General features: G+C 48.3%; 35 protein-coding genes and 2 pseudogenes. 15 read left to right on the plus strand and 22 right to left on the minus strand.

Translation table 11 applies throughout. The features are described from left to right. Positions 1-268: 268 nt before the first annotated feature. From KU855_RS11255 to KU855_RS11295, 9 genes are all read left to right on the plus strand, one after another. Positions 269-661, plus strand: coding sequence for an H-NS family nucleoid-associated regulatory protein (locus tag KU855_RS11255; protein WP_218530384.1), 393 nt, complete (start codon positions 269-271; stop codon positions 659-661). 140 nt (positions 662-801) lie between these two features. Further along, positions 802-3,843 carry an amidohydrolase family protein gene (locus KU855_RS11260; protein WP_218530385.1) on the plus strand — a complete coding sequence of 1,014 codons (3,042 nt, stop codon included), beginning with the start codon at positions 802-804 and terminating at the stop codon, positions 3,841-3,843. Next, complete coding sequence (locus tag KU855_RS11265) at positions 3,843-5,117, plus strand: amidohydrolase (protein ID WP_218530386.1); 1,275 nt, start codon at positions 3,843-3,845, stop codon at positions 5,115-5,117. Before KU855_RS11260 ends, KU855_RS11265 begins: the two co-directional genes overlap by 1 nt. A 58-nt stretch (positions 5,118-5,175) precedes the next feature. Continuing rightward, positions 5,176-5,559: an Rcs stress response system protein RcsF gene (rcsF, locus tag KU855_RS11270; protein WP_218530387.1), complete on the plus strand. Its 384-nt coding sequence runs from the start codon at positions 5,176-5,178 to the stop codon at positions 5,557-5,559. A gap of 5 nt (positions 5,560-5,564) precedes the next feature. Beyond that, positions 5,565-6,290: a tRNA (N6-threonylcarbamoyladenosine(37)-N6)-methyltransferase TrmO gene (gene tsaA, locus KU855_RS11275; RefSeq protein ID WP_218530388.1), complete on the plus strand. Its 726-nt coding sequence runs from the start codon at positions 5,565-5,567 to the stop codon at positions 6,288-6,290. After that, complete coding sequence (locus tag KU855_RS11280; protein WP_218530389.1) at positions 6,290-6,940, plus strand: DapH/DapD/GlmU-related protein; 651 nt, start codon at positions 6,290-6,292, stop codon at positions 6,938-6,940. The genes tsaA and KU855_RS11280 overlap by 1 nt, the downstream gene beginning before the upstream one ends. Before the next feature lie 75 nt (positions 6,941-7,015). Next, positions 7,016-8,731 carry a proline--tRNA ligase gene (locus tag KU855_RS11285; protein ID WP_218530390.1) on the plus strand — a complete coding sequence of 572 codons (1,716 nt, stop codon included), beginning with the start codon at positions 7,016-7,018 and terminating at the stop codon, positions 8,729-8,731. 183 nt (positions 8,732-8,914) lie between these two features. Then, entirely contained in the window at positions 8,915-9,373 is a 459-nt protein-coding gene (locus KU855_RS11290; protein WP_218530391.1) for a peptidylprolyl isomerase, read from the plus strand. Positions 9,374-9,719: 346 nt separating this feature from the next. Further along, complete coding sequence (locus KU855_RS11295) at positions 9,720-10,850, plus strand: patatin-like phospholipase family protein (RefSeq protein WP_218530416.1); 1,131 nt, start codon at positions 9,720-9,722, stop codon at positions 10,848-10,850. A gap of 37 nt (positions 10,851-10,887) precedes the next feature. Here the strand turns inward: KU855_RS11295 and KU855_RS11300 are convergent, their stop codons facing one another. The 3 genes from KU855_RS11300 to KU855_RS11310 are packed head-to-tail and all read right to left on the minus strand — an operon-like array spanning position 10,888 to position 13,956. Further along, positions 10,888-11,955, minus strand: a complete 1,068-nt coding sequence (locus tag KU855_RS11300) for a DUF4056 domain-containing protein (RefSeq protein ID WP_218530392.1) — start codon at positions 11,953-11,955, stop codon at positions 10,888-10,890. Between the two features lies 1 nt (position 11,956). Beyond that, positions 11,957-13,039 (minus strand): BamA/TamA family outer membrane protein, encoded by a 1,083-nt coding sequence (locus tag KU855_RS11305; protein ID WP_218530393.1) that lies wholly within the window; start codon positions 13,037-13,039, stop codon positions 11,957-11,959. A 17-nt stretch (positions 13,040-13,056) separates the two neighbouring features. Beyond that, entirely contained in the window at positions 13,057-13,956 is a 900-nt protein-coding gene (locus KU855_RS11310; RefSeq protein ID WP_218530394.1) for a virulence protein, read from the minus strand. Between the two features lie 132 nt (positions 13,957-14,088). On the opposite strand from KU855_RS11310, the gene KU855_RS11315 reads away from it, so the two are divergent. Then, complete coding sequence (locus KU855_RS11315; protein WP_218530395.1) at positions 14,089-14,694, plus strand: TetR/AcrR family transcriptional regulator; 606 nt, start codon at positions 14,089-14,091, stop codon at positions 14,692-14,694. On the opposite strand, the gene KU855_RS11320 is transcribed toward KU855_RS11315, so the two are convergent. Next, positions 14,695-16,635 (minus strand): monovalent cation:proton antiporter family protein, encoded by a 1,941-nt coding sequence (locus KU855_RS11320; protein WP_218530396.1) that lies wholly within the window; start codon positions 16,633-16,635, stop codon positions 14,695-14,697. Between the two features lie 207 nt (positions 16,636-16,842). Here KU855_RS11320 and KU855_RS11325 point away from each other — a divergent pair, with 207 nt between their 5' ends. Continuing rightward, positions 16,843-17,727 (plus strand): GGDEF domain-containing protein, encoded by an 885-nt coding sequence (locus KU855_RS11325; protein ID WP_218530397.1) that lies wholly within the window; start codon positions 16,843-16,845, stop codon positions 17,725-17,727. A gap of 38 nt (positions 17,728-17,765) precedes the next feature. Here KU855_RS11325 and tilS read toward each other — a convergent pair whose 3' ends face one another. From tilS to rpsB, 17 genes are all read right to left on the minus strand, one after another. After that, on the minus strand, positions 17,766-19,136 hold the full coding sequence (tilS, locus tag KU855_RS11330) for a tRNA lysidine(34) synthetase TilS (protein WP_218530398.1): 1,371 nt from the start codon (positions 19,134-19,136) through the stop codon (positions 17,766-17,768). Positions 19,137-19,239: 103 nt separating this feature from the next. After that, a complete protein-coding gene (dnaE, locus tag KU855_RS11335; RefSeq protein WP_218530399.1) occupies positions 19,240-22,713 on the minus strand; it encodes a DNA polymerase III subunit alpha in 3,474 nt (1,157 codons plus the stop codon). Between the two features lie 216 nt (positions 22,714-22,929). Then, positions 22,930-23,553 carry a ribonuclease HII gene (gene rnhB / locus KU855_RS11340; protein WP_218530400.1) on the minus strand — a complete coding sequence of 208 codons (624 nt, stop codon included), beginning with the start codon at positions 23,551-23,553 and terminating at the stop codon, positions 22,930-22,932. After that, positions 23,550-24,698, minus strand: a complete 1,149-nt coding sequence (gene lpxB / locus KU855_RS11345) for a lipid-A-disaccharide synthase (RefSeq protein WP_218530401.1) — start codon at positions 24,696-24,698, stop codon at positions 23,550-23,552. The genes rnhB and lpxB overlap by 4 nt, the downstream gene beginning before the upstream one ends. A gap of 1 nt (position 24,699) precedes the next feature. After that, positions 24,700-25,470: an acyl-ACP--UDP-N-acetylglucosamine O-acyltransferase gene (gene lpxA, locus KU855_RS11350; RefSeq protein ID WP_218530402.1), complete on the minus strand. Its 771-nt coding sequence runs from the start codon at positions 25,468-25,470 to the stop codon at positions 24,700-24,702. Next, complete coding sequence (gene fabZ, locus KU855_RS11355; RefSeq protein WP_218530403.1) at positions 25,467-25,928, minus strand: 3-hydroxyacyl-ACP dehydratase FabZ; 462 nt, start codon at positions 25,926-25,928, stop codon at positions 25,467-25,469. Before fabZ ends, lpxA begins: the two co-directional genes overlap by 4 nt. A 30-nt stretch (positions 25,929-25,958) precedes the next feature. Beyond that, positions 25,959-26,978: a UDP-3-O-(3-hydroxymyristoyl)glucosamine N-acyltransferase gene (gene lpxD / locus KU855_RS11360; RefSeq protein ID WP_218530404.1), complete on the minus strand. Its 1,020-nt coding sequence runs from the start codon at positions 26,976-26,978 to the stop codon at positions 25,959-25,961. A 3-nt stretch (positions 26,979-26,981) separates the two neighbouring features. Then, a complete protein-coding gene (locus tag KU855_RS11365) occupies positions 26,982-27,479 on the minus strand; it encodes an OmpH family outer membrane protein (RefSeq protein WP_218530417.1) in 498 nt (165 codons plus the stop codon). A 56-nt stretch (positions 27,480-27,535) separates the two neighbouring features. Then, on the minus strand, positions 27,536-30,016 hold the full coding sequence (gene bamA / locus KU855_RS11370; RefSeq protein ID WP_218530405.1) for an outer membrane protein assembly factor BamA: 2,481 nt from the start codon (positions 30,014-30,016) through the stop codon (positions 27,536-27,538). A 31-nt stretch (positions 30,017-30,047) separates the two neighbouring features. Then, entirely contained in the window at positions 30,048-31,412 is a 1,365-nt protein-coding gene (gene rseP / locus KU855_RS11375) for a sigma E protease regulator RseP (RefSeq protein ID WP_218530406.1), read from the minus strand. 16 nt (positions 31,413-31,428) lie between these two features. Beyond that, positions 31,429-32,613 (minus strand): 1-deoxy-D-xylulose-5-phosphate reductoisomerase, encoded by a 1,185-nt coding sequence (ispC, locus tag KU855_RS11380; protein ID WP_218530407.1) that lies wholly within the window; start codon positions 32,611-32,613, stop codon positions 31,429-31,431. Positions 32,614-32,617: 4 nt separating this feature from the next. Then, on the minus strand, positions 32,618-33,475 hold the full coding sequence (locus tag KU855_RS11385) for a phosphatidate cytidylyltransferase (RefSeq protein ID WP_218530408.1): 858 nt from the start codon (positions 33,473-33,475) through the stop codon (positions 32,618-32,620). Between the two features lie 47 nt (positions 33,476-33,522). Continuing rightward, positions 33,523-34,335, minus strand: coding sequence for a polyprenyl diphosphate synthase (uppS, locus tag KU855_RS11390; RefSeq protein WP_218530409.1), 813 nt, complete (start codon positions 34,333-34,335; stop codon positions 33,523-33,525). A gap of 81 nt (positions 34,336-34,416) precedes the next feature. Further along, positions 34,417-34,938: a ribosome recycling factor gene (gene frr, locus KU855_RS11395; protein WP_256260995.1), complete on the minus strand. Its 522-nt coding sequence runs from the start codon at positions 34,936-34,938 to the stop codon at positions 34,417-34,419. Positions 34,939-34,995: 57 nt separating this feature from the next. Beyond that, positions 34,996-35,724 carry a UMP kinase gene (gene pyrH / locus KU855_RS11400; RefSeq protein ID WP_218530418.1) on the minus strand — a complete coding sequence of 243 codons (729 nt, stop codon included), beginning with the start codon at positions 35,722-35,724 and terminating at the stop codon, positions 34,996-34,998. 67 nt (positions 35,725-35,791) lie between these two features. Continuing rightward, complete coding sequence (tsf, locus tag KU855_RS11405) at positions 35,792-36,643, minus strand: translation elongation factor Ts (RefSeq protein WP_218530411.1); 852 nt, start codon at positions 36,641-36,643, stop codon at positions 35,792-35,794. A gap of 119 nt (positions 36,644-36,762) precedes the next feature. Continuing rightward, positions 36,763-37,491, minus strand: a complete 729-nt coding sequence (rpsB, locus tag KU855_RS11410; protein WP_218530412.1) for a 30S ribosomal protein S2 — start codon at positions 37,489-37,491, stop codon at positions 36,763-36,765. 350 nt (positions 37,492-37,841) lie between these two features. Between rpsB and map the strand changes: the two genes are divergently transcribed. The 3 genes from map to dapD are packed head-to-tail and all read left to right on the plus strand — an operon-like array spanning position 37,842 to position 42,073. Beyond that, positions 37,842-38,639 (plus strand): type I methionyl aminopeptidase, encoded by a 798-nt coding sequence (gene map, locus KU855_RS11415; RefSeq protein ID WP_218530413.1) that lies wholly within the window; start codon positions 37,842-37,844, stop codon positions 38,637-38,639. Positions 38,640-38,658: 19 nt separating this feature from the next. Further along, a complete protein-coding gene (gene glnD, locus KU855_RS11420) occupies positions 38,659-41,232 on the plus strand; it encodes a bifunctional uridylyltransferase/uridylyl-removing protein GlnD (RefSeq protein ID WP_218530414.1) in 2,574 nt (857 codons plus the stop codon). Between the two features lie 16 nt (positions 41,233-41,248). Then, positions 41,249-42,073 carry a 2,3,4,5-tetrahydropyridine-2,6-dicarboxylate N-succinyltransferase gene (gene dapD, locus KU855_RS11425; protein WP_218530415.1) on the plus strand — a complete coding sequence of 275 codons (825 nt, stop codon included), beginning with the start codon at positions 41,249-41,251 and terminating at the stop codon, positions 42,071-42,073. A 47-nt stretch (positions 42,074-42,120) separates the two neighbouring features. Here dapD and KU855_RS11430 read toward each other — a convergent pair. Beyond that, positions 42,121-42,378 (minus strand): annotated as a pseudogene (locus KU855_RS11430) (integrase core domain-containing protein); the annotation flags it as partial. Positions 42,379-42,452: 74 nt separating this feature from the next. On the opposite strand from KU855_RS11430, the pseudogene KU855_RS11435 reads away from it, so the two are divergent. Further along, a pseudogene (locus KU855_RS11435) lies at positions 42,453-42,745 on the plus strand (transposase); the annotation flags it as partial. Positions 42,746-42,868: the final 123 nt, after the last annotated feature.

The following is a 42,868-nucleotide window of genomic DNA, read 5'->3' on the forward strand; positions in this document are numbered from 1 at the left end:
GTTAGCTAACGTCAAGGCAATGAACAAAGTCATAAGACTAGGTATGCCTGTTAGTTACCGAGTTGAGTAATTAGAGTAAGTGTCATTAGATCAGTACGTTACGTGAACTATTTGATCAACAACGCCGTTTATTAACCTATCCATTTTAGAATAAGTTATCTTTTTTTTATGTTTTTAATTAAGTTTTATTTGATCCCAACCTTATTAGTTTCTATTATTTATCCAGTTGATATAATCGCTGATAAATAAATTGAGTGGAACCTATCCTATGAGTGACTTTTTAGAAATCCTAACCCATGCCCGTCGTTTCAAAGCCAATGTGAAAGATCTGTCTTTAGATGAACTTCGCGAAGTCGCGGAAAAACTGAATGCAATTATTGTTGACCGTGAAGCCAGCGCTGAAGAAGAACAAGCATTGATGGCTGAACGCATTGCAAAAATTGAAGAAATTCGTAAACAAATGCAAGAAGTCGGTTTGTCTATTGATGATTTAGGTGCCGTAGCGTCTAAAGCTCAAACTAAAAAGCGTGCTCCTCGCCCAGCAAAATACACTATTACTGTTGACGGTGAAGTTATTACTTGGACGGGTCAAGGTCGCATGCCAAAAGTATTCGCCAACGAACTTAAACAAGGCCGTAAAATGGAAGACTTCTTAATCTAGTCCATTTCGCCTGCCTCGCTAAAATCCACAGTTTTCCTGTGGGTTTTTTTGTATAACATCTTTACAAAACGCAACTAGCCCTCACACCCGATTTCCGATAACATTTGTAACATCTTCCCTTATTGGTTTGCATGTTAACTATGATAACTAGGCATTATTGGCTATTGGTCGTAGGCGCACTCAGCCTGCCGACAATGGCAAAACCGTCGCTAGCCCCTGACACTGAAACTGTAACGGCATTAACAAATGCAGAAATACATATTTCAGCCACTGAAAAACGTAATAATGCCACCCTATTGATATCCGGCAATAAAGTGATCGATGTGATCAATAACGATGCCATTCCTACGGATGCGCATATTATCGATATGCAAGGTTATGTGTTACTGCCAGGTTTTATTGACCCCTTCACCGAATATGGCATCGAGTTTAATTACACCTACCCAGATATTAATGGCCCAGTTTATTCGGTTAATACTTTAGGTGGACAAGCCCCTAATACCGCGGTTCATGCACAACAAAAATGGGTTCAACATTTTTCTCCCAATCCAACCACCGCCAAGAACTGGCAACAAAATGGATTTACGAGTGTTCAAACCGCAAAGCATGATGGCCTTTTTCAAGGGCAAAGTAGTGTGGTATCGCTGGCACAAAAACCGGCAAATGAAGCTATTATTAATGCCTATAGTAATCCGTTACTCTCGTTCAATAAAGGCTCATCGCCAATGGATTACCCCGAGTCATTAATGGGAGCCATTGCCTTAATTCGTCAAACCTTTTCCGATAGTTTGTGGTTAAAAGACAATCGCAACAAACCCAATTTTGGCCAACAAGCATTAGCACCAGCTTTTAATAGTGCCTGGCAAGCGATTGCTGCACAATGGCAGCAAGATTGGATATTCAACGGTGGCGATCTCAATAATGTATTACGGGCCGGCGCCTTACTCCGCCAGCAACAATTATCCGGTATTTTAATCGCCTCTGGGCGCGAGTATGCTCGCTTAAATGAAATTAAAGCGTTGAATTACCCCTTCATTGTTCCGCTTAATTTTCCAGCCGCCCCAAAGGTTGAAGACGCCGATATTGCGCTAGATACCTCGTTAGCCCAATTGCGTCACTGGCAAAGTGCCCCCTCTAATCCCGCCCAATTAGCCAGTGCCAATATCCCCTTTGCCCTGACCCAACATGGGCTAGAACCCCAAGAGTTTTGGCCAAGAGTGCAATTAGCCGTCGCTAAAGGGTTAGCCCCTAGCACCGCATTAGCGGCCTTAACAAGCGTGCCAGCCAGCATGATAGGCATTGACGATAAAGCCGGTAAGTTAGCCGCCGGCTACTTTGCCGATATTGTGGTGGCTAAAGGGGATATCTTCACCGATGGCCACATTGTCGGGGTCTACTTACAAGGCCAAGCCAACTTTAGTGAGTTAACCCCTACCCAAGCCAACCTCGCTGGCGAATATCAATTGGAGTTTGGCGATCATAGCTTGGTACTGGCACTTGATCCTCAAACCCTCGCCAACAGTAGCCTGCAAGTCGCCGAGCATAATATTGGGTTAATCGCGCCCACCCTTGATAACCAGCGCCTAAGTTTCGCAGTCGCCCTCGATGATACTCGCGATGACGTATCGCGTTTTATCTTATGGTTTGATCACTCTGGCGTCCATGGCCGGGTCTATAACGCCGACGGCAACCCAACGCCAGTAGGCGGTACCCGTATCGCCCCTCAGGCCAGTCCCTCAGAGGCCGCCAAGACACTCACCGATGACCCGCTTACCATCACTTTTCCCAATGGGGCTTATGGCCGCGCGCAATTACCCAGCAGCGAAAAACTGCATATCCAAGGCGCGACGTTGTGGACCTCGGAGCAGAGCGGGATCTTGCCTGAGACAGATATCCTGATTGAGAACGGCAAAATTAGTGCGATAGGAAAGCAACTAACCACCCCGAAGGGCTTCACACTGTTACCCGCACAAGGGTTACATGTGACCGCGGGCATTGTTGATGAACATTCTCATATTGCCGTCAATGGTGGCGTCAATGAAGGCACTAATTCGGTCACTTCAGAAGTTCGCATTGGTGATGTGCTCAATCCTGACTCCCTCAATATTTATCAATCGTTAGCTGGAGGCGTCACCACCACCCAATTGCTGCACGGTAGTGCTAACCCCATTGGCGGTCAGGCCCAATTAATTAAGTTACGCTGGGGAGAAAGCGCCAACAATTTGAAATTTATCGGGGCGCCAGGTGCCATTAAATTTGCCCTCGGCGAGAATGTTAAGCAGAGTCATTGGGGCGATGAATATGTGACTCGCTTCCCCCAAACCCGAATGGGAGTCAAAACCGTCATGGTGGATGCTTTTGATGCCGCCAAACAGTATCAACAGCAGCAATACGCTTGGCAGCAAGCCTCCAATCGCTCGAAGAATAGCACCATTGCGCCGCGCATCGATTATCGCTTACAAGCCATTAACGAAGTCGCCAATGGCAAACGCGATGTTCATATTCATTCCTATGTTCAATCTGAAATCTTGATGTTTTTAAGTTTGGCTAAGACTTATGGCTTTAACGTCAGTGCCTTTACCCATGTATTAGAGGGCTATAAGGTGGCCGATGAATTAGCCGCGGCTGGCGCCGGCGCATCGACTTTTTCTGATTGGTGGGCGTATAAGTTTGAGGTCTATGATGCCATTCCGCAAAATGCCTGCTTACTCAACGATAAAGGGGTCGTCACCTCACTGAATTCCGATGATTACAGCATGCAGCGCCGCCTTAACCAAGAAGCCGCCAAGTCCATCATGTATTGCAGCATGTCGGATATCGACGCTTGGAATATGGTAACCATTAATCCTGCCAAGCAATTGGGCGTCGATCATATGGTAGGTTCACTCAAAGTGGGGAAACACGCCGATATCGTCTTGTGGAGTGATTATCCCTTGTCGGTGTATGCCAAAACCCAAACGGTGTGGATAGACGGCCGTCGCTACTTTGATCGCCAGCAAAATCAACAGATGGAACATGAGATCATCACCGAAAAAGCCAAGCTCATTCAGCAGGTATTGCAGTCCGATACCAAGCGTCGAGACGGGGATGCTGAAATCATTAATATCGAACCAGAATGGCACTGTGATAGCCATTATCAACATGCGAAGGCTCAGCAGCTGTTTAATGGAGATCATAGATAATGTCATCAACTAAAGCGTTCGTCTTATTGGCCCTCGCGAGCCTAGCATGGCCCGCAGCAGCCCACGATATGGTGCCGGCTAAGCCGCAATCCCAAGCCATTTTATTCACAGGTGGCCACTTACATACGGTCAATCAAGGGGTGTTGATGGACACCGACTTGTTGATTAACGATGGCAAAATTAGTGCCATTGGCCAAGACCTAGAGGCAGCGAATGCCCACGTCATCGATGTCAGTGGCAAACATCTTTATCCGGGATTAATCGCACTCAACACTCAAATAGGCCTAACTGAAATCGCCTTGGTACGGGCGACCGTAGACCAAGGCGAAATTGGCAATTTTAATCCCGAACTGTCTAGCGCCACTGCGTTTAATAGCGATTCGGAAATCATTCCAACCGTGCGTGCTAATGGCATTACTCACGCACAAGTGGTGCCCACCGGCGATGGCCTCGTGGGTCAAAGCATTTTAGTGAATATGGATGCTTGGAACATCGAGGATGCGCAGCTTTCTACCCCAGGGCAATTGCATTTAGTGTGGCCAACGATTCGATGGCCCGCGGCCACGCCCGAGGCGCGAGAGCAGCAAGCCCTAGCTCTCAAAAACAGCATCAAAGAACTCGAGCAAAACATTGAGGCCAGCTACCGTTATTTCCTCGCGCATCAAGCCGGCACCCTCACCGATAAACACCAGAGTTATCAAGCCATGGTGCCGCTCTTTGAGCGCCGTGCCAGCTTGTTTGTGCACGCCGACAAGCTCAGTGCAATTGAAGCGGCGGGGGCACTAGCTCGTCAATATGGCCTCAAGCTCGTGATTGTCGGTGGCTATGATGCGTGGCGAGCGGCCAACAATCTCAATGAAATTGGCGCCAAGGTGGTTTATACCCACATGTTGTCAATGCCAATGCGCAAAGATGACCCCATCGACTTGCCCTATCGCATTCCAAGTTTACTGCAAGCGGCCAATATTCCCTTTGCCATTGGCTATACTGGCGATTGGGACAGTCGTAACTTGCCCTTTGCCGCCGCTCAAGCCATTGCCCACGGCCTGCCAGCAGACGTTGCGCTTAAAGCCATTACCGAAAATCCAGCGTTAATCATGGGGCAAAAATTCATGGGCACCTTGGAAGTCGGTAATCACGCTAACCTTATCATTAGTAGTGGCGATATTTTTGACCCCAAAAGCCATAACATTGACGCTCTGTTTATTGATGGCCGCGCGGTAGATTTGAATAACCGTCATAAGCAGCTTTATCAAAAGTATTTGAATCGCTAAACTAAACACTTCTAAGGGCGGCAGCGATGCCGCCCTCACCCATTGATGGGAATACCTTATGAAATACATCACCCTTGGTGCTGCAAGCCTAATGCTATTAGCGGGCTGTGCTGGCGATTATAGTTTTCAGTCCAACCTTAATAGCGCGGCCATTAACGACTACTTTAAAGCCGGTGATGTCAGCCTTTATACCCGAGATCAAGCCCCCCAAGGTCTGTTTGAACGCTTAGCTATGGTCAGTGGTGAGTCTTGTCAGCTCAACCCCAATGACCCGCCCGCCTCGCAAGCCGAAGCGCGCACGCAATTACGCCGCCACACCGCCGACATCGGTGGCAATGGGGTCATGCTCAATAATTGTGTGAGCTTTAGCAATGAAGCCGACGGCTGTATTTCAAGAATTCAATGCATTGGCCAAGCCATCAAGGTTACTCAAGAAGATTAAACATCATGACGTTTGCGAGTCAGTTACAAGCGGTGGCCGTATGCCACACCCCGTATAAACAAAAATTTGGCATTCCAAGACAACCGGGACTGGTTTCGGCTCGCGGTTATGTCGAGCTGGTTGCGCCTTTTAATCATGCCGATTGTGTCCGTGGTTTAGCGCAATACAGTCATATCTGGTTGTTATTCTGTTTTCATGAAAATCTAGCGCAAGGGTGGAAAACCACCGTGCGCCCCCCGCGCTTAGGCGGCAATGAGAAAATGGGGGTGTTTGCCACCCGCTCAACCTTTAGACCCAATGGCATCGGGCAATCTGTGGTCAAACTGCATGGCATCGTCACCCGCCACGGTAAACTGTGTTTAGAAATTTCTGGCATGGATTTACTCGATGGCACGCCCGTGGTTGACATCAAACCCTATATCCCGTTTTCAGATGCGATAGCTGACGCCGAAGGCGGTATCGCCCATGATGCGCCGGCTGAAATCGAAGTGCACTTTAGTGAACAAGCGCGGCAACAAGGCCTAAAGTATGCCCAATCTCCTGACAGAATCGACTTGATGAGTTTGATTGAAGCCGTGTTAGCCCAAGATCCGCGCCCAGCATACAAAAAATCCAAACATGACCCTAAAGGCTACCAAGTAGCCCTTTATGATCTTGATATTTTGTGGCAAATCGAGGCCGGCGCCGCCTTAGTCACTGCCATTATTCCGGCTAAGACTGTGGATGCCTAATGAGCTTTCCTGCCCCTGCCGATTACCAAACCCAGCATAAAAAACGCTTATCTTGGATGCCTTGGTTATATTTTTCACTCAAACCCAAGCATCAGGCTTGGGCCAAACCTTGGCAAGCGCAAGTGCAAGCCCAATTAATGGCGCTCGAAACCGTGACTATTGGTCAGGACTGTTTTATTGCCCCTGAAGCGGAAATTTTTGCCGAGCCCAGCCGTGATATCACCATCGGCGATCGCTGCATGATCGCCGCCCAGTGCTTTATTCATGGCCCCATCACCCTCGGCGCCGAAGTGGCAATAAACCATGGCTGCTCCTTAGATGGCGGCAGTAAAGGCATCATCATTGGCGCGCAAACCCGCATTGCCAATCATGTCACCATTTATGCTTTTAACCATGGCATGGCCCCCAATGCCCCGATTTATCAGCAAAAATCTCATTCTAAAGGCGTGATAATAGGCCAAGATGTATGGATTGGCGCGCAGGCAGGAATTGTTGATGGCGTCACCATTGGCGATCACGCCGTCATCGGTATGGGTTGCATTGTCAGTAAAGACATTCCCGCATTTGCGATTGTGGCGGGTAACCCTGGGCGCATTATCGGTGATCGCCGCGACAAGCCAGCATTAGCGCAACACATGAGCGCAAATTAATATTGGCTTTTCAGGTGACAAGACTATTCCTAGTGATAAAATGGCGGCCATTAATTTCATACTGGGAAATCGGTAATGCGAGTCAGCAAATACCTACTATCAACACAGAAAGAAACCCCTGCTAACGCCGAAGTGATCAGCCACCAGCTGATGCTTCGCGCCGGCATGATCCGTCGTAACGCTTCTGGCTTATACAGCTACCTGCCTACCGGCCTGCGTGTCTTACGCAAAGTGGAAGCCATTGTTCGTGAAGAAATGAATAATGCAGGGGCCATCGAGGTGCTGATGCCTATGGTTCAGCCGGCAGATTTGTGGGTAGAAACTGGCCGCTGGGACAAGTTTGGTCCTGAATTACTGCGCTTTAAAGATCGCCATAACCGTGACTTCGTTCTGGGCCCAACCCATGAAGAAGTGATCACCGATGTGGTTCGCAAAGAAGTCACCTCGTACAAGCAATTACCGCTGAACCTGTATCAAATCCAAACCAAGTTCCGCGATGAAGTGCGCCCACGCTTTGGGGTTATGCGTTCGCGCGAGTTCTTAATGAAAGATGCCTATTCTTTCCACTTAGATCAGCAAACCATGGATGATACTTATCATTCTATGTATAACGCTTATAGCAATATCATGAACCGCATGGGTCTAGCTTTCCGCCCTGTGCTGGCTGATACCGGCTCTATCGGTGGCAGCATGTCTCATGAATTCCATGTGCTCGCGGGCAGTGGTGAAGACTTAATCGCCTACTCTACCGCTAGCGATTATGCGGCTAACATTGAAAAAGCTGAATCACCAATGCCAACCACTGAGCGTCAAGCGCCAACCGCTGACATGCAAGTGGTCGATACCCCGAATGCCAAAACCATTGCTGAATTAGTTGAGCAGTTTGATTTAGACATTACTCGTACCGTCAAGACCTTGATTGTTCGTGGCGCAACCGATGATGCCCCGCTCGTGGCATTAGTGGTTCGTGGCGATCATGAACTCAATGAGGTAAAAGCTGACAAACTGCCATTAGTCGCCGCGCCACTGGAATTTGCCACTGACGCTGAAATTCGTGATGTGATTGGCGCAGGTCCAGGTTCTATTGGCCCAGTCGGTTTAACCATCCCAGTCTTTATCGATCACAGCGTCGCGGTCATGAGCGATTTCGCGGCCGGTGCTAACCAAGATGATAAGCACGTATTTAACGTCAACTGGGAGCGCGATTTGCCACTGGCTGACGCCTTTGATTTACGCAATGTAGTTGAAGGTGAAGTGACGCCAGATGGCCAAGGCACATATGCCTTTGCCCGCGGTATCGAAGTCGGTCACATCTTCCAATTAGGCACCAATTACTCGGCCGCCATGAACGCCACCGTGCTGGATGAAAATGGTAAGTCGCAAGTGCTGCTGATGGGTTGTTATGGCGTGGGTGTGAGCCGTATCGTCGCCGCCGCTATCGAACAAAATCATGATGACCGCGGGATCATTTGGCCAGACGCTATTGCCCCATTCCAAGTGGGTATTCTGCCAATGAACATGCATAAATCGCATCGCGTCACCGATGTAGCAGAGAAATTGTATGCCGATTTGGCTGCCGCTGGGGTTGAGGTCTTGTTTGATGATCGCAAAGAGCGTCCAGGTGTGATGTTTGCCGACATGGAACTGATTGGCTTGCCGCATGTCATCGTCATTGGCGATCGCAATATCGATAACCAAGTGTTCGAGTACAAAAACCGTCGTACCGGTGAAAAGCAAGAGATCCCATTTGATCAAATCGTCGACTTTATTAAGTCACAATTACCACGATAATAGATGTTGATCTAAGCAAGCCCTTATTCGCATGTCGAATAAGGGCTTTTTTGTTTTAACATATGGCGTTCAAGCTGTTACCTTATATCAGGTAAGTGAAATTTATCGCTACTCTTTTCGGGTTGTCCTTGATTGGCCAACATCCATTCGCCGCAATCCATGCCTTAACAACAGGACGGCAATATGATCGAAGCAAACAAAGTGGTCACCATAGATTATTTGGTGGTTGATGAAAATGAACACCTTATCGACTCTTCTGAAGGCCGTGAGCCGCTGAGCTATTTACACGGTGTTGGCAATATTATTCCGGGCCTTGAACAAGCACTGCAAGGTAAGCAAGCAGGCGATACCTTTAATGTGACCGTCACCCCGCAAGATGCCTATGGTGAATACAATGCCAACAATGTTCAGCAAGTGCCGCTAGAAGCGTTTGCTGGGGTTGAAAAAGTCGAAGTCGGCATGTCTTTCTCTGCCCAAGGACCAGAAGGTGATATTCCCGTCACCATTACCGCCATGACTGACACGGAAGCCACCGTAGATGCCAACCACCCGTTGGCAGGAAAAACCTTGACCTTTACCGGTACGGTTCGCGATGTGCGTGATGCCACGATGGAAGAAATCTCCCACGGTCACGTTCACTAAGCGCGCCCTCAAGCTGGTACTTAAGTATCAGCTTGAGTCATTTTAATGTCATCCTCGCTCTATGCCTGCCAGCGCGCCAATGGCCGCGAATACTGACATCAAAGCAACTAGTCACTCGCCTAACGGCGCGACACGTCTGCTCGCACTTAACGACTCACCTTCGCCACCATCAAAGCGTCAACGCACTCGCTGCCGCCAACAGGCCGCTATCTAAAAATGTTTGCTAAATAGAGTGGTAGAGTCGCCCTCTCTGAGTTAAGTTTTAATTAAGCGAAGAATAAACTCAGGGGTGAGTATGACCACAACAGTGGATGTTTCTGCCCGCGAAGCCATCGACAAACTCGCGATGCCAGCACCGACGATTGGGCTAGTCCTTGGCGGCGGTGGTGCGCGCGCCGCGTATCAAGTCGGGGTATTAAAAGCCATTGTCCAGCTTTACCCCCGAAACCACGGTATTCCCTTTACTGTCATATGTGGCACCTCTGCAGGAGCCATCAATGGAACTGCCATGGCCAGTTACGCCAGTTGTTTTCACTTAGGGGTGCGTAAATTAGAATGGGTGTGGCGCAATATGCAAACCGCACATATTTACGGCGCATCCTATCGAGCGGTGGGGCACCATTTACTTAAAATGATGCTTCGAGGCTTACAAAACGATAACGTCATTCCCGATGCTGGCAGCCTGCTCGATAATGAGCCATTACGGCATCTGCTCGAAAAGGTCATCGACTTTCAGCGAATTGATCGCAACATACAATTGGGGTTTTTACGCGCCGTCAGTGTTGAAACCTCCTGCTATAACGATGCGAGCAATTATTGTTTCTTTCAGGCGCAACATCAGGTGGCCAATTGGCAACGCCATAAACGCTTCGGCATTCGCCAACGCTTATATACCGAACACTTACTTGCCAGTGCCGCTATCCCCACTTTATTTCCATCCATAAAAATTCGTAAAAGTTACCATGGCGATGGCTCTATCCATCAACAAGCGCCATTGTCGAGCCCGATCCACTTAGGCGCCGATAAGTTATTTGTGATTAATTTAGAAAGTGTTCACAAGGAGCAAGCGGTGAGCTTGCCTCATCATCCTCGTCTCGCTGGGGTCGCTGGCCACTTATTAGATAGCATCTTTTCTGACACCTTAAATACTGATTTAGAACGTTTGCATCGAGTCAATCAAACCTTAAGTCAAATTCCCACGGCCAGTCGACAATCGTTGTCGTTAAAACCCGTCGAGACCTTAGTCATTAAGCCCAGTGAAGATATGAGTTTAATTGCCGCAAAATACTACCTGCAAATGCCAAAAGCCGTGCGCACCTTGCTGAAAGTCTTGGGCGTCAATCAAGACTCAGACTCAAGCATCTTGTCCTACTTGTTATTTGAAAAAGAATATACCCGCCAGTTAGTACAGTTAGGCTATCAAGATGCCATGTGCCAATTGGACGAAATCAAACACTTCTTCCAAATACCCTCCTAACCCGTTAACGGCTATCACCTTAGGGCCATTGCAACCGTTAATGGTCATAAATGTCGGCGGTGGCGGCCTGCTTAAGATCTTCCCCTCTCGCCCATGCGGCTAAGGCGCGAATATCTTGATGCTGCCACTGCGACTGCTGCCGGAGTGCTGCGGGTAATGCCGAAAAGTGCCCTTCGTTAGCGCTCGCAACCAAGATTAACTCGCCATATTGAAAGAGGTTATCTGGCAAGGATTGCACTTGACCATCCTCTGCACCATGAGGCAGTAAGCTAAAGGCTAATCGATAGTCACGCCGTTGCAGCACCCATTTATCGGGTAAACGTAATTGGCTGTTCCACCAAGCACCATCAAGCGCCTCGATGTTGGCTTTGGTGGTCGCGCTATCTTGCGCGCCTAACCGTTGTAAGCGCTGGGCTAAGGCTTGCGTCAATTGCTCACTAAAGCTATCAATATCCAGCAGCGGTGATGCTTGCAATATATCCCTGGCGAGTAATGCGCCCTGCATGTTTGAATATAAGTCTTCTGGGGAAAACGCCGAAGCCAACTCTGACCAGCCGCCAACGGAAGTTAAACCAAACCATTGCGCCACTTCATGCCATTGCGCCAACTGATACGCTAATGAACTGGCGAGCGCTAATCCTAATTGTCGCTTACTGTCATTATCTAACACCCCCTCAACCGCGTGCAGTTGAATACGCCGGGTTCTTAACTCATCAAATAAATCCAATTGATGGTCGGTGCCGACATGGGGCCACAACTGGTGGTATAAGTAATATGTGTAATCCGCGGTATCGCGCACATGTGCGGTATCAATAAAGCCACCGCGGCGAGTATAGATTAGGCCATTGGTTTCACTCGCTATTCCCAATAAGCTACTGGCAACCCCTTGGCTGCCATCATTGTATTGATGCTGACCTAAGTCATCGATGGCGACCACATTGGATAACGAAAAAAATGGTACCTGAATCCGCCCGACTTTGGCCTTTAATTCGGTGCCAAAAGCGCAGCAGGGCCGAACACCAACTGGCGCATCAACGGCAAACGTCTTGACGCTTAATAACAGACCAACCCCGAAAAATAATGTTGCCACCCATGTTTTATTCATCTTAAAACGCTTCATTAATATGAAAGTACACGCCGCTACTGTCCTTGCCGATGCCAACATCTAAGCGAATATTGACGCGCTCTTTAAAGGCCAGACGATAACCCACACCTATCGACGGCAACCATGTTTGCTTAAATAATCCCGACCAATCGCCAGCCACATTGCCCGCCCCCAGCCAATAAACAAATCCATGCCTAGGGGTAAGCGACTGGCGTAGCTCTACTTGACTGCTGAGATAGTAGTTATCGCGATATTGGCCTTGATAGTAGCCGCGCATGCGAGCATCACTGCCCAGTTGCGGCAATTCAAACCAAGGAACATCACCATGGGCGCCTTCACCATAGACCTCAACGGCCAGAATATGGCTGGCGTCGATGCGGTGATAATGGCGCAAGTTTATGGCGGTCTTGGAGAAATCAAAATCTGATCCCAAGCGGCGGCCATAGTCTAGGTATTTGAGTTCCAATAAACTGCCACGCTCTGGGTTAGGGGCAAAATCGCGGCTATCGTACGCCAGCGACACACTTAAGCCACTGGTGCGAGCGTCTTGTAATTGCTCCGTAGACAAGGCGGGGCCGGTTGCCGATAACCCTGTTACCGATTGATACTCCCAACCTAATTGCACATAGGTATTGGCCACTAAGCGATAACTGACTGATGGAGACAATTCAAACACTTGGCCATCATAAGCCGTTTGATTAGCACTGTCAGAGGCGGCCGCGCGCCCAATCCCCCAATAGTCTCGCGGTGAATGACTTAACCAGGCATCAAGTCCCATGCGCCAGGTATCATCAGCAAAATAGCTGCGATTCTCGACACCTATGCCATAAGAGCCTGAGCTGGAAACAAAGGATTTAACGCTCAAGGTGGATAACTGCACCTCAGGTTGGCGTTGCGGCGGCGAATATAAGCCAATGGCCGCGACCCCAATACCAAAGCCTTGCACTGGATTAACGAAGGGGCCGGGTAACACTCCCCAATCAATGCCTTGGCTAAGATCGACCTGTTCACTTCCGCCAAGATCCGTCAATAAATCATCCAACCAATCGGCGTTGACTCCTGGGCTGACAGCGACGCTCAACATCAATAATGCCCATGGCCTCAAAAACGGTACTCCAGTGACAACATGGCACTCTTACGCCCACCAAAGCCTGCTTCACCTAACACGGACCAATCCTTATTCACTTGATACTGAAATCCCACTAAGGTATTCCATGGGGTGGTCAGATGCTGCTCAACATCAAAGCGAGCTTGCCCCTTAACATCCACCAGTTTGATCAGCTGATTGCCCTTTGGGCCTAAATCTAAATCTGAGATATAGCCACTGAGGTGCTGCTCGACTTCCTGATACATACCGCCCACCCATACACGCAGTGGCACGCCGCGATCGCTAAAGTCATAGCCGAGCCGAGGTGACAACACGAATGCTTCGATGTTGCCATCAATCACAGTGAGACGGGTATGGGTGATACTGGCATCAATTAAGGTAAACCAATTGCCAACGCCGCCGGCAATGACAATACCGCCACCATAAAGATAACCGTCAAGATCGAGCCGAAAATCAAATACCGGCAAGCCATCAGTGAGGGGTGGCAAAGGGAAAATATTGATTTTATTCACATGCACGCGCGTCTCGGTATAGCCCGACATCTTGCCGGCAATCGCATAAACATTTAAGAAGGGCAAAATCCAAGCATCGGCGCGTAAAGAATAAACTTGGCTTTGTTGTTCGCCCGGTTCGGCACTGATATCGATGGCATCATCGGCTAAAGGACGATTGGGGAACAAGGGGTGATTTAAGCCATTAAAACCAATGCTATCAACTTCGATCCCCTGTTCAACATGCATGGCTCCTAAGCTCACGCCAAAAGGTTTAGGCAATTCATAGCCCTTAGCGATGGCTTCGTGTGCAAACAAGGGTAACCAAGCTTCGGCACTCAAGCTGGGTGAAAATAATGCTGAAGCGATCACAGGGGCAAGCAGGTATCGAGTTGAACTCATTGGCATTCCGTTGGCATTCAATTAAATAGGCAAGTTAATACCCGATATTTTAGAGACACCGCTTGAAAAAGTAAACTTATAAGTGTACTTTCTCACCACTGTGATTTAGACAAGATATAACGATAAATTGACATGAGATTGTCCGAACTAAAACATCTGGCCATATTGAAGCAAGCCAAGCAGGAGTTCATCAGTAAAGGCTATCTAGCAGCCAATCTGGATCATATTTGCCGTGATGCTGGCGTCTCAAAACGCACCTTATATCGTCACTTCGAGAATAAGCTTGAATTGTTTAAGTCGGTATTGTTGGACTTACACCAAAAGCTCCATTCGCCAACCACAGAAATACCTTATGACCCCGGCATGAGCCTGGAGCAACAATTGGTGGCGCTCCTCGACCAACAGCAGTCACAGCTGACTTCGGGCGAAAATATGAAGACTATTAGGATGATGCTGACCGAATTTTTACAGCAACCGGCCATGGCACAGCAATTATTAGGCTTTATTCAATCGCAACATCATTCATTTGATGAGTGGATAGCGGCAGCCAGCGCGGCAGGCAAACTTAGCGGCAATATCGAAGCGATGAACCGCACCTTGAAAAGCCTATTTAATGGGGCCTTCTTATGGCCGATGCTGTTTCAAATAGAGTCGGTATCTGAAGATAGCAATCACGATAAGGTCGATGAAATCACCCAAGTGTTTCTGGCAGCGTATGGCGACAAGGATATCGCCTAATTAGCCTTCGAGTAAGAAGCCTTCGGCGCGTTCGACCCGACGAGGCTTACCTTGCAGCAATAAAATGTCACCGGCTTGCATCTGCCAGTCTTGCGGCGGATGTTCGATTTCTTCACCTTGGCGGCGAATCGCTCGAATATCGACTCGCAGCCGCGCAATAGGTACATCGGCTAAGGATTTACCGACAGCCCAAGCCGAGGCAGGCAGAGCGACGGCATGCAATTGTTCTAAGGTAAAGTCGGTTTCTTGACCGCTAAAAAACCCATGTAAATATTGATAATGATTACGTCGCTCAGATTCCAGTCGTTTTAATATCCGCGTTAACGGCACGCCACATTTATACAAGACTTGCGACACCAACATCAGACTACCTTCTAACGACTCGGGGATCACTTGACTCGCGCCCGCATGTTCATATTCGGTCATATTAGAATCATCGCGCGTGCGCACTAAGATAGTTAACTCAGGTGCTAGTTCCCGAGCCAGTGGTAACACTTCCTCTAAGGCGCGGCCATCGCAAAAACTGATCACTAGCATATTCACATCAGTGATGCCGGCTTCTAATAAAATACTGCGCTTACAGGCATCGCCAAACAACACTGGTTCACCGGCGACCCTAGCCTCAGACACTCGGGTCGGATCCAAATCCAATACCGCATAAGGCACGGCTTCTGAACGCAAAAAGCGCGCCACCGTTTGCCCGACCCTGCCATAGCCTAAAATCAACACCTGCGCCTTGTTCTTTTTTACCAAAACAGCCTGATTATCAACATCTTGACCAAGTGCAGGTAATAAACTTAATAATTGGCCACTGTGACGGATCAACGCCGGCGCTAATCCCATGGAGATCACGGCGACCATCACTAAAATGGTACTGGTTTCGTCATTGAGTAATTGATAATTGACGGCTAAGGCCAACACCACAAAGCTAAACTCCCCCACTTGCGCTAAGGTGATGGCACTGGTCGCGGCAATCTTTGACGACTCACCACTAAAGCGCAGTATGCCGTAGAGAATCGCCATTTTGCCGATTACAACCGCCACTAATATCGCCAAGACTTGCCACCAAAAAGGTAAGACCAACGACAGATCGAGCAGCATGCCGATGGATATAAAAAACAAGCCCATCAACAAGTCACGGAATGGGCGAATATCAGCCTCTAATTGGCGTCGATACTGACTTTCCCCCAACAGCATTCCCGCCATAAATGCCCCAAGTGCCATGGATAATCCTAACCAATGGGTAAAGACGCCGGTTAAAATCGCCACGACCAGTGTCGTCAACACAAACAACTCGTTGGAGCGAGAGCGGGCAACCTCATCAAATAATTTCGGCAAGGCCCAGCGGCCAAAAGCCATCAGGGCAATAAAGGCGGCAGTCCCTTTGACCATGGCAATAAAGATGGCGGCATAATCTGTGGGTTGACCATCATTGGCCATTAAAGGTAATAAGATCAACAGAGGGATCACCGCAATATCTTGGAACAACAAGACACTGACCGAGAGTTCGCCATGGCGGCGTTTAAGCCAACCTTGTTCATTGAGCAGTTTTAATACAATGGCGGTCGACGACAGCGCAATTACAGCGCCAATAATAATCGACTCAACTAAGGTCATGCCGATGCCTAAGGCCACCACTATCACTAACACCGAAGTGACAAACACCTGAGCAAAACCTAAGCCAAACACAGTGCGACGCATGGCTAATAGGCGCGGTAACGAGAACTCGAGCCCCAAGGTGAACATCAACAACACCACCCCAAGTTCAGCCACAGACTGCATTTGCTGCTGGCTAAACCAATCAAAGCCACCAGGGCCGCTAAGCATCCCAGTTAACAGATACGCCAAAATTGCGGGCAAGCCAAGGCGGCGAAACCAAGCAATGGAAGCAATCGCGATGACGAGCATCAATAAAATCTTTAATAAGAATGCATGTTCCACTGTGGCTCCCTCTGTCAAAAAAATGCCAGTGGCAAAATTTTGCCGCTCGACGGCGTAAAGTTAATCATATGTAACAGAGTAACTGAATGACAACTAAAGACAAATTTAATTAATTACAAAATAGGCACAAAGATTGCTTTGTTAAATACATCAATCGTCGGTGAATCACAGGCGTTAGCAAGATCATCAGCGCCTAAGGGGAAGATTATGAACACTGTCATCCAACTACCACTAACCACTCGCGCGATAAATCCTCAGAGTTATTGCTCGATTGATGACGCCCCATCAGCATTATCCACCCAAGAGCAAGTGGCCATTATTCAGCGCTTACATGCAAGCCTAGCGCCCGAACATGTCGTCAGCGCTTACGGCCAACTTGTCGGCCAGTGGTTGCCGCTCATCGGCTTAAAATTACACTATCACGGCAATAAATGCTTATGGGGAAGACAATCTGGCAAGCAATGTCATCGTACGCTTACGCCCAATATCAGCGTGCAATATTACATGCCAAAGACATTAACCAATGAGGCATTAGCCTTATTGCAGTTGCTGGAGTCTTGGTTCACCCCAGCCATCAACAATGCCATCATCCACAGCCAGGTGTCAGATCAAGCCATGGCCGATAGCCTAACTCAGTTAGGAAATCGCCGCGCCTTTGAGATCAGTATAGATAAAGCGTTAGCTCGTAGCGGTCGCAACGGCCTGCCATTAACCTTGATGGTGTTAGACTTAGATAACTTTAAACAAGTTAACGATCACCAAGGTCATCAACAAGGCGATGTATTACTGCAACAATTTGCCGACATTTTAGCCAAGCAACTGCGAGATACCGATAAGGGATTTAGAATTGGTGGCGATGAATTTGTGGTCTTGCTCGATGCACCACTTGGCGGCGCACATTTATTAGCAAATCGCATCCTTAATGATGTCAAAGCCGATAAACACTGCATCTCCGCCAAGATAGGGGTCAGCATCGGTTTGGCCCAATGGCAAGCCGGCGCAACAGCCAGCCAATTATATCAAGAGGCCGATAAAGCGTTATACCTAGCCAAGGCCAGCGGTAAGCACACGGCTCGTAGTATAGAGCCGTAAGGCCAATCAATGAAGCTTGGCAATAATCAGCCAAACGCCTAAAGCAACTGCCATTGCCACCCTTGGGCGTCATCGCTGACAAGCGCATCACGTTCTACCCATAAACCTGAAGCCACTAACCTGTGATTGTAAAAAATTAACGGGATGTCATCCCGCAGCCAAGGGGCGACACCGAGTTCTTGCCACATTTTTTTCAACTCACGTCCTTGCCGCCGAAAACTTGGGTGGCAACGCAAACGGCCGCTAATATCATCATCGCCCCAATACTTAAGCTCAACCCGCTCATCTTGGCGTGGCGCGCGACAACGCAGCCCGTCACGCACAAAGCTCACTTGCCATTGCAGTGAACCGATGCGCACTGACACCACCGCGTCAGTCAACGGCCAGAGCCTCGGTTTACTGCCCTCGATTTGCCGCGACACGGCCACAAAGATGTTGCCAGCAAAACGCCGCAAAATACAGCCAGAGACCTGCAGCGAGACCTTGGCATCTTCTTTGGCCATCTGCATTTGCATCAAGGCTTGTTGCAATTGCACTCGGCTTGGCATCGGACAGTGATTCATTTGAATAAAACGCCGTAAGATTTGCATCTGCCATGACTCGCTGAACGCCGCCATGGCCTCGATGGAGAGACTGTCGCCATTGAGTGGCGATGTGTGGATCACCTTGGCTAATCGACTATCCACCTCTTGCTCGAGTAAGGCATATTCTTCGGCGCATAAACTGGCACTACGAGAGGCGGTGCGAGCTATCGCCGGCCAACGTTGTTTTAATCGAGGAATAATCTCGTGGCGTAAATAGTTGCGATCAAAACGGGTATCTTGATTGCTCTCATCATCTATATGGGGGATGGCTAGTTGCTGGGCCCAAGACTCTAACTGCTGACGACTCACCGCTAAAAAGGGGCGACACTGCCATTTATCCTCATCAAAGGCTTGCAAAGCCCCCATGGCGCTCAACCCTAACGGGCCAAATCCACGGGTTAAGGCTAACAGGACAGTCTCGAGTTGGTCGTCTTCATGGTGAGCGGTGAGTAACACATCGTCGCCACGCATTAACTCACTGATGGCGTGATAACGCGCGTCTCTCGCCAGCGCCTCAAGGCTTTGGCCCGCGGCTTGATTGAGTGCCACTCGGCGCACGGTTAAGGGCAATTGATAATGTTGAGCGCGCGCTTGGCAATGCGCAACCCAAGTATCAGCATGATCACTTAAGCCATGATGCACATGCACTAACCAAATGGTTTGCTCAGGATGCTGAGCTTGATACGCTGCAGCGGCGGCAGCCAACATTTCGGAATCCACCCCACCGCTATAACCGATAAACAGCGTGCGACCGAGCTTAGGTGGCAAGGCACTGAGTCCCAGTTCAAATTGAGCCAATACTGGCGCCATCAATGCCGACGACATAACTTACCTCTGTAACATGTAGGCTAAACAAGTCGCGCAGCGCGTTAGGTTGGAATCAACCCGCGAGTTGCTGCTGCACTCCCCACCTTGGCTCAAGCGGCCGCTAAAACAAAATACGCACCTTATCAGGCCCTAATAATCCTTGTAACGCCAACACCAATTCGTCGGTCGGGTTAACTCGCCAATCGTCACCTAAGACAAATTGACCGGAGGCCTGCGTCTGATGATAATTAATCTTCACTGGCACGGCCCCTTGCTTCCAAGGACTTAAGATCTGAGTAAATTGATTGAGGCCATCAAGGCCAATACGACTCGCATCCATATCGACTTCTAAGGCGGTCACAAAATGGCTACGCGCCTCACTGATCTCAATGATATTACGCGCCGTCATACGATTACCCCCAGAGTAATCATCAAAGCTGACTTCGCCTTCACAAATCAAAATCTTGTCTTTTTCTAACAAGTGGCCAAATTTTTCAAAGGCTTCAGTGAACAGCATCACCTCGAGTCTGGCACTCTTATCATCTAAGGTCACCAAGCCCATTTTGGAGCCGCGCTTGGTCATCATCACCCGCGTAGCCACCACTAACCCTGCGGCTTTGGCCGTTTTGCCCCGCTCAGTTGGATGCACATCTTTGATGCGGCCACTGGTGTAATGCTTCAGTTCGGTTAAATACTGATTTATTGGATGCCCGGTCAGGTATAAACCTAAGGTCTCCCGCTCGCCTTCGAGCCAAATCTTATCTGGCCACTTAGGGCACTCAACAAATTGCTGCTTACTATCTTCAGGCTCACTGTTCAGTAAGCCAAACATATCGCCCTGACCAATCGCCTCGGCTTTGGCATGCTGATCAGCGGCGCGAATAGCCTCTGGCAAGGTGGCCATCATCGCTGCACGATGTGGGCCTAAATTATCTAACGCGCCGGCCTGAATTAACCGCTCAATCACTCGTTTATTGAGTTTCTTTAAGTCAACTCGGGCGCAGAAATCAAATAAGTCAATAAAAGGCCCATTTTGACGGGCGTTTAGAATAGACTCCACCGGGCCTTCGCCGACACCTTTAATCGCGCCGATGCCATAAACAATGCGTAACTGCTCATCGACGGTAAACTTAAACTCGCCCTTATTAACATCCGGCGGAATGATAGTGAGCCCCATCCGCTCGCACTCATCGACCAAGGTGACGATTTTATCTGTGTTGTCCATATCCGCCGACATCACCGCGGCCATAAACTCCGACGGGTAATGGGCTTTAAGCCATAAGGTTTGGTACGACACTAAGGCATACGCGGCCGAGTGAGATTTGTTGAATCCATAACCGGCGAACTTTTCCACCAAGTCAAAGATCTTCATCGCCAATTCGCCATCGACGCCATTATCGACTGCGCCTTGCTCAAAGCCGGCGCGCTGTTTAGCCATTTCTTCAGGCTTTTTCTTACCCATGGCGCGGCGCAACATATCCGCGCCACCTAAGGTATAACCGGCCAAGGTCTGAGCAATCTGCATCACCTGCTCTTGGTACAAGATAATGCCGTATGTCGGTTCAAGGATCGGCTGCAAACTCTCATGCTGCCACTTTTCATCCGGGTAGGAGACCGCTTCATTGCCGTGTTTACGATCGATAAAGTTATCAACCATGCCTGATTGCAGTGGCCCAGGACGGAACAAGGCCACCAGAGCAATCATATCTTCAAAACAGTCAGGCTGAAGCCGCTTGATCAAATCCTTCATGCCGCGAGATTCAAGCTGGAATACCGCCGTGGTTTCATAACGCTTTAGCATGGCAAAAGACTTGGGGTCACCGATGGGAATGGCGGCAATGTCCACCGGCGGCTTACCCATTTTCGCCAAGCGGGGGTTGATCATGCCCAGAGCCCAATCAATGATCGTCAGCGTCCGTAACCCTAAGAAGTCGAACTTCACCAACCCGGCAGTTTCAACATCGTTTTTATCAAACTGTGTCACCGGGAAGTGACCTTCACTATCGCAGTAGAGCGGAGCAAAATCAGTGATTTTAGTCGGAGCAATCACCACCCCACCGGCGTGCTTACCGGCGTTACGGGTTACCCCTTCAAGCTGACGGCACATGTCGATAAGATCTTTAACATCTTCATCGGCATCATAAGCTTCCACCAACCCGGGTTCTGCCTCAAAGGCCTTGGCCAAGGTCATGCCGGGTTCCGCGGGGATCATTTTAGAAATACGGTCAACAAAACCATAAGGATGGCCAAGCACACGCCCGACGTCACGCACGACCGCTTTTGCCGCCATGGTTCCAAATGTAATGATCTGCGATACGGCATCACGACCATACAATTCGGCCACGTGATCGATCACCTCATCCCGTCTATCCATACAAAAGTCGACGTCAAAGTCGGGCATAGATACCCGCTCAGGATTCAAGAAACGCTCGAACAGCAAATCAAATTCTAAGGGATCTAAATCGGTAATTTTAAGGGCATACGCCACTAACGACCCGGCCCCCGAGCCACGGCCAGGGCCAACGGGAATGCCGTTATCTTTACCCCATTGAATGAACTCCATCACAATCAAGAAGTAACCGGGGAATCCCATTTGGTTAATCACTTTAAGCTCAATGGCTAAACGCTCGTCATATTCGCCGCGCTTGTCGCTTCTGACCTGAGGATCGGGGAATAAAAATGCCAAGCGCTCTTCTAAACCCTCTTCAGATTTAGCCACCAAGAAATCTTCGATGGATAAGTCACCGGTTGGAAAGTTCGGCAAGAAATACTCATATAAACGCACGGTCACATTACAGCGTTTGGCAATTTCTACTGAGTTTTCAAGCGCCTCAGGAATATCAGCAAATAACTCGCACATTTCATCTTCGGTGCGTAAATACTGATTGGCACTGTATTTTTTAGGACGACGAGGATCGGCTAAGGTAAAGCCATCATGAATGGCCACCCGAATTTCATGGGCCTCAAAGTCTTCAGGCTTGAGAAAGACCACCTGATTGGTCGCGACCACAGGTAATTGACGTTCATCGGCTAAGGCAATGGCAGCATGGAGATAACGTTCTTCGTCGGCGCGACCGGTGCGCAGCAATTCAAGATAAAAACAATCGGGAAAATGTTGCTGATAGAAATCACACAAGCTGTTGGCCTGAGTCATATTGCCTTTTAATAAGGCCTTACCGACATCACCCTCTTTACCGCCAGACAGTAAAATAATGCCTTTGCCGTAAGTCACCAGCCACTGCTGATCAATCACCGCGCGGTCTTGCACATGTCCGCGTAAATACGCCTGACTGATTAACTGAGTTAAGTTTTGATAACCGTCATTATCCATGGCCAACACAGTAATGGCGCACAGTTCATCCTCAAACGCGGGCACTCGCATCCAAAAGTCACTGCCGATAATCGGCTTGATGCCTTTATCATGACAGCCACTGTAGAACTTGACCAAGCCACATAGGTTTGTTTGATCCGTTAAGGCCAAGGCTGGCATTCCTAAGGCTTCTGCGCGCGCCAAAATCGGTTTGACCTTGGCAACGCCATCACTCATGGAATAATCACTATGGACACGTAAATGGACAAATCTCGGCTCAGACATGGGACCTTAACTACTCTAGTCAATCGAATCGGAAAAGATAACATGACACGCCGAGTTCGCCAAAACTAAAAGCGCGTCATCTCAACCACGACACCGCCTAGAGTTAACAACTTGATACGACTGTCATAATAAAAGGTAAGCTGTCTGCAATTAATGTTGTAGAACCTCATCAATAAAAAAATCGCCAAGTGGCGATTTTTTTGGTGTGCGCAAGCATTAGCCTTGATGACGCTCTAGCCATTCTTTCACTGGCCTAAAACTGCGCCTGTGTTCAGGCACGATGCCATGTGCGGCGATGGCCTCAAAATGAGCTTTGGTGGGATAGCCTTTATGCTTAGCAAACGCAAACTGGGGATACTTGCTATCTAGCTCAGCCATTTCCCGATCGCGGATCACTTTTGCAATGATTGACGCCGCACTAATACAAGCAATCAAACCATCACCTTTGATCACCGCATCCGCCTCAATACCAAAATCGGGAGTGCGGTTGCCGTCGACTAAAATTCGTATCGGAGTGACCGACAAGCCGGCAACGGCGCGCTGCATGGCTAGCATGGTGGCGTGCAAAATATTAAGCTCATCGATTTCAGCGGGACTCGCCCGGCCCACACTCACCGCCAAAGCATTGGCCATGATGGTATCAAATAAGCCATCACGTTTTTTTTCACTGAGCTTTTTGGAATCATTCAAGCCCGCAATGGGGTTGGCGGGATCCAAAATCACCGCAGCGGTCACGACATCGCCCACCAAGGGACCGCGGCCGACTTCATCGACACCGGCCACTAACCCTTGTCCTAGCAACTGTGCTTGCTCAGGCAAGAGATCACGATAAATGGTCATGACGCCTCCGCCACGACCTCAAGCACGGCATCGGCTGCCCGCTCGCTCGCATTTAAGCGCATCGTTTGATGTAATTGATTAAAGGTTTTCATCAATGCCCGAGGATCACTGTTCAGCATGGTAGTCACGGCGGCCGCGATTTTAGCGGGGGTACAATCAGCCTGGATCAACTCAGGCACCACATCGCGTCCCGCCAGCAAGTTAGGTAACGAAAACCTATCGATTTTCATTAACCGCTTGGCAATGCGATATGTCATCGGCGCTACGCGATACGCCACCACCATCGGCCGATTCACCAGCATTGCCTCTAATGTCGCCGTCCCTGAAGCCAATAAGATAGCATCACTGGCAATCATCACATCGCGGCTATGGCCTTCGATTAAGTGTATGGACAGCTCAGGCGCATGCGCCAATAACGCCGCCATAAATTGCTCTCGCCGTTGTGGGTTCACTAACGGAGTCACAAACTTAATATCAGGAAACTCCTGCTTGATCAGCAGTGCCGCTTTAACAAAAGGTTCTGCCAATTGCTTAAGCTCTCCACCACGGGAGCCTGGCAAAATCGCCAAGTATTCGGCATCGGCCTCTAAGCCTAACGCTTGTCGGGCAGCCTGCTTATCGTTTGTCAGCGGGATCTCGTCGGCTAAGGTATGACCGACAAAAGTACAAGGCACCTGATGCTTGTCATAAAACGCTTTTTCAAAGGGTAATAAAGACAACACTCTATGGGTCGCCTTGGCGATTTTGAAAATACGCTTAGGTCGCCATGCCCAGACCGAGGGACTCACGTAATGCACCGTTTTAATGCCCGCCAACTTTAATTTACGCTCGACACCGAGATTAAAGTCCGGCGCATCGATACCGATAAAGCAGTCAGGGTTAAGTGCTAGCACTTGCTTAATTAACGACGCGCGTATGGCTAATAACCGAGGCAAACGAGATAAGACTTCGACGATGCCCATCACCGCCAACTCTTCCATAGGAAACAGCGATTCAAAGCCTTCGGCTTGCATGCGAGGACCACCGATACCGACAAAGCGTGCATCAGGATGGCGAGCTTTTAAGGCTCGAACTAAACCAGCCCCTAAAATATCGCCGGAGACTTCTCCGGCGACTAGGCTGAATATTAAAGGCTTGTTGGCCATATCAGCGAATAATACCTCGGCTCGATTGACGAACAAAATCAATAAAGTTTTGTACTTCAGAGAAGTTAGCCGCATCGTCAGTCAGCGCGTTAATCGCCTCATCAACGGTAAAGCTACTGCGATAGAAGGCCTTATATGCACGACGCATCGCTTGCTGAACCTCTTTACTGTAACCACGACGCTTCATGCCTTCGAAGTTAAGGCCGCGTGGCGTTGCCGCTTGACCCGAGGCCATCACAAATGGCGGCACATCTTGCAGGATTAACGACGCGCCGGCAGTAAAGGCATGGGCACCGATATGCACAAATTGATGCACGCCAGTCATCCCACCTAAAATGGCAAAGTCATCGACATGTACATGCCCGGCGATGGACGCGTTATTGGCCATGATGACGTTATTGCCGACCACACAGTCATGGGCAATATGCACGTAGGCCATAAACAGGTTATTGGAGCCGATACGGGTTTCACTATTATCTTGAATGGTGCCGCGATGGATAGTCACGGATTCACGAATAATATTATTGTCACCAATGATCAACCGCGTCGGTTCACCGGCATACTTTTTGTCTTGGCATTCTTCGCCGACAGAGGCAAATTGAAAGATCCGGTTGGCACGGCCGATGTGGGTCGGCCCTTTAATGACCACATGTGAGCTTATCCAGCAATCATCACCAATTTCAACATCAGCCCCGATATAGCTCCATGGTCCGATAGTGACATTGTCACCTATCTTGGCATCAGGATGTACAAACGCTAACTTATCTATCACTTCTCAATCTCTCTGCGAGCACACATGATCTCGGCTGAGCAAGCCAGCTCACCATCGACATGAACTTCACCATAAAACACGCCAATCCCGCGACGTTCTTTAATATACTTCACATGGAAGTGCAGTTGATCGCCTGGGGTTACCACTTTCTTGAAACGTGCCTTATCGATACCGGCAAAATAATACAGCACATTCGGCGACGGCTTATCACTCAAGGTTTTAAACGCTAACAACCCAGTTGCCTGTGCCATGGCTTCCAGCAGTAATACGCCTGGCATCACTGGCTGAACAGGGAAGTGCCCCTGAAAAAATGGCTCATTGATAGTCACGTTTTTGATGGCATGCAGAGTTTCACCTGGGGTGTAATCTAGTACGCGATCAACTAACAAAAATGGATATCTATGGGGTAGATATTCAAGGATTTCCTTGATATCCATAGTGTTCATTTGTTTAGACACTCACTCATTCCTCTCACCCAAAGGCGGAAATTATTCTTTTGACGCTTTTTCCAAGGTTTTAACCCGCTGAAATAATTCATCCAGCTGACGGAAACGCACGGTATTTCTACGCCACAATTTATTGTCCATCGCCACAGTTGCGGACGACAACAATCCCGGTTGTTTAACCGAGTTGGTAATATTGGTGCTGCCCGATACATGCACACCATCACAAATACTGAGGTGACCTGCAACGGCGGAATTACCACCAATAATACAATATTTACCGATAGTGACACTGCCCGCAATCGTGGTACTACCCGCAATCGCAGTATGGGCACCTATGATATCGTTATGGGCAATTTGCACCTGATTATCGATAATCACACCATCATGAATTTCAGTATGGCTCAGAGCACCTCTATCAATCGTGGTACCCGCCCCAATCTCAACCTGATCACCGATGCGGACCCCGCCGGTTTGGGGGATTTTAAGCCATTGACCTTTTTGGTTAGCATAACCAAAGCCATCCGAACCAATTACAGCGCCAGAATGGATAATACAGTCACGGCCCATATGCACATCATGATAAACACTAACATTAGCCCATAAGCGTGACCCAGATCCTATGATGACATCTTGGCCTATCACACAACCTGCGCCGATTTGTACTCGGTCCCCTAAAATGACTCCGGCAGCAATAACGGCATTGGCACCTATGCTAACTCCTTCCCCAAGCATGGCCGAGGCATCAATGACGGCACTAGGATGGATACCAACGGCTGCTGGCGGAGTGGTATCAAGTAATTGAGCCACCTTGGCAAAGCCTACATACGGGTCATTAACGATCAATGCATTGCCCGAATATTCATGGGCATCGTCAGCTCTCAATAAAACGGCACTGGCCTGGCATTGAGTTAATTGTGAACGATATTTACTGTTTGACAAAAAAGAGAGCTGGCCAGGGCCAGCTTGTTCCAGAGTGGCAACAGCGTTAATAGCAACACTGCCGTCACCCTGAACCTGGGCGCTAAGCAACTCGCCCAGTTGGTTCAAGGTCACACTTTTCATGTATTACTTGCCTTTGCTTAAGGCTTCAATCACTTTGCTACTGATGTCAGCATCTGGCTTGGCAAAAATTACCGCGCCACGTTGAAGCACTATGTCATAGTTATCTTTTTTAGCGATATCGGTAATCACTTGTTGGACTTTTACCAATAGCTTGTTCTGCTCTTCACCTTGACGACGACGTAAATCTTCATCCAATGCTTTACCTTTCAACTGCAGTTCAGACTGGATAGATTCCATTTTACGAACCATTTCAGTTTTCTGGCTATCACTCATCAGAGCAGCATCACGTTGTTGCTTCTCCATCATGCCACGTAACTCTTCTTGCATTTTTTGTACGCTGGCCATGCGGTCGCCAAATTCAGACTTTAACGACTGAGAAATTTGTTCACGCTGAGGCAATTGCTCAAAAACAGTGGCCATGTCCACTACCGCAATTTTTTCAGCATGAGCTGCCAGTGGAGCAGCCAGTAAACACAGGGTTAATGCCGCACGATTGAACATCTTTTTCAAAGTAGACTCCTTCTGTTATTCAGCAAAACTTGCCGAGTGTATGCGTTTTAGAAAGTTTTGCCAATATTGAACGAGAAGATCTCAGTATCATCATCCTCGTATTCCTTCAACGGCCATGCTAACGAGAACACCATAGGTCCCATTGGCGATAGCCATTGTACACTTAAGCCCCATGAAGCTCTAATCCGGCTTGGGTCGCTAAAGTCTTGCAACTGTGCGAATTGATCTGCGGGTAAAAAGCGATAAGAATCATAGTCAAACTCGGTATCCCAAACGTTACCCGCGTCGACGAAGAAACTGGTACGCACAGAGTTGGTATAAGCTTCATCCAAAAATGGCGTGGGTACGATCATTTCTACACTGGCTACCGCCATGGCGTTACCACCAATACTACGGCCTTCACTCACTTGGATAGAATTAGGATCCCCAGGCAAGCTACAACCATCGCCACTGGCATCGGGAACACAAGGCTCACTGCCACGATACAGATAGAATGAACGCGGACCAACCGAGTTAGACTTAAAGCCACGCAAGCTAGTGCCGCCTAAGTAGAAGTTTTCCCAAAATGGTAGAATTTGGTCATTGTCACCAAAGCTGCCATAGCCGTTACCATAACCGGCGCGGGCGCGGGTTAACAACACAAAACTCTGGGCTCTATCAATCGGGAAATAGAAGCTAGTGTCAAATTCGGTTCTGAAGTATTGCAGATCGGAACCTGGCACGGTCATTTTACCAGAGAGACGCTGAGATGAGCCATCCGTTGGGAAGGTGCCACGATTAAGGGTGCTGCGATACCAACCTAAGGTCATATCGAAGTTATCAAAGCTGAGATCTGAGTTAGGATCATCATTTTCACGGTAAATATTGTAAAAACGTAATGCCTGCTCGTATGCCGAGATTTCAGAAATGGTGTTATGTCGATAACCCACCCCAGCATTAATCCGGTTGTATTCGTTGATTGGGAAGCCTGTGGTTAAGCCTACGCCATAAGATTTGTTTTTATATTGCTCAAGGTTAGCTTCGTTCGCATCGAATTCATTCCAATAAATACTCCCACCTAAGCTCACACCGTCTTTGGTAAAATACGGATCGCTATAGCTTAAGTTGATGTTCTTAGAGTATTTGTTGGTACTCAGGTTAATACCTGCCTGATTGCCCGTGCCCAGGAAGTTATTCTGCTGCACCCCAAACTGCAAGCTTACGCCAGATTCTGTACCATAACCGACACCGGCATTAAACGAGCCTGAAGGCTGTTCTTTCACGGCAAAGTTAACATCGACCAGATCATCGGTGCCAGGAATTTGCACGGTTTCGGTATCAACGGTCTCGAAGAAGCCTAAGCGGTTTAATCGCGCTTTTGACTGCTCAACTTGGGCCGAGTTTAACCAAGCCCCTTCCATTTGGCGTAATTCGCGACGCATGACTTCATCTTGCGTTACATTGTTACCGGTGAAGTTAATCGAGCGCACATACACGCGCTTGCCTGGGTTGACGTTAATATTTAGCGTGACTTCTTGAGTCTCATCGTCAATTTCAGGATAGGTTTTGACTTCAGGGTAGGCATAACCAAAACGGCCGAGGTATTTGCTGTACATTTCTTCAGCAAAGGTGACATCACCACCATCATAGGTGCTGCCGGCTTTAATCGGCAAAATCGATTTCATCAAATCTTCACGGCCCATTAAATCACCGGTCAAATTGACGTCTTTCACTGTATAAGGCTGACCTTCATCGACATTAACTGTGATGTATAGGCCTTTACGATCTGGGGTCATCGCGACCTGAGTGGAGGTCACATCAAAACGGATATAACCATTATTGCGATAGTGATTCTTGATGGTTTCTAAATCCGCCTGCAGTTTCTGCTTCTGATAGCGACGCTCTCCAAAGAGATCCCACCAAGCCACATAGTCTTTTAATTCAATCAGACCACGCAGTTCTGCGTCAGAGAAAACGGTATTACCCACAAAGTTAATTTGTTTGATTTCAGCCGCAAGGCCTTCAGTGAAGGTAAATTTGAGTTCGACCCGATTTCGCGGCAGGTTAATGACTTGCGCTTCGACTTTAGCGCCGTATTTTCCCACACCGTAATAGAAATCTTGCAGGCCTTTTTCGATACCGGTCAACATGGTACGGTCTAATGACTCACCAACCTTAACACCGCTACCGTCTAGAGATTCTTGAAGCTGTTCATCTTTGATGTCTTTGTTGCCTTCAAAAGTGACCGTGCTAATGGTGGGTCTTTCTTTGACCGTCACCATCAATACGCCACCATCTCGGCTTACACTCACATCTTCAAAATTGGTTGAGGCATAGAGGCTTTTGATCGCCTGCTGTAATTTTGTTTGGTCAACCACATCACCTACCTTGATCGGTAGGTTTAGCAAGGCGGCGCCCAAAGCAACACGCTGCAAGCCGTCAACTTGGATATCAGTGACTTCAAAAGGTTGAAAGCTATTAGCCCAACCATTCCCTGAAAAAGAAGCACCGACGAATAACATCGAGGCAAATAGTTTATTCAATCTCATAGAGCTCTTCTAATTATTTGTCTGTCCTTGCTCAGAGTCGGGCAAAATCATTGAAAAGTGCAACACTCATCAAGACGAACAGCATTGCTGCCCCAAATCTGAATCCTATTTCCTGTACCCTTTCTGAGACAGGCCTGCCTGTTACGAGTTCCACCAAGTAATACATCAGATGTCCGCCATCCAGCACTGGCAGTGGCAACAGGTTCATGATGCCAAGGCTCACGCTGATTAACGCTAAAAACCCGAGAAAGTGAACCAAACCATATTGCGCACTGTTGCCAGCACCTTGTGCGATAGAGATTGGGCCACTGAGATTTTTAACCGATACGTCACCAGTTAATAACTTGCCAATCATTTTAACGCTGACGCTAGTCAGTTGCCATGTTTTATCTAACGCGACACCGACGGCGTCTACTATGCCATATTTTTGCTCGATACGCATATTATCCGGCACCGCTTCACTGGTGGGGACTATGCCTATCAAACCAATCATTTTGCCTTGCACGTCTTTGACCTTGGGCAAGACGTTGATGTGGAACTGTTCGCCGTCACGTTTCACCGTGAAGTCTATGGATTGGTCAACAGAATGTTGAATAAGTTCAACTAACGCTGTCCAGTTGGCATAAGGTGCACCGTTAACCGCAATGATTTCATCGCCTAATTTAAGCCCTGCTAGCTCCGCGGCACTGTCGTCAGTAAACTGGGCAATAATGGGTAATATCTGGGGCCGATAGCCGACGAAACCAATGGCGCTAATTGCCGATTCTTTCTCAGGATCAAATTGCCACTGGCGCGTGTCGAGTTGATAGGTTTGACGGATTTGCGCTGTGGTAGCGCTCGCGAGCGGCGCTATGGCGACATCAATCTGATCGCTGCCAATCTGGCCCACTAACGCGAGATTGATGTCTTGCCAACTGTTAACATCTTGGCCTGCAATCGCCACAATTTGTTGCGGACTTGTCACCGCTATCACCGCGGCGGGCTTATTCGTGTCCACGCCAGTAATCACTGGCTTTAAGGCCGGCACGCCAATGAGGAACATGACATACAAGGCCACAATCGCAAACAAAAAGTTGGCGATGGGGCCGGCACTGACTATCGCAATGCGTTGCCACACGGATTTACGGTTAAACGCTTGGTCAACTAAATGCTCTGGCACCGTCTCGACCCGCTCATCCAGCATTTTGACATAGCCACCGAGCGGGATGGCAGCAATCACATATTCAGTGCCATCTTTACCGATTTTGCGCCAAATCGCTTTGCCAAAACCGATAGAAAAGCGTTCGACTTTAACGCCGCAGCGACGAGCCACATAAAAATGACCGTACTCATGGGCGGTAATTAATAGCCCAAGCGCCACCACAAAAGACATAGCGTTCCACAAAAAATCACCCATTTAGCGTCCTTTCCTATTAGCCAATGATGGCCTCATTGGCATAAATTCGTGCCTGTGTATCCAAAGCTAAAATATCCTCAAGTGACGTTAATCCTTGGCAATGAAGACGCCCAAGACTGCGCTCATTGATGGTCGCGATATCGGTAAAGCGGATCTTGCCTGCTAAAAAGGCCGCCACGGCAACCTCATTGGCAGCGTTAACGACTGTGGTCGCTTCTTGCCCAAGATGACACGCCTCCATCGCTAACGCGAGACACGGAAAACGATTCACATCGGGCTCAACAAAGGTTAACTGTCCGACCTTGAAGAAATCTAAAGGTTCAACCCCAGCATGAATTCTATCAGGGTACGCCATACAATTGGCGATAGGAGTGCGCATGTCAGGGTTACCCATTTGCGCTAGCACAGAGCCATCTCGATATTGAACCATCGAGTGGATCACACTCTGGGGGTGGACGACAACTTTAAGTTGATCAGGGCGAGTATTAAATAGCCAACGCGCTTCAATATACTCAAGCCCTTTGTTCATCATAGTGGCTGAGTCCACCGAGATTTTAGGACCCATCGACCAGTTAGGATGTTTACATGCTTGCGCAGGGGTGACCATCGCCAATTCGGCCAATGGCTTGGTTAAGAACGGACCACCTGAACCTGTCAGCAAGATGTGAGAAATGCCATGTTCATCAAGAGAACAATAGCCCAAACGCTGCTGCACCGGCTCCGGCAGGCACTGGAAAATAGCGTTATGTTCGCTATCGACTGGTAAGACAATTGAGCCACTTTGACGCGCAGCATTAATAAATAATTGCCCACTCATCACCAGTGCTTCTTTATTGGCTAACAAGACTCGCTTACCGGCATTGACCGCTGCTAATGTCGGCACTAAGCCCGCGGCACCAACGATAGCCGCCATGACCACATGGGTATCAGGGCCCGCGACCAATTCAAGTAACGCGGCTTCACCGCTGGTGACTTGCGTCGAGCAATCGCTTGGTAAGGCGGCTCTTAATGCCTTGGCGGCATCTTCGTCTACCATGTGCGCATAGACGGGTTGATGAGTAACGCAAAGTGCCAGCATCTTGTCGACACTGGCATTGGCCACTAACCCATAGACTCGAAAAGCGTCAGGGCTAGCTGCCACCACGGCCAACGTGCTGGTACCAATAGAGCCAGTGGCTCCTAAAATCACCATATTTTGCATATCACTACATCCAAAATGCGATATAAATTAACGTAAACACCGGTAATGCCGCAGTAAGACTATCAATACGGTCTAACACCCCACCATGACCGGGTAAGATAGTGCCTGAGTCTTTGATATTGGCCGAGCGCTTAAACATGCTTTCCGAGAGATCACCGATGGCCGAGGCGAGTGCGGTAAATAAAGTCACCAAGATCACCACCAGGGTTTCTTGTTGCGCAGAGAAATACATCACGCCTGCGGCAACCAGTAAACTGGCCAGCAGCCCTCCCACTAAACCTTCGATGGTTTTTGCAGGGCTGACATTGGGCATCAATTTGTGTTTACCAAAGGCTTTACCGGCAAAATAGGCGCCAGTATCCGCGGCCCACACCGTCAGCATGACTAACAAGACCAAGGTGCCACCAAAGTAAGGATCACGGCCAAACCCTAAGGATTCCAGTGCCATTAACGCACTAAAACATGGCACTAATGTCAATTGACCAAACATGGATTTAAGCATCGGGCTTTGCGCCCATGTGGACTTGGCTTTAGGGTAAATGACCACTAATACCGTGGCCAATAGCCACCAAATCGCCCCGAGGCCTAAAATGCCTTGATAGACAGGGTGTAAACGGTTGTGATCCCAGATGTCTGCGGCGGGAACCACGTAATTGATGGTCGCCAACAAGATCCCGATAGTGATGGTGAAGCTCCATTGCGTAACGCTGCAGTCGGGGTCAATAATACGTCCCCACTCTTTAGCCGCAATCAGAAATACTGGAACTAACGCCCAAGCCAAGTAAGCTGGCGCTAATAAAAAGATGCCTGCCAACACTAATGGAATTAACCACAGCGCAGTTATGATTCGTTGTTTTAGCAAGAGACTCCCTCACTTAATTGCTGTCAGGTGGCAAAATTGCCAAATAATTAGCCTGATGTCTTTATTGCCTCAATCTGACTTCCCGTCAGACCAAATCGGCGTTGTCGTCCACTGAAGACACTCACAGCATGATGAAAAGCCGCTTCATCAAAATCCGGCCATAGTGAGTCAGTAAACACCAGCTCAGCATAGGCTGCTTGCCATAAAATAAAGTTACTGATACGGAAATCACCACCGGTGCGTATCATCAAGTCCACATCATCCTGCCCTGGCATCGACAGATGTTGGGCTAATGCTTCTTCGGTAAACTCAGCAGGGCTCATTTGCCCAGCTTGCACTTTTTCAGCCAGTTGCTGAGCCGCATGGAGAATATCCCAGCGCCCACCATAATTAGCGGCAACATTGAGGATTAACTCATCATTGTTGGCTGTGTGTTGTTGTGCAGTAATAATTTGCTTTTGTAACCTAGCAGAGAAACGGCTGGTGTCACCAATAATATTCAAACGAACACCATTCTTATGCAATAGCTTGATTTCACGTTGAAGTACGGTGAAAAACAATTCCATCAATAAGGTGACTTCTTGATCAGGCCGACGCCAGTTTTCAGAAGAGAACGCAAACAAGGTTAATGAGCGAACCCCGAGTTGTTTGGCAGTCGTGACTGCACGACGAACGGCTTTAACGCCGGCTCTGTGTCCCATCACGCGTGGCTGGCCTTTAGCCTGAGCCCAGCGGCCATTACCATCCATAATGATCGCCACATGGCGGGGAATAGCCAAACCAACCAATTCAGGCAATTCATCTGGCATATCTGCCGTCGATGAGCAGTCTGAAACATTTTGACTAATAGTGGATGACATCTCACTCAACCCTTAAAATAAACAAACGCCGCGTAGTATAACGCTACACGGCGTATCAACTCTAGTGAGTTAAGCGTTGGATCAGACTTCCATCAACTCTGCTTCTTTAGCAGCCAAGACTTCATCGACTTTTTTAATAAAAGTATCAGTCATTTTCTGAATGTCGTCTTCGCTACGACGAACATCGTCTTCAGTACATTCTTTGGCTTTTTCTAATGCTTTAACATCAGAGTTAGCGTCACGACGTACGTTACGAATAGACACTCGACCTTGCTCAGCTTCGGCACGCACCACTTTCACTAAGTCGCGACGACGCTCTTCGGTCAAGGCTGGCAGAGGAATACGAATATTGCTGCCTGCAGACATAGGGTTTAAACCTAAGTCAGATGACATGATGGCTTTTTCTACGGCCTGGATCATGCTGCGGTCAAATACACTCACAGACAAGGTCCGTGAATCTTCAACGCTGACGTTACCCACTTGATTGAGCGGGGTCATAGTACCGTAGTAAGACACTTGGATTGAATTCAACAGGCTTGGGTGCGCACGACCAGTACGTACCTTGCTCATTTGACCTTTCATGGCCTCAACACATTTACCCATACGCTCTTGGGCATCTTTTTGAATATCTGCAATCACGATAATTATCCTTTTCAGTCATTACTTCGCTTTGATCATTGTGCCTTCTTCTTCACCCATAATCACGCGACGAAGCGCGCCGGGCTTGTTCATATTGAACACTAAGATAGGCATGTCATGGTCTCGTGCCATGGTAAAGGCAGCTAAGTCCATCACTTTTAATTCTTTTTCAAGGACTTCATTATACCCAAGCTCATCATACTTGATAGCATCAGGATTTTTCATTGGGTCTTCGGAGTATACACCATCGACCTTGGTGCCTTTTAATACCACTTCCGCTTCGATTTCAATGCCGCGTAAACAGGCCGCTGAATCAGTCGTGCAGAATGGGTTGCCAGTTCCGGCAGCAAAAATTACCACTCGGCCAGATTTTAAATAGCTAATTGCTTCTGCCCAGTTATAACGGTCACACACACCGTTAAGTGGAATTGCCGACATCAGGCGAGCGTTCACATAAGCACGGTGCAGTGCATCACGCATGGCCAGGCCATTCATCACTGTGGCCAACATGCCCATGTGATCGCCGACCACTCGGTTCATGCCAGCTTTAGCCAAGCCTTCACCGCGGAATAAATTACCGCCACCTATGACCACGCCAACTTGAATACCCAGCTCCACTAACTCTTTCACTTCTTGCGCCATACGGTCAAGCACTTTCGGATCGATACCGAAGCCCTCGTCGCCCATTAAGGCTTCACCACTTAATTTAAGAAGAATTCGACGAAATGCAGGTTTTGGATTGGTGCTCATATTTATAGTCTCGGTCATAACAAGACCGCAGCGGCTGCTGCGGTCTTAAAGGTCTTAGCGTTGGCTATTAAGCCTTTTTAGAAGCTGCGATTTGAGCCGCTACTTCAGCAGCGAAATCTTCTTCTTTCTTCTCGATGCCTTCACCAACTTCCATACGAATGAAAGCAGAAACTGAAGCGCCTTTTTCTTTCAGGATATCGCCAACAGTTTTCTTTGGCTCCATGATGTAAGCTTGACCAGTCAGAGAGATCTCACCGGTAAACTTCTTCATACGACCCAGAACCATCTTCTCAGCGATTTCTTGAGGCTTGCCTTCGTTCATAGCGATTTCGATTTGCAGCGCTTGCTCTCTTGCAACCAAATCAGCAGGAACGTCTTCAGGGTTAACGAACTCAGGCTTAGAAGCAGCAATGTGCATTGCGATGTGCTTCAGAGTTTCTTCATCAGCGTCACCAGCTACAACCACACCGATGCGGTCGCCGTGGCGGTAAGAAGACAGGTTAGCACCATCGATGTACTCAACACGACGTACGTTGATGTTTTCGCCAATCTTAGCAACCAGAGCAATACGCGCTTCTTCGAACTGGGCTTTCAGGTCGTCGATAGTGACTTTAGATGCTGCAGCAACGTCCAGTACTTCATTAGCGAATGCTAAGAAGTTACCGTCTTTAGCAACGAAGTCAGTTTGACAGTTAACTTCTACCAGGGCAGCGTAACCTTCGCCATTCTTAATCAGGATGGTACCTTCAGCGGCGATGTTACCCGCTTTCTTAGCAGCCTTAGCAGCACCGCTCTTACGCATGTTATCAATCGCTAATTCGATATCACCGTTAGTTTCGGTCAGGGCTTTTTTACAGTCCATCATGCCAGCGCCAGTGCGGTCGCGCAGTTCTTTAACTTGGGCAGCAGTAATTGCCATTGTTAAGTCCTCTATAGAAAATTCGACATATTTTGCAGATATAAAACAGGGGCCAAACGGCCCCTGTTAACCAATTAACACATTGGTTAATAAGGGAGATGCTAAAGCATCACGCCTTATTATACGGCTTCAACGAAACCGTCTTGCTCAGCTTGAACAGCCAAATCTTGACCACGGCCAGCATTTGCAGCAGCAGCAACAGAAGAGGTGTACAGCTTGATAGCACGCATAGCATCGTCGTTACCAGGAATGATGTAGTTAACACCATCTGGCGCAGAGTTGGTATCAACAACAGCAACAACTGGGATACCCAGGTTGTTAGCTTCTTTGATAGCGATGTGTTCGTGGTCAGCACCGATCACAAACAGAACGTCAGGCAGACCGCCCATGTTCTTAATACCACCTAAAGATTTTTCCAGCTTAGCCAGTTCGCGAGTACGCATCAGCGCCTCTTTCTTGGTCAGCTTGTCAAAAGTACCGTCTACAGACTGAGTTTCCAGTTCTTTCAGACGCTTGATTGATTGACGAACAGTTTTCCAGTTAGTCAGCATGCCGCCTAACCAACGGTTGTCAACATAGTACTGATCACAAGAAATTGCAGCTTCTTTGATGGCTTCGCTAGCGGCACGCTTAGTACCAACGAACAATACTTTACCTTTCTTAGAAGCAACGTTGCTGATGAACGCCAGCGCTTCGTTGAACATAGGTACAGTGTGCTCTAAGTTGATGATGTGTACACCGTTGCGTGGGCCAAAGATGAAAGGCTTCATTTTTGGGTTCCAGTAACGGGTTTGGTGACCGAAGTGTACACCGGCTTGCAGCATGTCGCGCATTGAAACAGTAGTCATTTTATTTACCTTAAAATGGTTTGGGGTTAAACCTCCACGTATCCCATCCTATCGACCACAACCTAAATTGCGGCACCCCGATGCATGTGTCGATACGTGTGTGATTTCGTATTGAGTTAATTGCCATGTATAATGGCCGCCATCGTTTACTATTCAGACCGAAAACCTGCCGACTCGCGCATAACTGACAACCTAAGTTGCTCGGTAATGCATCGATAACGCAAGTAATACATCAGTCTGTAGAGATATCACTAGACGGCGCGCTTTATACCATATTTCTAGCCGAGACACAAATTTTTAGCTAGAAAGTTCACGCCGACAACCACAGTCAAACAGTAAGAGAAACGTCCATGAGTATAGTTATCAAAACGGCCGATGAAATCGAAAAAATGCGCGCTGCAGGCAAGTTGGCAGCCGAAGTGTTAGCAATGATTGCCCCGCATATCAAGGCAGGTGTGACCACTAACGAAATTAATGATATCTGTGCCAAATTCACCCAAGACCATGGCGCTATTTCAGCACCATTAGATTACCATGGCTTTCCTAAGTCCATTTGCACATCAATCAATGAAGTCATTTGTCATGGCATCCCAAGCGAGCGCGCCTTAAAAGACGGTGACATCATTAATATTGATATCACCGTCATTAAAGATGGCTACCATGGCGACACCTCTAAGATGTTCTTAATCGGTGAAGTCAGCCCCAAAGACAAGCGCTTATGTCGCGTTGCTCAAGAAAGTTTGTACGAAGCCATCAAGATTGTCCGTCCCGGCATCAAGCTCGGTGAAATTGGTACCGTGATTGAGAAGTTTATCAAGAGCAAGAAAACTGGCCTTGAAAAGTACAGCATTGTTACTGACTATTGCGGTCATGGTATTGGTGCCGGTTTCCACGAAGAGCCGCAGGTGATGCATTACAAGAATAATGACAAAACCGTGTTGCGCTCTGGCATGTGCTTTACCATTGAACCTATGATCAATGCTGGTAACTATAAGAGCAAGCTCGATAAGCATGATGGTTGGACAGTGACGACTTCTGACGGCAAAAACTCGGCGCAATGGGAACATACCCTGTTAGTCACCGATAGCGGCGTCGAAGTGTTAACCCTACGCGCAGATGAGACCTTCCCACGACTCATTAATCACTAAACATCAAGCAGGGATAGCGATGAATCAAGCTCTGACGACCAAGCAACAGTTACAGGCGCTCAATCAAGTATTGGAGCAAGATTTTGCTCGCGGCGAAGACATTGGCAAGTTACTCCGCAAACGCAGCGAATTTGTCGATGACATTCTGGTTAATTTATGGCGCCAATTCGAGCTTGATAGTCAACCGTTATCCCTGATTGCTGTCGGGGGGTATGGCCGCAGTGAATTGCATCCCTGCTCAGACATCGATTTGTTATTTTTAGTCAAAAGCGCGCTCAGCCCAGACGGTGAGCTCGCCTTATCCGCGTTTATTACCTACCTCTGGGACGCCGGCCTTGAAATCGGTCACAGTGTGCGTACTTTAGTGCAAACCTTAGCGCTAGGCTCCCAAGACGTCACCATCGCCACCAACTTGATTGAAGCTCGCTTATTAATTGGTTGTGAGCAAGGCTTCGCGGAGCTACACCACAGCATTCGCCAAGCTGACTTTTGGCCGACTAATCGCTTTTTTCTCGCCAAAAAAGAAGAACAAGATCTGCGCCATCACAAAGCCAGTGCGTTTGATCTCGAACCCAATATTAAAGCCTGTCCTGGGGGATTAAGAGACATCCAAACCATCGCCTGGGTAGCGATGCGCTATTTTGATGCCGCCAATCTCGAAGAACTGGTCGGCCATGGGTTCCTGCATCAAGATGAATTAGCTGAATTATTGGAGTGTCGAGCGTTTTTGTGGCAACTGCGCTTTGCGCTCCACTTGATCGTCGGTCGTGATGAGAACCGCTTATTATTTGATTTACAACCGCAAGTCGCGCATCTCATGGGTTACGAAGATGCCACGCAGCTCGCGGTTGAGCAAATGATGAAGCGCTACTATCGCAGTGTGCGCCGCGTGATCGAACTTAACGATATGTTGCTGCAGTTGTTTAAGCGCGCCACTCAGCACGACTTACCCCAACTAGAAGTGCAAGCCATCGACAGTCAATTTCAACGACGAGGCCGATTTATTGAAGCCTTAGCTAGCGATGTGTTCACCCAGCCCGATGCCATTTTACGCTTATTTTTACATTGTGCGCGTAACTCCAATATTAATGCCATTTATGCCTCGACATTACGCAGTTTGCGCTTAGCACGGCGTAGCCAAATGGTGCCATTAATGGAGCATGGTGCCTGTCGCCAAGTCTTTATGGAAATTTTACGCCACCCACGCGGGATCCCAGCGTTATCCATGATGCACAAATACGGCGTGTTATCGGCCTATTTACCGCAATGGCGCGCCATCGAAGGTCAAATGCAATTTGATTTATTCCATGCCTACACGGTCGATGAACATACCCATAGGTTACTTAGGAATATTGAACGATTTTCTCACCCTGATCAAAAAGATGAATTCCCTTTAGGCTCTGTGCTTATCAATCAATTACCCAAAAAAGGCTTGTTGGTCCTTGCCGCCTTGTTTCATGATATTGCCAAAGGCCGTGGCGGCGACCACTCAACCTTAGGTGCTGCCGATGCGACTATCTTTTGCAAACTGCATGGCTTGAGTGATCATGATGGCCGCCTGGTCAGTTGGTTAGTTCAACAGCATTTGTTGATGTCAGTGACCGCGCAACGACGGGATATATCCGATCCTGATGTAGTGGCTGAGTTTGCCAATCAAGTACGTGATGCCGTCCATTTAAGCTATCTCTATTGCTTAACCGTGGCTGACATGTGTGCTACTAACGATCATATTTGGAATAATTGGAAAGGCGCCTTACTGCGTGAGTTGTATTTTGCCACCCAACGCACACTCGCGCGCGGACAAGAAAAACCGGTCGATATTCGAGCCAGGGTGCGAGAACACCAAGGTAAAGCACGCAAAGAGTTAATCCGCCGCGGCTTTAAAGATAAAGAGATTGATCTGCTCTGGGCACGCCTCAAGGCAGATTATTTCCTGCGTCACAGTCTCAGCCAAATTGTGTGGCATTGCGAGGGTATTCTTAAGCATCGCAGTGACGATGCCTTGGTCTTGATCAACAAACAAAGTAGTCGCGGCGGCACCGAACTGTTTATCTATTGTCCAGACAAACCAAAATTATTCGCCACGGTGATGGCAGTACTGGACAATAAAAATATCAGCGTCCATGATGCGCTGGTCATGAGCAGTAAAGATAAATACGCCCTCGATACCTTTGTGATTTTAGAACAAAATGGCGCGCCACTTCAGCAATTGGCTCGCATTCAGGGGCTGCGAAAAACCCTAGTGAAAGCCCTGGCAAAAGATGCCAGCGCCAAGTTACCTTCATTTAGGAAATTACCGCGCAAGATGAAACCTTTTAAGGTTGCTACCAGCGTGAGTTTTCTCAAGGGCAATCGCCATGATACAAGTATGCTGGAATTATTCGCGTTAGACTCGCCAGAACTACTTGCCAAAGTGGGCGAAACGTTTTATCGGTGCAACATCAATTTATTGGCCGCCAAAATTACCACCATCGGCGAGCGCGCAGAAGACGTATTTATTTTACAAACCTCATCGGGCACCGCCCTGGATGAGACGCAACAAACAATGCTAGGTGACGCCCTAAAAGCGGTACTAGCACAACCCACACCTTAAGTTTGAGGACAATACTATGGAGGCATTACGCCAACGTATTGAGGCAGCCTTTGAAGCACGCCAAGACATCACCCCAACCAACGTTGCGCCCAGCTTGCGCGCCGATGTTGATACCGTCATCAATATGCTCGATCGCGGCGAAGTCCGTGTAGCTGAAAAAATTGACGGCCAATGGCATGTTCATCAGTGGCTGAAGAAGGCGGTTTTACTGTCATTCCGTATCTTTGAAAACCAAGTGATTGAAGGTGCTGAAACTAAATATTTTGATAAAGTGGCGATGAAATTTGCCGATTACGATGAAGCCCGCTTCAAGCAAGAAGGCATTCGCGTAGTGCCACCTGCCGCAGTAAGAAAGGGCTCATTTATCGCCCGCAACACTGTACTGATGCCGTCTTATGTCAATTTAGGCGCTCGCGTTGATGAAGGTACCATGGTCGATACTTGGGCAACGGTTGGCTCATGTGCCCAAATTGGTAAAAACGTGCATTTGTCTGGCGGTGTCGGCATTGGTGGCGTACTTGAACCACTGCAGGCTGGCCCAACCATTATCGAAGATAATTGTTTCATTGGCGCACGTTCTGAAATCGTTGAAGGCGTGATTGTTGAAGAAGGCGCGGTGATCTCGATGGGCGTTTACATCGGCCAAAGTACCCGCATTTTTGATAGAGAAACCGGTGAAGTACATTACGGCCGGGTGCCGGCAGGCTCTGTGGTTGTTTCTGGCAGTCTGCCATCAAAGTGTGGCACGTATAGTCTTTACGCCGCCATTATTGTGAAAAAGGTCGATGCCAAGACTCGCGCGAAAGTGGGGATTAACGAATTATTACGCCTCGCGGATTAATGAATTCGTCGTCTGTGTCGTCCTAAAATACGTTGATGCTTTTCTATTTAAGCCAGTTGCCAGCAACTGGCTTTTTCATGCACTTCATTTGGCGTTTTCATGCCAAGGCTGAAGTGCGGCCTGTAGTTGTTGTAAATCGCGATGGATTCACTGACAACCTGCTTTAACTTTTAAAAACTGGCGTATCTGTGTATCAAAAACTCTTGCTTGAGTATGCCATTTACCCGCTCTGCCAAAGCATTTTGATAACAGTCGTAGCCATCTGTCATTGAGGGGCGGATACCCGCTTTAGCCAATGCCGCCTGATTGTAGTGGTACGGTGAATTTGGCCATCTAGTTAGAGGTGATATCATCACCTCATAAGTAAACAGGTGACACTATGACGAAACGTACAAGAAGACTTTTTAGTGCTGAGTTCAAACTCGAATCTGCTCAATTAGTTTTAGATCAAAATTACTCCATTGTTGAAGCAGCACAAGCCATGAAGGTAGGCAAATCGACTATGGATAAATGGGTTCGACAGTTAAGAGAAGAGCGACAAGGTAAGCAACCGAAAGCATCGCCTATAACGCCTGAACAGGTTGAAATCCGAGAGCTGAAAAAGCAACTGGCTCGCTTACAGGAGCACAACGAAATATTAAAAAAGGCTACGGCTCTGCTGATGTCAGACTCTGGTAAGCCCCTAGTTTTCTAGACACTTTCTAAGTTCTCATAATACTGCTTTTCAAACTTCATTGGAGACAGTCCGTTATTACTACCATGATGCCGCACTGGATTGTAGAAATATTCGATATA

The sequence above is a fragment of the Shewanella sp. NIFS-20-20 genome (assembly GCF_019209865.1).
Taxonomy (GTDB): Bacteria; Pseudomonadota; Gammaproteobacteria; order Enterobacterales; family Shewanellaceae; genus Shewanella.

Bases quoted from the DNA above. Each gene is read 5' to 3' on its own strand.
- KU855_RS11255 (WP_218530384.1), top strand. From the start codon at position 269: ATGAGTGACTTTTTAGAAATCCTAACCCATGCCCGTCGTTTCAAAGCC.
- KU855_RS11260 (WP_218530385.1), top strand. From the start codon at position 802: ATGATAACTAGGCATTATTGGCTATTGGTCGTAGGCGCACTCAGCCTG.
- KU855_RS11265 (WP_218530386.1), top strand. From the start codon at position 3,843: ATGTCATCAACTAAAGCGTTCGTCTTATTGGCCCTCGCGAGCCTAGCA.
- rcsF (WP_218530387.1), top strand. From the start codon at position 5,176: ATGAAATACATCACCCTTGGTGCTGCAAGCCTAATGCTATTAGCGGGC.
- tsaA (WP_218530388.1), top strand. From the start codon at position 5,565: ATGACGTTTGCGAGTCAGTTACAAGCGGTGGCCGTATGCCACACCCCG.
- KU855_RS11280 (WP_218530389.1), top strand. From the start codon at position 6,290: ATGAGCTTTCCTGCCCCTGCCGATTACCAAACCCAGCATAAAAAACGC.
- KU855_RS11285 (WP_218530390.1), top strand. From the start codon at position 7,016: ATGCGAGTCAGCAAATACCTACTATCAACACAGAAAGAAACCCCTGCT.
- KU855_RS11290 (WP_218530391.1), top strand. From the start codon at position 8,915: ATGATCGAAGCAAACAAAGTGGTCACCATAGATTATTTGGTGGTTGAT.
- KU855_RS11295 (WP_218530416.1), top strand. From the start codon at position 9,720: ATGCCAGCACCGACGATTGGGCTAGTCCTTGGCGGCGGTGGTGCGCGC.
- KU855_RS11300 (WP_218530392.1), bottom strand. From the start codon at position 11,955: ATGAATAAAACATGGGTGGCAACATTATTTTTCGGGGTTGGTCTGTTA.
- KU855_RS11305 (WP_218530393.1), bottom strand. From the start codon at position 13,039: ATGTTGAGCGTCGCTGTCAGCCCAGGAGTCAACGCCGATTGGTTGGAT.
- KU855_RS11310 (WP_218530394.1), bottom strand. From the start codon at position 13,956: ATGAGTTCAACTCGATACCTGCTTGCCCCTGTGATCGCTTCAGCATTA.
- KU855_RS11315 (WP_218530395.1), top strand. From the start codon at position 14,089: ATGAGATTGTCCGAACTAAAACATCTGGCCATATTGAAGCAAGCCAAG.
- KU855_RS11325 (WP_218530397.1), top strand. From the start codon at position 16,843: ATGAACACTGTCATCCAACTACCACTAACCACTCGCGCGATAAATCCT.
- tilS (WP_218530398.1), bottom strand. From the start codon at position 19,136: ATGTCGTCGGCATTGATGGCGCCAGTATTGGCTCAATTTGAACTGGGA.
- dnaE (WP_218530399.1), bottom strand. From the start codon at position 22,713: ATGTCTGAGCCGAGATTTGTCCATTTACGTGTCCATAGTGATTATTCC.
- rnhB (WP_218530400.1), bottom strand. From the start codon at position 23,553: ATGACCATTTATCGTGATCTCTTGCCTGAGCAAGCACAGTTGCTAGGA.
- lpxB (WP_218530401.1), bottom strand. From the start codon at position 24,698: ATGGCCAACAAGCCTTTAATATTCAGCCTAGTCGCCGGAGAAGTCTCC.
- lpxD (WP_218530404.1), bottom strand. From the start codon at position 26,978: ATGAAAAGTGTGACCTTGAACCAACTGGGCGAGTTGCTTAGCGCCCAG.
- KU855_RS11365 (WP_218530417.1), bottom strand. From the start codon at position 27,479: ATGTTCAATCGTGCGGCATTAACCCTGTGTTTACTGGCTGCTCCACTG.
- bamA (WP_218530405.1), bottom strand. From the start codon at position 30,016: ATGAGATTGAATAAACTATTTGCCTCGATGTTATTCGTCGGTGCTTCT.
- rseP (WP_218530406.1), bottom strand. From the start codon at position 31,412: ATGGGTGATTTTTTGTGGAACGCTATGTCTTTTGTGGTGGCGCTTGGG.
- ispC (WP_218530407.1), bottom strand. From the start codon at position 32,613: ATGCAAAATATGGTGATTTTAGGAGCCACTGGCTCTATTGGTACCAGC.
- uppS (WP_218530409.1), bottom strand. From the start codon at position 34,335: ATGTCATCCACTATTAGTCAAAATGTTTCAGACTGCTCATCGACGGCA.
- frr (WP_256260995.1), bottom strand. From the start codon at position 34,938: ATGGGTAAATGTGTTGAGGCCATGAAAGGTCAAATGAGCAAGGTACGT.
- pyrH (WP_218530418.1), bottom strand. From the start codon at position 35,724: ATGAGCACCAATCCAAAACCTGCATTTCGTCGAATTCTTCTTAAATTA.
- tsf (WP_218530411.1), bottom strand. From the start codon at position 36,643: ATGGCAATTACTGCTGCCCAAGTTAAAGAACTGCGCGACCGCACTGGC.
- rpsB (WP_218530412.1), bottom strand. From the start codon at position 37,491: ATGACTACTGTTTCAATGCGCGACATGCTGCAAGCCGGTGTACACTTC.
- map (WP_218530413.1), top strand. From the start codon at position 37,842: ATGAGTATAGTTATCAAAACGGCCGATGAAATCGAAAAAATGCGCGCT.
- glnD (WP_218530414.1), top strand. From the start codon at position 38,659: ATGAATCAAGCTCTGACGACCAAGCAACAGTTACAGGCGCTCAATCAA.
- dapD (WP_218530415.1), top strand. From the start codon at position 41,249: ATGGAGGCATTACGCCAACGTATTGAGGCAGCCTTTGAAGCACGCCAA.